57 protein-coding genes, 8 tRNA genes, 1 rRNA gene and 2 pseudogenes (2 of these 68 only partly in view) are annotated in these 57,671 nt (G+C 40.5%); 12 read left to right on the top strand and 56 right to left on the bottom strand.

Annotation, left to right across the window (positions count from 1 at the left end; translation table 11 throughout):
* From NQ503_RS00595 to NQ503_RS00585, 3 genes are all read left to right on the top strand, one after another.
* Positions 1–523, top strand: partial view of a MobA/MobL family protein gene (locus tag NQ503_RS00595; RefSeq protein ID WP_009243673.1) — the 3' portion only. Its footprint begins 1,178 nt before the window's first position; the window shows 523 of its 1,701 coding nt (coding positions 1,179–1,701); its start codon lies beyond the left edge, outside the window; its stop codon occupies positions 521–523.
* Complete coding sequence (locus NQ503_RS00590; RefSeq protein ID WP_004841175.1) at positions 507–1,211, top strand: DUF6040 family protein; 705 nt, start codon at positions 507–509, stop codon at positions 1,209–1,211. The genes NQ503_RS00595 and NQ503_RS00590 overlap by 17 nt, the downstream gene beginning before the upstream one ends.
* A gap of 356 nt (positions 1,212–1,567) precedes the next feature.
* Entirely contained in the window at positions 1,568–2,140 is a 573-nt protein-coding gene (locus NQ503_RS00585; protein WP_005421581.1) for a hypothetical protein, read from the top strand.
* A 487-nt stretch (positions 2,141–2,627) separates the two neighbouring features.
* On the opposite strand, the gene NQ503_RS00580 is transcribed toward NQ503_RS00585, so the two are convergent.
* Positions 2,628–2,864 carry a DUF6061 family protein gene (locus NQ503_RS00580; RefSeq protein WP_004841179.1) on the bottom strand — a complete coding sequence of 79 codons (237 nt, stop codon included), beginning with the start codon at positions 2,862–2,864 and terminating at the stop codon, positions 2,628–2,630.
* Between the two features lie 312 nt (positions 2,865–3,176).
* Between NQ503_RS00580 and NQ503_RS00575 the strand changes: the two genes are divergently transcribed.
* Positions 3,177–3,779 (top strand): Type 1 glutamine amidotransferase-like domain-containing protein, encoded by a 603-nt coding sequence (locus tag NQ503_RS00575; RefSeq protein WP_005421573.1) that lies wholly within the window; start codon positions 3,177–3,179, stop codon positions 3,777–3,779.
* A gap of 66 nt (positions 3,780–3,845) precedes the next feature.
* Positions 3,846–4,055, top strand: a complete 210-nt coding sequence (locus NQ503_RS00570; RefSeq protein WP_005421572.1) for a DUF6219 family protein — start codon at positions 3,846–3,848, stop codon at positions 4,053–4,055.
* Between the two features lie 74 nt (positions 4,056–4,129).
* On the opposite strand, the gene NQ503_RS00565 is transcribed toward NQ503_RS00570, so the two are convergent.
* From NQ503_RS00565 to dinB, 3 genes are all read right to left on the bottom strand, one after another.
* Positions 4,130–4,693 carry an ArpU family phage packaging/lysis transcriptional regulator gene (locus NQ503_RS00565; protein WP_005421571.1) on the bottom strand — a complete coding sequence of 188 codons (564 nt, stop codon included), beginning with the start codon at positions 4,691–4,693 and terminating at the stop codon, positions 4,130–4,132.
* A 235-nt stretch (positions 4,694–4,928) separates the two neighbouring features.
* Positions 4,929–5,174: a hypothetical protein gene (locus NQ503_RS00560; RefSeq protein WP_044924549.1), complete on the bottom strand. Its 246-nt coding sequence runs from the start codon at positions 5,172–5,174 to the stop codon at positions 4,929–4,931.
* Positions 5,175–5,179: 5 nt separating this feature from the next.
* The gene (gene dinB, locus NQ503_RS00555) at positions 5,180–6,430 is read right to left on the bottom strand and encodes a DNA polymerase IV (protein WP_082246465.1); all 1,251 of its coding nucleotides are present in this window, start codon (positions 6,428–6,430) and stop codon (positions 5,180–5,182) included.
* Between the two features lie 180 nt (positions 6,431–6,610).
* Here dinB and NQ503_RS00550 point away from each other — a divergent pair, with 180 nt between their 5' ends.
* Entirely contained in the window at positions 6,611–7,321 is a 711-nt protein-coding gene (locus NQ503_RS00550) for a S24 family peptidase (protein WP_005421565.1), read from the top strand.
* Positions 7,314–7,487, top strand: coding sequence for a hypothetical protein (locus tag NQ503_RS00545; protein ID WP_226815871.1), 174 nt, complete (start codon positions 7,314–7,316; stop codon positions 7,485–7,487). The genes NQ503_RS00550 and NQ503_RS00545 overlap by 8 nt, the downstream gene beginning before the upstream one ends.
* A 177-nt stretch (positions 7,488–7,664) precedes the next feature.
* On the opposite strand, the gene NQ503_RS00540 is transcribed toward NQ503_RS00545, so the two are convergent.
* The 9 genes from NQ503_RS00540 to NQ503_RS00500 all read right to left on the bottom strand — a co-directional run bounded on the left by NQ503_RS00540 (position 7,665) and on the right by NQ503_RS00500 (position 16,336).
* Positions 7,665–8,237, bottom strand: coding sequence for a CDP-alcohol phosphatidyltransferase family protein (locus NQ503_RS00540; RefSeq protein ID WP_005421563.1), 573 nt, complete (start codon positions 8,235–8,237; stop codon positions 7,665–7,667).
* Positions 8,227–9,291, bottom strand: a complete 1,065-nt coding sequence (locus NQ503_RS00535) for an FUSC family protein (RefSeq protein ID WP_005421562.1) — start codon at positions 9,289–9,291, stop codon at positions 8,227–8,229. The genes NQ503_RS00540 and NQ503_RS00535 overlap by 11 nt, the downstream gene beginning before the upstream one ends.
* 33 nt (positions 9,292–9,324) lie before the next feature.
* Positions 9,325–10,368, bottom strand: a complete 1,044-nt coding sequence (locus NQ503_RS00530; RefSeq protein ID WP_005421561.1) for a HAMP domain-containing sensor histidine kinase — start codon at positions 10,366–10,368, stop codon at positions 9,325–9,327.
* Positions 10,368–11,078 (bottom strand): response regulator transcription factor, encoded by a 711-nt coding sequence (locus NQ503_RS00525; RefSeq protein ID WP_005421560.1) that lies wholly within the window; start codon positions 11,076–11,078, stop codon positions 10,368–10,370. The genes NQ503_RS00530 and NQ503_RS00525 overlap by 1 nt, the downstream gene beginning before the upstream one ends.
* Entirely contained in the window at positions 11,057–12,490 is a 1,434-nt protein-coding gene (locus tag NQ503_RS00520) for a phospholipase D family protein (protein WP_005421559.1), read from the bottom strand. Before NQ503_RS00520 ends, NQ503_RS00525 begins: the two co-directional genes overlap by 22 nt.
* A 198-nt stretch (positions 12,491–12,688) precedes the next feature.
* Positions 12,689–14,248, bottom strand: a complete 1,560-nt coding sequence (cls, locus tag NQ503_RS00515; protein ID WP_259893013.1) for a cardiolipin synthase — start codon at positions 14,246–14,248, stop codon at positions 12,689–12,691.
* Between the two features lie 36 nt (positions 14,249–14,284).
* Complete coding sequence (locus tag NQ503_RS00510) at positions 14,285–14,965, bottom strand: GTP pyrophosphokinase (RefSeq protein ID WP_005421555.1); 681 nt, start codon at positions 14,963–14,965, stop codon at positions 14,285–14,287.
* 38 nt (positions 14,966–15,003) lie between these two features.
* On the bottom strand, positions 15,004–15,981 hold the full coding sequence (gene bsh / locus NQ503_RS00505; RefSeq protein ID WP_005347230.1) for a choloylglycine hydrolase: 978 nt from the start codon (positions 15,979–15,981) through the stop codon (positions 15,004–15,006).
* A 145-nt stretch (positions 15,982–16,126) separates the two neighbouring features.
* Positions 16,127–16,336, bottom strand: coding sequence for a hypothetical protein (locus NQ503_RS00500; protein WP_005421553.1), 210 nt, complete (start codon positions 16,334–16,336; stop codon positions 16,127–16,129).
* Between the two features lie 61 nt (positions 16,337–16,397).
* Between NQ503_RS00500 and NQ503_RS00495 the strand changes: the two are divergent.
* Positions 16,398–18,008: pseudogene (locus NQ503_RS00495) on the top strand (transposase); the annotation flags it as partial.
* Positions 18,009–18,191: 183 nt separating this feature from the next.
* Here NQ503_RS00495 and NQ503_RS00490 read toward each other — a convergent pair.
* The 28 genes and pseudogenes from NQ503_RS00490 to NQ503_RS00355 form a co-directional block, all read right to left on the bottom strand.
* Complete coding sequence (locus NQ503_RS00490; protein ID WP_015528771.1) at positions 18,192–19,532, bottom strand: MATE family efflux transporter; 1,341 nt, start codon at positions 19,530–19,532, stop codon at positions 18,192–18,194.
* A 357-nt stretch (positions 19,533–19,889) separates the two neighbouring features.
* Positions 19,890–20,189, bottom strand: coding sequence for a hypothetical protein (locus tag NQ503_RS00485; protein ID WP_005421546.1), 300 nt, complete (start codon positions 20,187–20,189; stop codon positions 19,890–19,892).
* An 11-nt stretch (positions 20,190–20,200) separates the two neighbouring features.
* Positions 20,201–21,184: a DUF6017 domain-containing protein gene (locus NQ503_RS00480; protein ID WP_005421545.1), complete on the bottom strand. Its 984-nt coding sequence runs from the start codon at positions 21,182–21,184 to the stop codon at positions 20,201–20,203.
* Complete coding sequence (locus NQ503_RS00475; protein ID WP_259893010.1) at positions 21,181–21,786, bottom strand: ParB/RepB/Spo0J family partition protein; 606 nt, start codon at positions 21,784–21,786, stop codon at positions 21,181–21,183. The genes NQ503_RS00480 and NQ503_RS00475 overlap by 4 nt, the downstream gene beginning before the upstream one ends.
* Positions 21,787–21,867: 81 nt before the next feature.
* On the bottom strand, positions 21,868–23,679 hold the full coding sequence (locus NQ503_RS00470; RefSeq protein WP_044924620.1) for a reverse transcriptase/maturase family protein: 1,812 nt from the start codon (positions 23,677–23,679) through the stop codon (positions 21,868–21,870).
* A 677-nt stretch (positions 23,680–24,356) separates the two neighbouring features.
* A pseudogene (locus NQ503_RS00465) lies at positions 24,357–24,713 on the bottom strand (ParB/RepB/Spo0J family partition protein); the annotation flags it as partial.
* Entirely contained in the window at positions 24,706–25,482 is a 777-nt protein-coding gene (locus NQ503_RS00460; protein ID WP_005421541.1) for a ParA family protein, read from the bottom strand. The gene NQ503_RS00460 and the pseudogene NQ503_RS00465, both read right to left, overlap by 8 nt.
* Before the next feature lie 17 nt (positions 25,483–25,499).
* Positions 25,500–25,664: a hypothetical protein gene (locus tag NQ503_RS00455; RefSeq protein ID WP_002594292.1), complete on the bottom strand. Its 165-nt coding sequence runs from the start codon at positions 25,662–25,664 to the stop codon at positions 25,500–25,502.
* Positions 25,651–26,118, bottom strand: a complete 468-nt coding sequence (locus NQ503_RS00450; RefSeq protein WP_005421540.1) for a DUF6075 family protein — start codon at positions 26,116–26,118, stop codon at positions 25,651–25,653. The genes NQ503_RS00455 and NQ503_RS00450 overlap by 14 nt, the downstream gene beginning before the upstream one ends.
* Before the next feature lie 230 nt (positions 26,119–26,348).
* Entirely contained in the window at positions 26,349–28,370 is a 2,022-nt protein-coding gene (gene lysS, locus NQ503_RS00445) for a lysine--tRNA ligase (protein ID WP_044924544.1), read from the bottom strand.
* Between the two features lie 31 nt (positions 28,371–28,401).
* On the bottom strand, positions 28,402–28,884 hold the full coding sequence (gene greA / locus NQ503_RS00440; RefSeq protein ID WP_005421536.1) for a transcription elongation factor GreA: 483 nt from the start codon (positions 28,882–28,884) through the stop codon (positions 28,402–28,404).
* A 227-nt stretch (positions 28,885–29,111) separates the two neighbouring features.
* Positions 29,112–30,077: a tRNA dihydrouridine synthase DusB gene (dusB, locus tag NQ503_RS00435; RefSeq protein WP_044924615.1), complete on the bottom strand. Its 966-nt coding sequence runs from the start codon at positions 30,075–30,077 to the stop codon at positions 29,112–29,114.
* Between the two features lie 21 nt (positions 30,078–30,098).
* Positions 30,099–30,461 carry a DUF6145 family protein gene (locus NQ503_RS00430; protein ID WP_022387804.1) on the bottom strand — a complete coding sequence of 121 codons (363 nt, stop codon included), beginning with the start codon at positions 30,459–30,461 and terminating at the stop codon, positions 30,099–30,101.
* A 41-nt stretch (positions 30,462–30,502) separates the two neighbouring features.
* A complete protein-coding gene (locus tag NQ503_RS00425) occupies positions 30,503–31,309 on the bottom strand; it encodes a biotin--[acetyl-CoA-carboxylase] ligase (protein ID WP_005421531.1) in 807 nt (268 codons plus the stop codon).
* Positions 31,306–32,307: an ornithine carbamoyltransferase gene (argF, locus tag NQ503_RS00420; RefSeq protein WP_005421529.1), complete on the bottom strand. Its 1,002-nt coding sequence runs from the start codon at positions 32,305–32,307 to the stop codon at positions 31,306–31,308. The genes NQ503_RS00425 and argF overlap by 4 nt, the downstream gene beginning before the upstream one ends.
* A 39-nt stretch (positions 32,308–32,346) precedes the next feature.
* Entirely contained in the window at positions 32,347–33,288 is a 942-nt protein-coding gene (locus tag NQ503_RS00415; RefSeq protein ID WP_005421527.1) for an SPFH domain-containing protein, read from the bottom strand.
* Between the two features lies 1 nt (position 33,289).
* Positions 33,290–33,730, bottom strand: coding sequence for an NfeD family protein (locus NQ503_RS00410; RefSeq protein ID WP_005421522.1), 441 nt, complete (start codon positions 33,728–33,730; stop codon positions 33,290–33,292).
* A 1-nt stretch (position 33,731) separates the two neighbouring features.
* Entirely contained in the window at positions 33,732–34,508 is a 777-nt protein-coding gene (locus NQ503_RS00405; RefSeq protein ID WP_005421520.1) for a TrmH family RNA methyltransferase, read from the bottom strand.
* 68 nt (positions 34,509–34,576) lie between these two features.
* A complete protein-coding gene (pfkA, locus tag NQ503_RS00400) occupies positions 34,577–35,566 on the bottom strand; it encodes a 6-phosphofructokinase (protein WP_005421513.1) in 990 nt (329 codons plus the stop codon).
* Positions 35,567–35,666: 100 nt separating this feature from the next.
* Positions 35,667–39,134, bottom strand: a complete 3,468-nt coding sequence (locus tag NQ503_RS00395; protein ID WP_005421511.1) for a DNA polymerase III subunit alpha — start codon at positions 39,132–39,134, stop codon at positions 35,667–35,669.
* 18 nt (positions 39,135–39,152) lie between these two features.
* On the bottom strand, positions 39,153–39,995 hold the full coding sequence (locus tag NQ503_RS00390; RefSeq protein ID WP_005421509.1) for a CvfB family protein: 843 nt from the start codon (positions 39,993–39,995) through the stop codon (positions 39,153–39,155).
* 15 nt (positions 39,996–40,010) lie between these two features.
* Positions 40,011–40,730 (bottom strand): acyl-[acyl-carrier-protein] thioesterase, encoded by a 720-nt coding sequence (locus NQ503_RS00385; RefSeq protein ID WP_022388477.1) that lies wholly within the window; start codon positions 40,728–40,730, stop codon positions 40,011–40,013.
* A 172-nt stretch (positions 40,731–40,902) separates the two neighbouring features.
* Positions 40,903–41,496 carry an ABC transporter permease gene (locus tag NQ503_RS00380; RefSeq protein ID WP_049940336.1) on the bottom strand — a complete coding sequence of 198 codons (594 nt, stop codon included), beginning with the start codon at positions 41,494–41,496 and terminating at the stop codon, positions 40,903–40,905.
* Between the two features lie 60 nt (positions 41,497–41,556).
* Entirely contained in the window at positions 41,557–41,913 is a 357-nt protein-coding gene (locus tag NQ503_RS00375; protein ID WP_005421506.1) for a PocR ligand-binding domain-containing protein, read from the bottom strand.
* A gap of 154 nt (positions 41,914–42,067) precedes the next feature.
* The gene (locus NQ503_RS00370) at positions 42,068–43,171 is read right to left on the bottom strand and encodes an RNA-guided endonuclease TnpB family protein (protein ID WP_055056906.1); all 1,104 of its coding nucleotides are present in this window, start codon (positions 43,169–43,171) and stop codon (positions 42,068–42,070) included.
* The gene (tnpA, locus tag NQ503_RS00365; RefSeq protein WP_055056905.1) at positions 43,168–43,575 is read right to left on the bottom strand and encodes an IS200/IS605 family transposase; all 408 of its coding nucleotides are present in this window, start codon (positions 43,573–43,575) and stop codon (positions 43,168–43,170) included. Before tnpA ends, NQ503_RS00370 begins: the two co-directional genes overlap by 4 nt.
* A 142-nt stretch (positions 43,576–43,717) precedes the next feature.
* Positions 43,718–44,005: a PocR ligand-binding domain-containing protein gene (locus tag NQ503_RS00360; protein WP_055056904.1), complete on the bottom strand. Its 288-nt coding sequence runs from the start codon at positions 44,003–44,005 to the stop codon at positions 43,718–43,720.
* A gap of 78 nt (positions 44,006–44,083) precedes the next feature.
* Positions 44,084–44,155: transfer RNA gene (locus NQ503_RS00355), tRNA-Gln, on the bottom strand.
* A 229-nt stretch (positions 44,156–44,384) separates the two neighbouring features.
* Here NQ503_RS00355 and NQ503_RS00350 point away from each other — a divergent pair.
* Positions 44,385–45,848: a nicotinate phosphoribosyltransferase gene (locus tag NQ503_RS00350; RefSeq protein ID WP_005425538.1), complete on the top strand. Its 1,464-nt coding sequence runs from the start codon at positions 44,385–44,387 to the stop codon at positions 45,846–45,848.
* Between the two features lie 123 nt (positions 45,849–45,971).
* Entirely contained in the window at positions 45,972–47,003 is a 1,032-nt protein-coding gene (locus tag NQ503_RS00345) for a 3-deoxy-7-phosphoheptulonate synthase (RefSeq protein WP_005425539.1), read from the top strand.
* Positions 47,004–47,023: 20 nt separating this feature from the next.
* Here the strand turns inward: NQ503_RS00345 and spoVT are convergent, their stop codons facing one another.
* The 3 genes from spoVT to NQ503_RS00330 all read right to left on the bottom strand — a co-directional run bounded on the left by spoVT (position 47,024) and on the right by NQ503_RS00330 (position 50,860).
* Positions 47,024–47,572, bottom strand: coding sequence for a stage V sporulation protein T (gene spoVT / locus NQ503_RS00340; protein WP_005425540.1), 549 nt, complete (start codon positions 47,570–47,572; stop codon positions 47,024–47,026).
* A gap of 105 nt (positions 47,573–47,677) precedes the next feature.
* Positions 47,678–50,587 carry a bifunctional diguanylate cyclase/phosphodiesterase gene (locus NQ503_RS00335; protein ID WP_330671187.1) on the bottom strand — a complete coding sequence of 970 codons (2,910 nt, stop codon included), beginning with the start codon at positions 50,585–50,587 and terminating at the stop codon, positions 47,678–47,680.
* 138 nt (positions 50,588–50,725) lie between these two features.
* Positions 50,726–50,860 carry a hypothetical protein gene (locus tag NQ503_RS00330; protein WP_005425544.1) on the bottom strand — a complete coding sequence of 45 codons (135 nt, stop codon included), beginning with the start codon at positions 50,858–50,860 and terminating at the stop codon, positions 50,726–50,728.
* Positions 50,861–51,096: 236 nt separating this feature from the next.
* Here NQ503_RS00330 and trhA point away from each other — a divergent pair, with 236 nt between their 5' ends.
* Positions 51,097–51,762 carry a PAQR family membrane homeostasis protein TrhA gene (trhA, locus tag NQ503_RS00325; RefSeq protein WP_005425545.1) on the top strand — a complete coding sequence of 222 codons (666 nt, stop codon included), beginning with the start codon at positions 51,097–51,099 and terminating at the stop codon, positions 51,760–51,762.
* Between the two features lie 16 nt (positions 51,763–51,778).
* On the opposite strand, the gene NQ503_RS00320 is transcribed toward trhA, so the two are convergent.
* The 3 genes from NQ503_RS00320 to NQ503_RS00310 all read right to left on the bottom strand — a co-directional run bounded on the left by NQ503_RS00320 (position 51,779) and on the right by NQ503_RS00310 (position 54,057).
* Positions 51,779–52,042: a GIY-YIG nuclease family protein gene (locus tag NQ503_RS00320; RefSeq protein WP_022388487.1), complete on the bottom strand. Its 264-nt coding sequence runs from the start codon at positions 52,040–52,042 to the stop codon at positions 51,779–51,781.
* Between the two features lie 198 nt (positions 52,043–52,240).
* On the bottom strand, positions 52,241–53,074 hold the full coding sequence (locus NQ503_RS00315) for a M23 family metallopeptidase (protein WP_022388488.1): 834 nt from the start codon (positions 53,072–53,074) through the stop codon (positions 52,241–52,243).
* Positions 53,075–53,184: 110 nt separating this feature from the next.
* On the bottom strand, positions 53,185–54,057 hold the full coding sequence (locus tag NQ503_RS00310) for a SpoIID/LytB domain-containing protein (RefSeq protein WP_005425548.1): 873 nt from the start codon (positions 54,055–54,057) through the stop codon (positions 53,185–53,187).
* A 132-nt stretch (positions 54,058–54,189) separates the two neighbouring features.
* Here NQ503_RS00310 and NQ503_RS00305 point away from each other — a divergent pair, with 132 nt between their 5' ends.
* Complete coding sequence (locus NQ503_RS00305) at positions 54,190–55,392, top strand: metallophosphoesterase (RefSeq protein WP_005425549.1); 1,203 nt, start codon at positions 54,190–54,192, stop codon at positions 55,390–55,392.
* On the opposite strand, the gene NQ503_RS00300 is transcribed toward NQ503_RS00305, so the two are convergent.
* From NQ503_RS00300 to NQ503_RS00260, 9 genes are all read right to left on the bottom strand, one after another.
* The gene (locus tag NQ503_RS00300; protein ID WP_044925774.1) at positions 55,389–55,715 is read right to left on the bottom strand and encodes a hypothetical protein; all 327 of its coding nucleotides are present in this window, start codon (positions 55,713–55,715) and stop codon (positions 55,389–55,391) included. The genes NQ503_RS00305 and NQ503_RS00300 overlap by 4 nt on opposite strands.
* A 246-nt stretch (positions 55,716–55,961) precedes the next feature.
* Positions 55,962–56,034 (bottom strand) — tRNA-Lys (locus NQ503_RS00295).
* A 37-nt stretch (positions 56,035–56,071) separates the two neighbouring features.
* A tRNA-Phe gene (locus NQ503_RS00290) sits at positions 56,072–56,144 on the bottom strand.
* A 4-nt stretch (positions 56,145–56,148) separates the two neighbouring features.
* A tRNA-Met gene (locus tag NQ503_RS00285) sits at positions 56,149–56,222 on the bottom strand.
* A gap of 17 nt (positions 56,223–56,239) precedes the next feature.
* Positions 56,240–56,312 (bottom strand) — tRNA-Thr (locus tag NQ503_RS00280).
* A gap of 21 nt (positions 56,313–56,333) precedes the next feature.
* Positions 56,334–56,415, bottom strand: a tRNA-Tyr gene (locus tag NQ503_RS00275).
* A 10-nt stretch (positions 56,416–56,425) separates the two neighbouring features.
* Positions 56,426–56,498 (bottom strand) — tRNA-Val (locus NQ503_RS00270).
* Between the two features lie 36 nt (positions 56,499–56,534).
* Positions 56,535–56,608: transfer RNA gene (locus NQ503_RS00265), tRNA-Asp, on the bottom strand.
* 90 nt (positions 56,609–56,698) lie between these two features.
* A 23S ribosomal RNA gene (locus NQ503_RS00260) occupies positions 56,699–57,671 on the bottom strand; it runs 1,911 nt beyond the window's last position.

Here is a 57,671-nt window from a genome sequence, read left to right as displayed (position 1 = left end):
GACAGCTTCTGTCCTTTCAGGAGCAGAACCAGAGTTTGCAGATCTTAAACAGCGAGTTATCCGGGCTTCTGAATCTTTTGCCAGATACAGAAGAACTGCTCTCCCAGATCGAACAGCAAAAAGTCAGAATCGAACAGTTGGAAAACGAGAATCAGCAATGGCAGGAATTAACGCAGAAGCTGAACAACGAGAACAGCTTATTACTGACATTAAACAGCAGATAGAGAAAGCGAGGGATATTGATGAACGAATGCGTAAACTTAGAGAACGTCGGGCGGGTGGAAGAACTCCTGGCAATGACGGAACAGATGCAGGACGAACTGGATCAGAAAGACCAGACAATTCTGGAACTGAACAGGCAGCTAAACAGATCGCTGACCTTGAACGAGAAATTGAACAGCGAAAACAGAGCCGAGAATATCGAAGCATTGCGGACAAAATTAAAGCAAACAGAGGAACAATTAACCAGCGAGACAGACAGCAGGAAAAGAGCCGACGCAGAAGTCGTGGCATGGAAATTTAAGTACGAAAAAGCGGAGCAGGCAAAACGCTATGCACAGACACACCAAAAGACGGTAGAGGTGCCTGTCGAGAAAAAAGTGCCTTATGAGAAATGCGATAACTGTGACCGTACTGCTTATCAGAAAGCAAAAGAAAAATGCGATAATCGAAAAATTCAGTTGGAGAAAAAATATAAACAAATGACAACAGGTTATGAAAGCCTTATGTTCCTGTTGGCATGGTACAGCATAGCAACTACACTGTTCACAGCTATCCTTTCTCCGGTTTTTCTTAACGACTGTATCACCTTTTTCGGTACGATTGGTAAAGGAATCATAAACCTGTTTCGAGAATTTGTTACAGGAGCAGATTCTTTCGGACAGTTAAGCAATGGAATCTCAAACAGTATCGTTTCCGGGATTGTGTACTGGCTGATCGCGGCTATTGTTATGGGAATTTTATTCATTATAACGGGATTCCTGATAATTGGGATTGGCTATCAGGTGGGAAAAATCTACCGGAAATATTGTTGGGATATCATCAGCATTATGGTGGCAATAATGAGTACAGCTATCGTAATCTACTTTGGCGAATGGATAAAATCTGTCATTCCGATAAACCTCATTGTACTGTTACTACTTGTATATGTGGTCTATATTGGAATTCGATGTTATGTAAAAGACTGGCGAGAAGAGCGGGGATATTATTAAGAAAAACACAGGGAGATGTCTTTATCTTCCTGTGTTAAAAATGAAGCATTGATTATTTTTATATGAGAGGGATTATCGGACAGACCTATATCGTGTTACAAAGTGTTGTAAAGCCTGCAATTTCGTGATTTTTAAAATTGACCGTTTTATAGGATAGTATAAAAGTTTGTTAGAGAATCTTAAAAATAAACATTAAAATTATATAAATCACCACTATTATAGGATACTATAAAAAATAATTCAAAACAAGTCTTTTATTTTTTTAAAGAGTGATATATATTAAGTGTATACAAAAGCATGCGCATTCTTTTAAAGTCGTCTATAAATCTTAAATTCCTCAAGAACGGAGGAAAATCATGAAAAAAATTAAACGTTGTATAGCAATTATTTTGTCAATGGTTTTAGGATTTTCGATGTCAACAGTATCTTTTGCTAGTGAAAGGTATAATCAAAATGACAATTCGAAGGGGACTTGTAGTAAAGAAGATGTTGACTTATCCAATGGTGGTTATACTATAATTTATGAAGATGGAGAACTATATATAGTTCCTTCTCAAGAAACACGAATGGGTGGCGGAATTGGATACTGTACTGTAAAAAATAAGACTTTTTCATATTCTATGACAAGAAGTCAAGCAGAGGCAGCTCTTAAAGCAATAAATGTGGGAGAGGGTGCGACTAAAAGTTTAGGGACTTTACTGCTAGCTGCTTTAGGTGGTCCTGTTGGTTCGGTTGTTGGACTCAGTGTTTCTGTAATTCTTAATTTTATCGGCGGAGAGAGTACTTACGTTAGTCATTTAAAATCATTTCTTAATTCGGGTAAATCTGTAGCATATTTTAAGTTTGACACACATTGTGTGAATAGAGGAACTATGTATGGAGATCCAATGTATGATTACGTGGTAGATAACGTAAGAATGACTTATTAAAAAATTGCATGAAAAGAAAGTATTGGGCGTTATTAGTTTTTGCGTTAATAATAGTATTGCAGTGGATTGGATTAGGATTTCATGGTCAAATAAGGTTTATTTTTTTGATAATTATATTAGTTCTAATTGTTTTATTTGCAATATTATTGCGAAAATAGCAAAAGTGATTTGTGAATAGTGAGGTAAAGGAACAAGGTGAAGCCGATACACTTAGGGCAGTCCTTTACGGAACGGACACAGCCAGTACCGCAATGATACATAAGAGGGCTTGAAAGAAGGTCACAAACCTTGCAAGTCCTCTTGTTTATTCTATGTGTCGAGCCCGTCTATGTGTCAGATTGCATTTTCTGATAGACTGTTTCTTTTCGTGACTTATCAAAGAAAGTTCTCCTGTCGGGTATGTTCCAATTGTTTATTTCGGATATAAGCGTCTAATTCACAATTATATTCGTAGAGGCGAAAGACTACTTTGTTCTAAAAGGTATTTCTATATCTCTAATGAATCTTCCGCGTTCACCCACATCTGCAAATTTCCATCAAGATATAATCTTGCATATTCAAGTGGTTCATCAACTGCAAGTGAAGTTAATGCACAGTCTGATCCGGGAGTGGTTTTTAAATTCTTTTCTGCTTCCCAACAATCAATGCGAAGCATATAGCCAGCACTGGTATAAACATCAATACTGTTTCTGTGTGGATTGTATTCTGCAAATATCGTTCTCATCGTATCCTATCTCCTTATCATTCAATCAATCATCAGATACAAAAATCAGAAGCATTTCAATCAGTTCACCATGTCACTTTTATTTTGTGTTATACTGTTTTATATGATTTTCTTGCCCTTGTATTTGCCCTTATCAGAATTCGTAAACACTGATGGGACGATATAACACAAGGGAAAGAATAAGGGAAAGCTCATCTGCGATAAATCCAGTGTTTTCAAGGGTTGGCAGAGAATTTAATAACAAGATATAACAGTTATCAAATCTCTTAAAACAGGTGAAATCTCAATCGGAATTTATAAAGGAGAATATTGATGAAACTATTTTTATGTTCGCATTTTTCAAGTGTAGGAAGTCTGATAAAGGAAGAAATTGAAAATAAGAAAGTCGCATTTATTCCAACAGCTTCGCTGCGTGAAGGCTACACCGGTTATGTCGGCTCGGCTCGAAAATTATTCAAAAAGTTGGGAGCAATCGTAACTGAAATTGATATTTCAACGGAGGCTTATTCAACGATACAGTCTGTTTTTGAAGATGCAGATGTGATATATTTTACCGGCGGAAATTCTTTTTTTCTTATGGACCGGCTCCGTAAAACGGGAACTGATGGGCTGCTGAAAAAGGAATTGGCAAATGGAAAATTGATGATCGGCGAGTCGGCAGGCGCAATTATATGCGCTCCAAGCATCCAATATATCCAGCAAATGGATAAAAAGCCGGAGGACTACTCACAAGAAGATGATGCAGGGCTTGATTTGATTGATTTCTATGTTCTTCCGCATTATCTTACATCACCATTTAAGAAAGTTACCAAGAAAATAATGACTGAGTTTTCGGATTTGAATCTATGCCCAATTAACAACCGTCAGGGAATTGTAATTGACGGTGAAGGTTCAAAGGTTATTTGCAAAGACTAATTTGAAAATTCCAGTTTGCATATTTCTTAAAAAGATGTATGATATAAAAAAGCTCAGGAGGTTCAAATGAAATCACATAAATACTGGTCCATCGGTGCGCTGGTTTCCATGATCGGAACTTGCTACACCGGCTATAAGGATATGAAATCAGCACATAAATATTTTGCATTCAGTTCACTGATCTGCATGGCTATGGCCATTTACTCAGGTCATAAAATGATTTCTGGCAAATCCAGAAAAAAGAAAGAAGCTGCAGCTGAAGAATCTGCAGAATAATAAGAGGAATAGGGGAGTATTCCATTATATATAAGCCTGATGGAAAGGGGAGATTCCATCAGGCTCTTTCAAATCTACTCTTCCGTTTCTGGAAAAGATGGCTTATATCGTTTGTTTGCAGACTGTGGCACTACGATTTCAAAAAAATAATATCCCAGATACCGGAGAGCTACTTTTTTCTTCCGGTAAAAACTTGCCCGGCTCATCCCCAGTTCAAGCATAATTTCCATATCTGTCATTTTTCTGTGTCTGCAGAAGCACCCATAAAGCACATCATAATATTCGGTTCCAAAATTTGGGGTAAAATATTTTACCAATGTCATTGCTCTGTTGACCATATCGCAAAGTCCATAGATTAGAATGATATTGTTTACTTCTTTTTTCAGTTTTCCTAAATTCATGCGGTAATCGTAAGAATCCATATACTGAAGAGCATAAGCCATGTTCTCATTGATCTTTTCCTGACACTCCTGCTCTAATTCATCCAGAACCATCTGATTTTCCAAAATCAAGTCCTGATAATTGTTCATCAGTTCCTTGATTTTTCCATAGTACAGGTTCATTCTTTCTTCTGTATGGCGTGCTGCATTTAAGGTTACTTCTTTAAACGATCTGATCGCATAATCTCTCTCTGTCATTATCAAAATCTCCTTTTCGTATTGAATCGTCTTTCTCTGACGTTCTACACTCCCATCCCTGTGATTTTGACGGAAGCTCAATAAGAATTATTCTTGAGCAGAGCCACATCTGCATGGACAATATAGTGGGTATATTGTTTCATGCACATAGATGTAATGCCCTTATATGTCAACCTGAAAAGAGCAAAAGGGAAAGGTCAGCTCTTCTGCAGATCCTGTTTTCTTTCTTAAATCTTTACGCACTCTTGCGCTCCATAAACCACTTATCAAATTCATAATATAAATGGCATTCCTTACCATCTACCAATACCGTATACATGATTCCAGTACCACCTGCCTTACGACTCGCACATCGTTCTTTTGATTTTACTTTATCAATGATGTACTTCGTTCCATCTTCCCAGATAAATTCTACGGGCATCATAACACCATCAGTACTAAATTTTACGGTTACTTCAACATATACTTTATAATTTTCCAAAGAACTTACCTCCCATTAAAATATCCTACTGGATGTACCGTGTGGGATTTCTGTGCATCCAAACTTGATAAGACTTTATCCTGATACATAAATGCTCTCTGGACACTGTGATAACCAAACCGTCGTCTGATTTCATCTACTGCTCTGTCTAACTTCTCCTGTTTTTCTCGACGTTGTTCATTCATAAACAAATCTAACTGCACCGGTACTGTTCCCATCACCAGATCATCAGCACGAATGCCAAGGCTTCTGATCGGACGTGACCAATGATAATTTTCCTTGAATAGCTGATAAGCTGCTCTCATAATCTCATCTGTAATGTCAGTGGGTTCTTGAATTTTTTTCTGTCGTGAAAAATGATACAGCTCATTGTCCCGGATAGAAATTGAAACTACATTACATTTAAAACCATGTTTCCGTAATCTGGCTGCAACACTTTCTGCCAATGCCATCAGAATAATCTGTACATCCTGATCACATTCCAGATCTCTCGGTGTTGTCGTACTGTTACCAATAGATTTGATCGGAGCATGATATGATTCTGCTGCAACCGGCGAATCATCCCATCCGTTTGCAAATGAAAATATCACAAGTCCCATCTTTCCAAGCTGCCGTTCCAGAAAACTTGGATCTGTTCTTGCCAATTCTCCAATTGTGCGAATACCATATTTCTGTAAAGTTCTATTCGTTGATCTGCCTACATATAGAAGATCTGATACCGGAAGTTTCCAGATTAGTTCACGGTAATTCGTCCGATTAAATTCTGTAATTCCATCAGGCTTCTTATAATCGCTTCCAAGTTTTGCAAAAATTTTATTCCAAGAAATTCCAATACTTACCGTAATACCCAGTTCTTTCTTTACCCTTCTGTTAATTTCTTCTGCAATTTTTCTTCCGTCACCTTTCAGTAAAGAACTATTAGTTACATCAAGCCAAGCTTCATCACATCCATACGGTTCAACTTGATTCGTATATTCCGAATATATTTCTCGCAACATTGAGGAAAACTTCAAATATAAATCCATCCTCGGAGGCACAAATATCAAATCCGGGCAAACCTGCTTTGCCTGCCACAATGCCATGCCAGTCTTAACGCCGCTTCTCTTCGCAATATAATTCGCTGTCAATACAATTCCATGCCTCTCTTCAGGATCTCCTCCTACAGCTAATGGCTTACCAACATATTCTGGATGATATAGCATTTCCACACTAGCATAAAAACAGTTGGCATCACTGTGCAATACTACTTTTTCCACATTTTCACCTCCCTTTTAGAACGTGTGTTCTTTTTCTATACAGGCATTATATATCGTTTTTAAATCTTTATAAAGCAGCAAATATGTTGATTTTCTGGATTTTAACGCTATTATTGTTGATTTTTTATCTGTTATGGGTTATAGTATATATAGGGAATAAATACCTGCATATGGAGGTGTATGATGATAAAGAAAGATTTTGGATCCATTATTGCTAATAAAAGAAAATACCGAAAACTGTCTCAACCACAACTGGCAGCTCTTCTGTGTGAAAGAGGCTTAGATGTAAAAGCTCATTCTATCAGTAAATGGGAAAAAAATGTAAACCTGCCAAATGTTTTACAATTTTTTGCCCTCTGTGAGATTCTTGAGATTTCCGATATAAATAGAACATTCCAGATTGGAACGGATGAGAAACTTTTCTCCAAATTAAATGACGAAGGACAAGCCAAAGTTCTTGACTACATGAACCTATTAATGAAAAGTGGGGAATACATTCGAGAAGAACCAATCATTTATCAATTTCCACGAAGAACTCTCAGTCTCTATGATCTCCCGGTTTCAGCTGGAACAGGACAATTCCTTGATTCCGACCGTTTTTCCGAAATTGAAGTTGGTGATGAAGTATCTTCCAGTGCTGACTTCGGTGTCCGGGTATGTGGTGACAGCATGGAGCCTCTCTATCTGGATGGACAGATCATCTGGATTCATAAACAAGAAACACTTGAAGAAGGAGAAATCGGTGTCTTCTTCCTTGATGGTGATGCTTATGTAAAGAAATATCATCAATCCGATTCCGGTATTCAGCTTATTTCTCTAAATAAAAAATATGCCCCTATCCAAGTCACTTCCGGATCCACCTTAAAAACTTTTGGAAAAGTAGTTGGCTAATTTTAAAAGGCTGATGGTTCAGAACGAGGACCTGGATTATTTCGGACTCTGCAGTTCATTGAATGCGACTCCGGAACTAATGAGCTTTAAATTATACAGCCTGACAAAACGAGGCCAGGCTTATCATATGCCGATGGAGATTCAGAGCAATTTCCTGGCGAAATAAAGTAAATAAAGATCCTGTTCTATATATCATAGTATGAACAGGATCTTTTTATAATGATTTATTTTCTATCTGAAATTTTATTAAACCGACTAAAGACTCCATAGTTTGTGTGTTTGACTTACTGTTTATATCTATCTTCTCCTAAATATTTTTCTAGTCATTGCAATATAAAATTGCTTATACAGTCTCTCCCTTAAGAGTCCTGGTATTCTGGATAATATACAGAGCAACCGATATGACCATCATTATAGCGCACAAACCAATCAACAGATCTGATACCATCGGTGTAATGTGGAACCATATAATATGCACCGCTACAGTTCCATATAATAAAAAGGTTACTATCTTTCCATGCCAGTCTGCACCATGTACTTTTCCTGTCTTTTGTATCACAAGACATCCACTGACTACCATATACAGCTCCTTACCTGCCATTATTGCGATTAAAAGAAGCACATGCGGAAAACGAGTAAACAGACAGATTAACATCGCTGCCTGTGTCAGTTTATCAGCCACCGGATCAAGTATTTTTCCTAAATTACTAATCCTATGGAATCTTCTTGCAATATATCCATCAGCGAGATCCGTAAGACCGGATAGCAATAAGATTTCTCCTGCTAACAAAGGATTTTCCTTTACACAATAACTCCATATAATTACTGGAATCAGACAAAACCGAAAAAAAGAAAGCAAATTGGGTACTGTAATAATTCTATTCAAATTTTCTTTCTGACTTCCTTCACTCTGCATGTACGGTCACATCACTTTCCTTTTGTTTCGACATAAACCAATAAAATACAGCACAAAATGCTAAAGCAAACACAACACCAAAAACATTTTGAATCACTCTAAGACTAACCGCTCCTTGTAGTCCATAAGTCTCTGCAGCAATGGCTAAAGCACCAAATGTGTTAAATACTGCCTGCCAGCCATATTGTGCTGAAAATCCTACACCGATTCCACCAAGAATTCCTATATATGCATAGATTGATGAAGGAAGCAGAAAATATAATACTGTAAAACATATAACACCTGCAATATTTCCGACAATCCTTTTACGGACTCTGTAGTGCATATCTTCCATAAACGGCAAAATCGCGGACATGGCCGCAATACCAGCCCACATTGCACGTGGCATATTACAAAGTTCTGCAATGCAAAGGACAATCGGTACGCATAAAATCTGACATATCTGCCATTTTGTTCTGGAAGAAGTGATATCAAATTCTTGTATCAGATCTTTCAGATTTCTTTTATAAGTTCTGTTTTTATGATTTCGATAAAATACGAAGCAGGTAAGTGCTGCACCTAAAGCCATCCCGACTAATCGCATCTGATAGCTTTTTCCCGTAACATCATAACCATATAGCAGCAGATACCCAAGAACCAATGTAGATTGATTAAACATGAATGGATTATGGCATCCGAACAGAATCAACACAGCCAGTGCCGCAATATTTAACAGCATTCCCAATACCGGTGAAAACTGATTTGCTAAATGCGGACATACAGTCATAATTACAAAGAACAAAGCCAAAAGCATCGTAGATTGTCCGGTGTGGATCCCCAGATCCGCATTTCTAAACACCATGAGACATAATAAGACTACTACACCTACAATGCTGTTCTCATTTCCAAATAGGATGCTGAAAATACTAACAAAGAAAAAACAAAATGCCAATGTAAGAGCTATCTTCACCAGATATACCCACATATGATATAATTTTTCTTTTAGTGTTTCACTCTTTTTCAACAGGTTTTTAGAACCTGCCTGATTTAACTGCAGCTCCTGATAAAATGTCATATAAATCCTCCCATCTTCTAATTTATCTTAAAACTATATAATCTCATCTTTCTGCTTTGGCAGCTCTATAACAAATCTGCATCCACCATATTCACGGTTTTCTGCTTTGATTGTTCCTCCGGCACTATCTACAATCCGTTTTACAAGTGCAAGACCTAGGCCATTTCCTTCTGCTTTATGAGATCCATCTACCTGATAGAACTTGTCAAATATTCTGGATTTTACATCATCCTCTATTCCTGGTCCTTCATCTTCCAGAATGAACTTAACAGAATCCTGTTCTTGTTTCAGAAACATCGTAATTGTCCCCTTTGAAGGGCTGAACTTAATCGCATTATCCAAAAGATTTATCCAGATATGCATAAAAAGTCCTTCATTCCCAGTATATTTAACTTCCTCCAATTCTACCTGAAAACCAATTTCTTTTTCTGTCCATTTTGTTTCCAATGAAAGAAATGCCTGGCGGATCTGTTCATCCAGACGATATTCTGTTTTTTTCATTGGTATATTCTGATTCTCTAACTTGGATAACAGCAAAATATTACCAACCAATCCGGAAAGTCTTTGGGTGTTAAATAAGATTTTTTCTACATATTCCTCTTGATCCGGAGACAGTTCTTCTCCCTGAAGCAGCATTGTATATCCTTCAATAGCATTAATCGGGGTCTTAAACTCATGAGAAACATTAGATACAAAATCCATCTGCAGCACCTCTGTTGCACGAAGTTCTTTTGTCATAACGTTAAAACTTTGATAAGATTCTCCAACTTCTGCTATACGGCTGTTCGTTTCCAAATGCTGTTCAAAATCTCCCTGAGAAACTTCCTTCATTGCTTTACTAAGTCTGGTAATTGGTTCCAGTAACTTTGCATTGATAAAGGAAGTGATCAGCCCTGCAATCAATGTATTGAAAATCAAAAGCCAGCCAAGCACAGGTATGCTGCCCGGCAGATTAAAAAAATGATTCAAAAAAGCAAATAATAAAGCAGATATGACTGTTGAAAATACAAGTGCCAGCCAGATTGCACCAGTCAGACAGGATCGGATCCGCAATCCTTTTTTTTTCTTTTGTTCCATTATTTTTTCACCACCTTGTATCCAATTCCACGCATTGTTACGATTTCAAAATCCGGGTTATCTTTAAAACGCTCTCTGAGTCTTCCTATATGTACCTCTATTGTATGTGGGTCTGCCTCCGTCTCGTATCCCCATACTTCATCCATCAACTGTTGTTTTGTAAATGTTCTGCCTGGCGAAGCTGCAAGCTTATATAAAAGCAGGAATTGTTTTTTAGGTAAAACAAGACTTTCCTTATCAGTTGTAACCGTCATTGCATCATAATCAAACTCTGTTGAACCGATCACAATTTTGTGTTCATTCAATATCTGTGCACGGCGAAGCAGTGCTCCGACTCTTAAAACCATTTCATTCACATTTACCGGTTTTACCATATAATCATCGCTTCCCGAAAAAAATCCCTGACGCATATCATCAAAGGAACCTTTCGCAGTGATCATAAGCACTGGTATCTGATATCCTGCTGAACGAAGTTCTGACACCAGTTCATAGCCATCCATAACCGGCATCATAATATCAGAAATGATCAGATCAATATATTCCTTATCCAATACTTCTAATGCCTGTGCTCCATCCGATGCACTTTTGACTTGATATCCATTCTTCTCAAGCACTTTTTGGAATAGCTGGCTTAATTCTTTATCATCTTCTACAATCAATATTTGAAACACGTTTTCCTTCCTCCTTATTAAAACAGATACCTTGCCCATCCAAGCAGATGCTGTACCAAAAATATTTTTCTCTGACGTTTCTTTGTTAATTCGATTGGCTCTACATGATATGGATCATTATAAGTTCCGCCTTCTAATATCTGGCGGGACACTTTTTCATATTCCATCATGCCCTCTTCCAACTGTTTATTAATATCTTTACTGCGTATTACAAGCATCAGTTCCGTATCCAGATATGCACTTCTCATGTCCATATTAAAGGAACCGATTACAGACAGATCATCGTCAATCAGAATACTTTTTCCGTGGTATGAATAACCGCCTTCATATTCCCAGATATTAATTCCTGTACTTAAGATTCTATTTCTGTTTTTCGCATAATCGGCAGACCCAAATGGATTCCCATTATTCGCAACTGAATTTGTCATGATAGAAAAATCTGAAACGTTCTCTGCAATCTCCTCCCATGTATTATACATCATATCATTACAGATAATATATGGCGTGTGGATCTTCACACGATTTTTTGCATTTTTCATCAATTCTCCCAACTGATACCACACTACTGGTTCTTTGGAACCTGTGTGAATAGGATTTGACACTAATGTAATCTTTTCTGTCTCAAAAGTTTCATCCGTATAATCGGTCTCGCAGATTCTTTCCTTATTCTCTTCAAAATATTTCTGATAACTGTTCTGTAGCTCTAAAACTGCGTTCTTTACAGATTTTCTATTTGCCAGTTTTTTATTGTTATGAAAATAACCACTGTCTTCCTGATTCCATATGGTTTCAAAATACTCTGACAACTGGTTAACTGAATTTTCTTTCTCAGGTTCATCGCAAACCACTAACACGTCTCTGTCATAGTTCTTATGTCCCGGAAAATCACCCAGGAAATAATTGTATGTATTTCTTCCCCCAAGAATATATCTCTTTCCATCTGCAATCAAATATTTATCATGCATTCTACCCATCATTTTCCACGGTTTCAACGGATTGGCCTTATTATACAGTTTAATTTCAACATTCTCATGGGAAGATAATCCATAGAAATACGGATTTCCTTCCATATCAATCCAGCTCTCCATTCCATCTACTAACAGACGAATATGTACCCCTCTGTCTGCCGCATCATGCAGTGCTCCTAAAATCAATTTTCCACTTTCATCGGATTGAAATGCAAAAGTAGAAAGAATAATTTCCTTTTTTGCATTCTTGATCAAACGCACTCTTTGTAAAAGCGCTTCTGGATTCTTTTCTATGATTACTGCCCGTTCTGTATTTTCACTGCATTCGTTCCATGACTCATTTTTTGTTTCTTTTTTGGTTGTATTGGACACTTCCGGCTGCTTTTTATATGCAACGCAGGTTCCGAGCAATTCATAAAAAGCCACACATAAAAAAATTGCCAGTATAACAAGAAGGATTTTACATATTTTATGCTTTTTCATTGTACATCACCTGATTCCTTTTTATTTCATACTTATACAATACAAAGTCAATCTCAATTTAACCTCAACAAGGTTTGTTTTTTTCATCTATGCAAAATCTTCTTTGTACAACAGACTGTTAGATATAGCAAAAACGGCCTTTCAAAAACAGTTAACTTCTAAATCAACTGTTTTTTGAAAGGTCGTTTCATCAGATTCTTATAGCAATCCAGCAAATAATCTCATAAATAATTGTCCCAGTCGCAAATATGCACTTCGTCCGGTTTGATATTGGTCTGTCACATCACGACATTCTCCCATCGTTCTTATCAGATCATTTTTTATTTCCACAACTGCCTGACAATCTGCCATAAAACAGCCGTTTTCAAAATGGTGATATAAACTTCGATAATCCAGATTAATTGTTCCACAAGTTGCCATACAGTCATCTGCTACACTCATTTTTGCATGACAGAAACCAGGAGTCCACTCATAAACACGAACACCATGTTTAACTAATCCATGATAAAAAGAACGAGTTATATTATAAATAAATTTTTTATCAGGGATACCAGGTGTGATAATTCTTACGTCTACCCCTCGCTTAGCAGCCAGACATAACGCATGCGTCATTTCATCTGTTATGATTAGATATGGAGTCATAAACCAACAGTATTTTTCAGCTTTATTTATCATACTGATATAAACTTCTTCTCCTACTTGCTCATTATCCATAGGGCTGTCTGCATAAGGTTGAACAAACCCAGTTTGCTGTGCCGCATAATCATAGTGGAAAAGGTATTTACTAAAATCAGAATCATTAGCATCCTTATCACTTACTGCATTCCACATTTCCAAAAATGTCACCGTAAGCGACTGAACAGCATCTCCTTCTAAACGAATACCTGTATCTTTCCACTGTCCATACGGGTGTGTGTAATTAAAATATTCGTTTGCTAGATTATATCCACCTGTAAATCCGACTTTTCCATCAATAACTGTTATTTTTCTATGATCACGATTGTTCAAGAACAAATTTAAACCTGGTACAAACGGATTGAATACACGGCAATGAATTCCTACGCACTCCATTTTTTTTACAAAATCAGTATTAATAAATCCTATAGAACCCATACCATCATAAAATATGCGTACTTCCACTCCAACTTTTACTCGTTCTTCCAGAATCTTTTGGATCTTATGCCACGCCTCTGCATCTTCTATAGCATGATACTCCATGAAGATAAACTTCTGTGCTTTCTCCAAATCCTTAAGCTGTGCCTCTAATCCTTTCACTGCTTCATCAAAATACACAATATCCGTATTCTGATAGATTGGATACTGCGAATTTCTTTGTATGTAACTTGCTATATTTCCTGCTTTCGGAATTGTTTCTTTTATTTTGCTCAAACACTCCTGATTATCGGAAAGCATTGGTAACAATTTGCTATCAATTTCTGCATATCGCTCACGCATTTTATGTGTGCCACCATTCAAACCAATCAATAAATATAGGCCTACACCCATAATTGGGAAAATTAAAATTAATATAACCCAAGGCATTTTCATGGAAGATGTCTTATCTGATGCATACAATCTCAAAACTAAAATTCCACTTAAAATCCTTGTAAATAGATTTATGATTTCTGCATATTCATTTAAGCGTGTTACAATAGTAATAATAAAAACTACTTCTAGAAGAATGCAGATTATGGAAAAACACAATCGTTTTACTCCGTTTTTTGTTTTCGCTTTTCCTTCTAAAGTATCTTGTTTCATGTATATTCCAACCTTTCTACTCAATCAAATTTCTGCTTAAATTTCGTGGAACATACCAATTTTGTCTTTTATTCTCTGCATTTCATTATCTGCTTCAATGACAACTCTTGCAGAATGAAGTAATTCTTCACTGATCTCTTCATATCCAGGCATTTCTTCAACGCCTTTTTTATAACGAAGCTGATGTTCCAACGTTGCCCAGAAATCCATCCCATTAGTTCGAATTTGAAGTTCTACACGCATAGGTGTTTTACCCTTAGCAAAAAATACAGGAATCTCAACAATCATGTGATAGCTTCGATAGCCATTTGGTTTGGGATTTTTTATATAATCCTTTACTTCAATAACTTTGATATCATCTTGTTGTGTGATCAAATCAGATATCATATAAATATCATCAATAAATGCACAAACTATTCGAACACCTGCTACATCATTTAGATATGTTTGTATATTCTCTGTTGTAAAATCATGTCCCATTTTCTGCAGTTTATTATAAATACTATTGGGTTTCTTAATTCTTGTCTTTATAAATGAAATAGGATTTCGATTGTTCTCAACTGAAAATTCATCATCTAAAACCTCAAGTTTGGTTTGAATTTCCCGGATAGCACAACGGTACATCATCATTAAATTATAAAACTTTGTAGCATTATTTAAAAACTGTAGTGATTCCGGACTGTTCATCCTGAGTTTTTTTACTTCATCTTTTGTCATGGAACTTTCCTTTCTACCTCATCCCTGATTTCAAAACATTATTTATTTTGATAGTTGATTCGTTCTCCTTGAATTACTGGATAACAAATCATTTTATCACTATCCAGATTTTCTACATGCATATCTACTGCACTGATCTGATGGTTTTCATAAGTATTGTAATAATAAATACCTTTTGTAACATTACAACACGACGTATACAATGTGATTTCATATTTTCCATCCGCTACTTCGCAACATCCTCGTTGCTGATCCACAGATCCGAGAATGTGGAAGAATTGGCTAACGCTTTCTTCCTCTGATTCACCTGAAATTGCATTTACCTTTGTAAAAGCTACACGTACAAAGCGTGATGAAGATGAGAGATCTCCCGGAAGACCTAACCCTCCCATACCTCTACTATATGCATCAAGAGCCAAATTTTCGCAGAAAGTATTTCTGGGCTGTTTAGGAGATAAATACATATAATTATTTAGTTGAAACATCTGCTGTGGAAATGGCGGATTATTCGTAAGCACTCCTACTGGATTATCATAAATATGCAAACCATCTGACATAGATTCTACCGTAATTGACTCATTCTCATCAGAAATGATCCAGTGTAATTGTGCTAATGGCAATTGCTCGCTGAAAGGAGTATTAACAATATTAATTCGTTCAAGAAGCTCGCGAACTTCAACTAAAGAAGAACACTGACTTAAAATCCACGGAATAAATTCAAACTGTGCAATATTTTCCACATCTGGCTTAATCGCGGCATAAACAGCATTTCCGACAAAATTCAGTCCTGCCATTGCCACTCCTTTTTCATTCATAGCATCATAATACAAAGGATAATCCTCTGCAACATGAGCCATTCCAATAATTGCATAATGATTTTTCATATCGCCAACATGGCGAAAATTAAACGCATAATTACGTGGTGTAATTACTATCTGATCACCATAAGAGAATTCATAATCAAGGGTTCGTCCAAAGTAAAAATCTTTTGTTTTATAAGTTGCTGCTGTACACATGATCGTTTATCCTCCTAAATAGATTGAAATATGTCAATGAGTTTTTTTCTTGAACAATAGTATAGCACAATCTTTTATTTTGTTCCAACTTCATACATGATCATAACATGTAAACTTTAAACTATTTTCCTAGATTATTTCTCCATCAGTTTTTCAAACCAGGTATATCAACGATCTTTCGCTTCTTAAGGCTGAGACTGTAATACGCCTCATCTTTATAACTGTCAAAAAATTCTTCAGTTCTTTCTGACACCAGCGGCTCTGCTGTACCACGGCCACCCAGATTAAGCTCTTCCAGTATCTCTTCTATACATTTTTGAAAATTATTCCTGTCTTCTTTATTCATTTTCGCCATGTATTCAGGTGAAATACCTGTAAAGCATCTTGCATAGCTACACCCTGATGCTCTACAAAAATTCTCTTCATTGTTAGCCAATTGTTCAGATAAGGGAAGAACCGGGTACAACCCAATTATGATGTATGCTGTAGTTACCTATGCAAATATGCGGGGAATACGTTCTGTTGACTGTATTGTTGATCTGTGTGAAAGAGACCATGCTTTTATCTGGCTGACGCGCGGACAAAAACCGAAACGTGATGCTTTTTATGACTTTAAAAACAGGAAGCTGACATCTGATGTCCTGGATGACCTGAATTACCAGTTTATGCGGCGGCTGCAGAAAGAAGGGCTGGTCACATTAAAAGAACTTTTTATTGACGGTACAAAGATAGAGGCAAATGCGAACCGTTATACTTTTGTATGGCGTGGAAGCATCAATTATCATCTGGCAGGACTTCTGGACTCTATCGACCAGCTTTTTGAAAAATATAATTCTTTTTTGCAGGAGAATGATTATGGAACAAAGTACGAGCTGGGAAATGCACAGATGTTTGTGATCGAAGGGATGGATAAAGTCCGGGAAGTGATCGAAAAGAACAGAAAACGAAAGCTTGTAAAACATAAAAAGCTTTCAAATAACCGTATTATAGAGATCGATAACTGTTCACCGCTTGAAATACGGAAACTCCAGAACAATCTCACGATGATCGCAGACAACGAAGAAATCGAATTCGTTTACGGAAAAGTAAAAAGAAAACCTGCACTTCAACAGCTGCATGAGGAACTGGAACAATGCGAAAAACGACTGATGGAATATAAAGAATGCTTTGAGATCATGGGAAAAAACAGAAACAGTTATTCCAAAACAGATCTGGAAGCGACTTTTATGCGTATGAAAGAAGATCACATGCTGAACGGACAGTTAAAGCCAGCATATAATGTTCAGATCGCGGTAGAGAATTATTATATCGTACATGGATATGTAAGCAGCGACCGCACCGATTATAATACCCTGATCCCGGTCCTTGAAAAACATAAGACTGCTTTCGGGAGTATTCTGGAAGAAGTAACTGCGGACAGCGGGTACTGTAGTGAAAAAAATCTGCTTTATTTAAAACGGAATGAAATATCCAGTTATATAAAACTGCAGGATCATGAAAAGCGAAAAACACGCGCTTATTCAGAAGATATCAGTAAATATTACAACATGAGGACAGGGATCTTTGAAGATGAACAGTTCTATATCTGCCATGACGGACGTGAACTGCGGCATCTCAGGACAGAGAGCAAAGAGCAGGATGGATATACACAGACCTTTGAGGTATATGGTTGTGCAGACTGCAGCGGATGTGAACATAAAGCGCGCTGTCTGTATAAGTATGATGCGGAGAAAGATGCCGAAAAGAACAAAGTCATGAAGATCAATGAACAATGGGAGGAACTGAAAGAAAGATCGCATGCCAATATCCAGAGTGAACGCGGGATCCTGAAACGCCAGACACATTCCATTCAGACGGAAGGACATTTTGGAGATATAAAGGAAAATGAGAACTTCCGGCGTTTTAATTACCGTTCGGCAGATAAGGTATATAAAGAATTCATGCTGTATGCTATTGGAAGAAATATAAATAAATATCATCGTTTTTTATACGAAAAACTAAGAAAATTTGAAGGAAAAACTGCCTAGAAAAAAATGCGGCTGAAAAAATCCAAACAAGGATTTTTTGCGGCCAAAAACAGAAAGTATTTATCAAAATAAAAATATCCTGAACAAGTTGCAGAGCCAGAAAGCTCTGTAACTGTCAGGATATTTTTGTTTGGTGCTGTCAGCTCTAAAAAACGTTATTTACCGACAGCTCCCTGTTTTGTTTTAATGATATTTATGCATCCGTACATAATAGCTGATGCATAAGATCACAGTGGCTCCGCTCCATGCTGCAATCTCTGCAAAGAAAATACCGTCCTGTCCGATAAAATGGGGAAGGATCAGTGCAGCACTGATACGCATGACAAATTCAGCCATACCACTTACCATAGGCATTAAGGTATCTCCCAGCCCCTGAAGTACAGATCTGTACACGTACAGGAAGTACAAAACCCAGAGCATGGCAGCCATAATAGAAAGGTATTTAAAAGCAATTGCCAATACCTGCTGTGTCTGCTGCGGTTCACCTGAGATGAAAAGTGAGAGAATATTTTTTCCAAATAAAAACATGGCAGCAGAAATGATCAGTGAGGTAAGCAGGGAAAGCAGCATACTGCTGCGGACGCCTTTTCTGATCCTGTCAATCTTTCCGGCTCCCAGATTCTGACCCACATAGGTAACGATGGCATATCCATAGGAAATAGCAGCCATTTCCAGCAGACCATAAAGCTTGTTTGTAGCTGTAAATCCTGCTACAAAAAGGAAACCGTAGCCATTGATCACATACTGGACTACCAGACCGCCCACACCGATGATGATATTCTGAAATACAACAGGAATACCAAGCTTCATCAGGCGGGCATTCATGCCGGAGGCAGGCATAAAATCTGCTCTGGTCAGATGAACGATATCAATTCTGCGTAAAATCAGGAAACAGTAAACAGCGGAGAAGCTCTGTGCAATCACAGTTGCGATTGCTGCTCCTGCCACACCCCATCCGAAGCCTGCCACAAAAAGGATGTCCAGTGAGACATTCAGCACAGATGCGATGATCATTGCGGTCAGCGGTGTTTTACTGTTTCCCATAGCCCTTAGAGCAGAGGCAAACATATTATAGGCTGCTGTGGCGGGGATCCCACAGAAAATGATGCGCAGATATAACAGAGACATTCCGATAATATTGGAAGGTGTATGCAGCCCTGTTAATACCAGCGAAGCAAATGACTGGCTGAGAATCAATACTCCGGCTGCGATGAATGCGGTCAGCCGGTAACTGTGAGCCAGAGATTTACGCAGATTTTCGAAATCCTTTGCCCCATAATACTGGGAGAGTTGAATAGAAAATCCCTGAGTGAGTCCTGTGGATATTCCTGTGACAACCCACATCAGAAAGTCAACAGCACCCAGTGCGGCAAGAGCCTCCACACCTGCAACCTGACCAACAACCATGGTATCCACCATTGTATAAAGCTGCTGACAGATATTTCCCAGCATCAGGGGAATTGCAAAAAGAATGATCAACCGTCCCGGTGAACCGGAGGTCATATCCTGAATCTTGGTTTTCATTAGTATAAAAGTTCCTTTCCGGAGCATATTTGAAAAAGTTTAGAAATGATTATTCGAATATGCCCTGATATTTACATTGATAATTTTACATCATTAACGTGAAAAATGAAATATAATATATCATCAGAATGATATAAATTTATCAATACCTGCTATAAGCAGCATGTTGTTGAAATTATTATGCATAGCGCCTGAGAGGAGTTTTTGATTGCTATTTTTTAAAATACAGATATATAATAGAAGGCAAGTCTTTACGGAAGGAGACATGAATTATGCTGAAAAGATTCACTAAATATGTAACCCAGAGTGTTGCCGGAATGATCGGGATTTCCGTTTATGTTCTGGCAGATACTTTCTTTATATCTGTATAATCCATTTTCCAATTTTGTGTTGTGCTGATTCCAGTATAACTTCCATAAACACTCCGATCCACAGAAAGAACAGCAAGATACCACTGGCAACTGCAAGTAAAGCAAACCGCTCCCATTGTCTGTACCAGAGCAGTGTTCCAATCAGCATAAAACCCAGAATGAGATTGACAATCCCCTTGCCGATGCAGTAGATTTCAACTACGATCTTTACCAGTAAATGGGCAGTGGCTAATAATAACCACACCGGTAACAATAAAATTTTTCCTGCCATTCTTAAAACAATCATAAGTACCTCCTTCAGTTTGCGTACTGTGGCATGTCGTGATTTACCGCTGCTTTATAATAACTTCCAATCGTTGATGGTGCATTAAATAAAGCAGCCAGCAAATACTGTTTTATGTTTCTGACTTTCGTAGTATTTTTATCCATGCACTCCAGCACATACTCGATATGCGAATAATTCAGTTTCAATAATTTTCCCTTCACAAAGCCTGCCGGATAATATTCGCCGGCGATCCGTATCATATTCTTTTCAGTTTGGACGGTCTCCAGAATCAGCTGATATATTTCTTCTACCAGATCCTGCTCTCTGCTGTATGTATGCAGTAAAACATCAAAATCAATATTTTTCTTTACCAGTTCAGCATAAGCATTGATTTCCTGTTCTTTTTGATCACATCGAATCCTATCGCCATCTGATTTGATATGATTCGATTTCATATTACTCTGGTTATTATAATTCATATAAGTCTTATTATATAGCGGTACCGTTTTGGGAACCTCTTGAAGTCCGTTTTTGGGCACTTCTGAGGTATCTGTTTCGGCACCTCTGAGGTGCTTATTCATCACCTCAGAAGTTCCTATTTCGATACTTCTATGTACCGCATCTTTTTCCTGTGAAGTTCCCATTTCATTACTTCTTTGACTACTCTGATGTGCCATAAAGCTCTTAACATATATAATGTTCGGCAATCCAAAGCCTCTCTTTTTCTTTTCAATCAGTCCTATTTTCTCCAATTCTGTGAGATAATCCATTGCTTTTTTCTTAGAGAATCCCAAGTCACTTTGTATCTCCGTGATCTGATAGATAATGTACACCTTGTTTTCTTCGTCAAGCCATTTATTTTTCATTGACAGTCCCATTCTGTCCAGAAGTACCGAGTAAAGGACTTTAGCTGATAAAGACAGTGCGGAAAATGCTTCATCTAATAATAATATTCTTGGAATCCGGATAAAACTGAACTGATCAGCCTGAGTGCCATAATAGTATTCAAAATTCATACTGTTATCTCACCTCTTTTCCATTGATCCAGAAGTTCCAGAATTACACTTTCCATATCCTCTGCCGTATATTTATCAGAGAAGAAATTTCTCAGTTTTTTCTCTGATAATGTGATTTTTTGTTCCTGTTTCCTACCAGGCTGACTGTTTACCAGTATGGATATCATTTTCGCCTGCGTCATCGGTCCTGCTTCAAGTGCTGTGCGAAGTGCCGCTACCTGAACTGCTTTAACCGTACCATTTTCCTTGATGTATTCAAATAACCATGTTTGAATCTCTTTGTCAATATAGGAAATGTCAACCGCAACAGTAAACTGCAGACGTTTCTTATCTACATAATCAAGAAGGTCTGGAATGAGTTCCGTAAGTCGGATATACCTTCTAACTTGATTTTTACTTTCTCCTACCTGCTGTCCAATTACCGCTGCTGTTTCTGACCTCCACCCATTTTGGGTGTAAGTGGAATCTGCTATATCATTTCTGGCACCTTGCCTCTTCATCGCATCCATTTTCATTTTATATGCAAATGCCTTTTCACTTGGGGGCAACTCTTCCCTTTGAATATTGTAGGCTAAGACCACAGCGCCTTGCCTTGTCTCCAAGACAGGTTTCCATAGCCTCGCCCCGAAACCGTACGTACATCTCTCGATGTATACGGCTTCCCATTTACCATAGTCTTTCAGTTATTTCGTGATTTTGGCATAGCAGTTCGGACAAACTGCAAGTGTCTTGCGACGCTTAGCCAACATAATAGTATTCCATTCATTGTCTGCTTGGATTGATTTCAATGATCTTACATGGTGCATGCATATATCACCTGTGTTTTCACCACAAAGTTCACATACACCTAGCTTAATCCTTGTCCTCAGATAATTCGGATTATCATATTTGACGTATTGTGGCAATAAGTCAGGCTCGAAACCGCATGCATAACGTTTCTTTTTGAATCCGTCATGATAAAACTCGCAGTATCTCAATCCCTTCTTTGTATTGTATGGAACCATGAATATCCCGTTTTTGCGGTACTTTCTCTGTATCTTATAAACACTCTTTCGATATTTCAGTCCGAAGGTTTTGTACATGCTATATTCCAAGATAAATGCAAAGTTTTTGATGACTGTTGCATTTTCGGCAATGGAATAATAATTGTACATTCCTCTGATTTCCGCATTTACTTGCGACACTATTTCCACGTCTGTCATGTGAACCATATTTCCTCTGTGGTGTGAATCCCATATTTCCTTGCCATTTTTGTCATACCTAATCCTTAGAGCACCATACTCCGTCAATTTACCTTGCCATTTATCTCTTGGGGCGTACAATTTAATTCTGCCCGTATGAGTTTTTCTTAATTGATGCTTTGAGTCATACTTAAGCGCTGAGTTCTTTGCGGTGGTGATATCATATCCAAGAAATCTTGCTTTATCTTGACTATGTGTTATCTTGGTCTTTTCTTCGGACATCTCAAGATGCAGAGTATCCTCGAGAAATACTCTGAATTTTTCCTTGATTTCAGATGCATCCTCGAATGAACCTATGACTCCAATTAGAAAGTCATCCGCATATCTACAATAGACCAGACTTTTGTATTCCTTATTGTTTGCTCTCTTGCTTGGTAAACTGTGCATGTAGTTAATAGCGTCCTTTTGCAGCCGCAGAGCTTCCTTTCTTTGTTGCTCATTCCAATTTTCCCAATTTGCTCGGTTTTTTCTTCTGATGTAGTATAATTTGCTTGCTGCCCTTTGATACTCAAGGTTTTCTTTTGATTTACCTTTATTGAAGCTTTTCTTTAAGTTTTCCGCAAAATCGTCCAGCTTCGACAGATATATATTTGCCAATATTGGACTTACTCCTGAACCCTGAGGAGTTCCTGAGAAAGTGCAGTTATAAGCCCATTGCTCCATGTAGCCTGCCTTCAACATTTTCCAAATGAGAGCCAAGAAATTTTCATCCTCGATTCTCTCCCTCAGAATATTCACTAGCACATGGTGGTCAAAGCTATCAAAACAGGCATGAATATCACCTTCTACAAACCATGTGATTCCGGTGAATTGATTCTGTATTTGCTGTAAAGCCGAGTGACAGCTTCTTTTAGGTCTGAATCCATGAGAGCAGTCTGAGAAATTTGGTTCATATATACTCTCAAGAATCATTTTTACAACCTCTTGTACTAATTTGTCTTCTGTTGATGGAATTCCCAATGGACGCTTCTTTGTGCTGTTTTTCTTTTCAATATACACTCGCCTTGCGGGATTCGGCTGATAGCTGAAACTCCTAATGCTTTCGATGAGAGCACTTATTCGCTTCTCGCTCATACCATCTAGGCTTTTGCCATCCACACCAGATGTCATACTTCCTTGAGATTGGCTTATATTCTTATAAGCTAGAAAATAAAACTCTGGGTTGTATAAATTCCGATATAATCTTTTAAATTTATACTGTTTGTTTATTGCTTGTTCTGAAAGACTTTTCAATACCTTTACTGGTTCTCTCAATGTCTCACACATCCTTCCTCGTTTTAGTATTGAATGATAAACTGCCGTCCTTCGCCATGTGGGCGTTATTATTCGCTTCCGATTTTACGGCTATCCTTGTCAATCCAAGGTCCTCGAACTACTACGACGGCTCCGTTACCATGCTGAATATTCAGAGTCATCTCTCTTGCTTTTTACACTTGAGATTTTTCACCTTTCGGCATTACTCATAGCCACTTGGGCATTTCAGTTTAGGTAATCCCCGTTTAGCTTCATTGTGATAAGTTGTACTATTATCGGTATGGGAGTTTTCGTCATTTTCCATTACTTATGGCTGGCTTACGTTGATTATCCCGCGGATTGCAGACAGCAAAATACTAATCCGCCAACGTACCACCGTAACATCTTCCATTCGGTGTGGAGATGGTTAGCTCCAGCCTCTGACTTTCCTTCAAGCAGTTTAGCCTTCATCCTTATATAGTACCTTTCGCCTCGACACTCAGTCGCAGCTTGGAAGATTCGCTGACTTGTGCCTTTACAAACGTGCTGTTGTCCCCTTCATGTTTCCACTCGAGGTTAGTTGTTGACGATAAGATTGTGTTTTTTGCACTTGATAATTTTTCTTATTACTTTCTCATAGTAAAATCACAATGACCCACGACAATTGGGTGTCCACCCCAACCGCCTTACGGGCGCACGGAATCAACCATAATAATGACTGCTTCATCATCCGTATAATTTCGGACAAGAACCGGCATGGTCGTCTTTCCGCACAGTTCACAGCCTCTTTTTCTTCTGTGACCGGAAATCATCTCGTATCCACCCTCGGATCGAGGTCTTACCAGTGCAGGAGTCAAAACACCATAAGTTTTAATACTCTCTACGGTTTCCGCCATTTTTTCATCATCATTTACATGAAACGGATGATTTTTAAAGGGATAGAGCTTTGCCAGATCTATTTCCACAACCTGGTTCATACTCTTTTCCGGTGTTTCCTCTAATCCCAGTAATTCATCATAAGAGGTGAGCTGAATATCTTTTTTCGGTCTACGCATGTTTCAACACCTCCTGAACCAGTTCCAGATAACTGTCTGCCCCTTTGCTTTTTCCATCATAAGCAAAGATACTTACACCCTCCGATGCTGTTTCTGCAAGGCTTTCTGTTCTCGGAATCGTCTGCTCAAAAATCTTAATGTCATTTCCATATGTAGTTTTAATCGCCTGTTTGTTTCTCTTCGCATTATTGTAACGGCAATTATCCATTGTGAATAAAATGCCTTCTATCTGTAAATCCGGATTGAATCTCTGATGGATTCCCTTTACCATCTTCAATAATTCCATGAGTCCATCTGCCGCATAATATTGTGGCTGCACCGGAATCAGAACACTGTCCGCTGCACTTAAAGCATTGATCGTCAGCATTCCCAGTGATGGCATACAGTCAATCAGAATATAATCATACTCATCCTTCAGCAGTTCCAGATACTCTTTCAATACCTTTTCTCTGTCCTCTACTGTAAATAAAGACATATCCATTCCGGCAAGCAATTTATTGGACGGAATCAGGTCAACACCCTCTTCATGGTGCAGAATTGCTTCTTTCGGATCAAATTCCAGTCCCATGATAATATTTTCTATCATACTCTTTAATGTTACCTTGAGATTTTTGGGAAATCCCAATCCCATTGTCAAATGCCCCTGTGGATCAGCATCTACCAGGACTACTCTTTTCCCTGACTTCACCAGTCCAGCTCCCAGATTGATTGTTGTCGTTGTTTTGGCTACTCCGCCTTTCTGATTTGCAATAGCAATTACCTTACACATATATACTTTCCTCCGATTTACTCTTTTTCTTCTACTTCAACATAAACACGAAAATATTTGCTTGTTCCTTTATTTGCATAAGCATCCGATACTTCCAGAACATCCAATTCTTTATGCTTTTCCAAAATACGACGGAACCATTGAATATCCTTTAAAGTACCCTGTAATCTAATTTTCAGCATACATATCCTCCCAGTCTTTGTAAAAACAATACTCTGGATAACGGATTTTAATGGCTTCCCAAAAATACCGGGCATATCCGCAGCAAAACAGATCTTCTGCGGTATAATACTGGCACTCTTTTAACTGATCTTCCTCTGCTTCATAATCTCCGACACTTGGTGTCCCATTGCAGTAAAGATTAAATGCCATGCGGACGATCCGTAAACTTCCACTGGTCTGCCATCCTTCCTGCAGGCATTCCGTTTTTACACATCCAGTTTTAAAATTATAGATTTTATCCACATTATTTCTCGTATCTCTGTCAATACCCAGGCAATAAACCAGAGCCTGATGGTAGACATCCTGATATCTGCATTTTTTCAGATATTCCATATAAAATTTTTCGTGTTCCTTGCTTTTGAAAGTAATTGTGCGAGAATTGCTATTCCCTGCTCTTAACGCTGTGTTTGTCATTGCTTCTTCTCCTTTAAACTGTTATTTTTTACTTTAATTTGGATTTCGACTACAACAAAAAAAGGACACTTCCCTAAAATTTCTCTTAGGAAAATGTCCTTGCGATACATTTATAAAGCTCAATTCATAAGCACAACAACGTAATATCAAGTGTTATCACGTATTATACAACAAAAATTTGTTGTACTTTTGTTGTAGTATGCAACTTTTACAAACACATTTTTTGATTTTTAGTATAACTTCGCACCTGCTGGAATATGGTCATCAACCATCAGAAGATGAAGTTTTTCTTCGCCCTCTTCCTCATGGATTGCACTAAGTAACATTCCACAAGAATCAATTCCCATCATAGCTCTTGGTGGCAGGTTTGTGATAGCGATCAGTGTTTTTCCAACCAATTCTTCTGGCTCATAATAAGCGTGAATACCGCTTAAAATGGTACGATCTGTGCCTGTTCCATCGTCCAGAGTGAACTGTAACAGCTTCTTGGATTTCTTAACTGCTTCACATGCTTTTACCTTTACAGCTCTGAAATCTGACTTGCTGAAAGTATCAAAATCAACCATTTCTTCGAATAATGGCTCAACTTTTACTTTGGAAAAATCAATCTTCTCAACTGGCTTTGTTTCCTGTGCTGCATTGTTTGCTTCGTTCTTAGCAGCACCCTGTGACTTCATTGTCGGGAACAGCAGTACGTCTCTGATTGCCTGGCTGTCTGTAAGAAGCATAACCAGACGGTCGATTCCATATCCGATACCACCTGTAGGCGGCATACCAATCTCCAGTGCGTTCAGGAAGTCTTCATCTGTGTGGTTTGCTTCCTCATCACCGGCGTCAGCAAGAGCATCCTGTGCTTTGAAACGCTCTCTCTGGTCGATCGGGTCATTCAGCTCGGAATATGCGTTACACATTTCCCATGTATTACAGAAGAGCTCGAAACGCTCTACCTTGCTCGGATCAGAAGGTTTCTTCTTGGTCAGCGGAGAAATTTCGATCGGATGATCCATGATAAATGTAGGCTGGATCAGTTCTTTCTCACAGTACTCCTCGAAGAACAGGTTGATGATATCACCCTTCTTGTGGTGTGCCTCATATTCAATATGATGCTCGTCAGCAAGCTTTTTAGCTGCCTCATCATCTGCTACTTCATCAAAGTCGATTCCTGCATATTTCTTAATTGCTTCGTTCATTGTCATTCTGGCGAACGGCTTACCAAGGTCGATTTCCACACCATTATAAGAAATCTTAGTGGATCCGCACACTTTTTCTGCCAGATAACGGAACATGGACTCTGTCAGTTCCATCATTCCCTCATAATCTGTGTATGCCTGGTAAAGCTCCATCAGAGTGAATTCCGGGTTGTGACGTGTATCAACACCCTCGTTACGGAATACACGGCCAATCTCGTAAACTCTTTCAAGTCCACCAACGATCAGTCTCTTCAGATAAAGCTCCAGAGAGATACGAAGTTTAACGTCTTCGTTCAGTGCATTGTAATGTGTCTCAAACGGCCTTGCAGCTGCACCGCCGGCGTTGGAAACCAGCATTGGAGTTTCGACTTCCATGAAGTCACGTCCTGCAAGGAAGTTACGGATCTCTTTGAGGATCTGGGAACGTTTGATAAATACATTCTTGCTGTCCTGATTCATGATAAGGTCTACATATCTCTGACGATAACGGGTATCTGTGTCAGTCAGTCCGTGGAATTTCTCCGGAAGGATCTGTAAACTCTTTGTCAGCATAGTCATTTTTTCAGCATGGATAGAGATTTCGCCTGTTCTTGTTCTGAAAGCAAAGCCTTCCAGACCGAAAATATCACCGATATCAGATTTTTTGAAATCTGCATAGGATTCTTCTCCGATTGCATCTCTTGCCACATAGACCTGAATATTACCCTGCAGATCCTGAATATTACAGAAAGAAGCTTTGCCCATGACACGTTTGAACATCATACGACCGGCGATTGCTACGTGGATCGGGTTCGCATCCATGATTTTTCTTCTTTCTTCATAGTCCTGTTTGAGGACTTCTCTTGCCTGTGCTTCATCAAGACCTTCTACATCTGGAGTCTTGTGGTCTTTTAAGATCTCTGCCTCATGCGCTTCATAGAGATTCTTTACCTCAAGTGAGTGATGTGTCTGGTCAAATTTTGTGATCTGAAACGGGTCCTTGCCATTTGCCTGCAAATCTGCAAGCTTCTCACGACGAACCTTCAGCAGCTGGTTTGTATCCTGCTTCTTCTGCTCTGCCACTTTGTTGGCCTCCTTCTGTTTTTTGACTTATTTAAACGTTTCTCTGGATCTCCAGAACCTTGTATTTCATGATTCCCATTGGCATTTCTACATCAACAACATCTCCTGTATGTGCACCGATCAGAGCTTTTCCTACTGGAGATTCATTGGAGATCTTACCTTCCAGGCTGTTCGCTTCTGTAGAACCAACGATCTTTAATTCCATATCTTCATCGAATTCATAGTCATGTACTTTAACCTTGCATCCAACGTTGATCTTATCAAGATCTACTTCATCTTCTACAACGACTTCTGCATTTTTAAGGATTTTTTCGATTTCTTCGATTCTTGCTTCGATGTCTCTCTGCTCATCTTTTGCTGCATCATATTCAGCATTCTCAGAAAGGTCACCCTGTTCTCTTGCTTCTTTGATCTTACCTGCAACTTCTTTTCTTTTTACTACTTTTAAATCATGCAGCTCATCTTCCAGTTTTTTAAGACCTGCATATGTTAATAAATTCTTCTTTTCTTCCATAATCCTTACACCCTTTCAAAATAGCCGGATATTTATTGGATATACATTCCCGGAATAATTGCTGTCTACATAACTTCTCAAAACATCATACCTCAAAACAGGCAGACTTATTCTAGGATATTCACAATTTCTGTATTATACCCAAATCTGTATACCTTGTCAAGAACCAAAAAAGCCGGAATTCCGCGATTAACCGCGAATTCCCAGCTTCTGTAATTTTCCTTGTTTTATCTCTGAACAGTAACATCCAGCAGCTTTTCCAATTCTTCATAGCTGCTGACCAGATTAGAATCTCTGCGCAGCCCTGCACTATGTCTCATTCCTGAAGTATACCATGCAATATGCTTACGCATTTCACGGATTCCGGTAAATTCACCTTTCAGTTCGATCTGCATTCTTGCATGACGAAGAATCATCTCTCTGATTTCTTCCCAAGATGGACGCGGAAGCAGCTCTCCCGTAGTAAAATAATGGTTCATCTCACGGAAGATCCATGGATTTCCTCTCACTGCGCGACCAATCATGATCCCATCACAGCCTGTCTCACGCACCAGTGCTTCTGCTTTCTTTGGAGAATCCACATCCCCGTTTCCAATGACTGGAATAGATACCGCTTCTTTGATCCTGCGGATCGTATCCCAGTCCGCTTCGCCTGCATAATACTGCTGTCTTGTTCTTCCGTGGACCGCAACTGCAGCTGCACCGGAATCCTCAATGATCTTTGCAATCTCCACCGGATCTACCGGATATCCCTCAAAACCAATACGAATCTTCGCCGTTACCGGTTTCTTCACCGCACGAGAAACTTTTGTCACAATTTCCCGGATCAGTTCCGGATTTTTAAGCAATGCAGACCCCTCTCCGTTGTTGACTACCTTCGGGACCGGGCAGCCCATATTGATATCCAGGATATCAAATGGCTGTTCTTCGATACTTTTTGCAACTTCTGCCATCAGATCCGGCTCACTTCCAAAAATCTGCATGGAAACCGGATGCTCCACCGGATCGATCTGCATAAGAGAGATTGTATTTTTATTATGAAAAGAAATCGCCTTTGCACTGACCATCTCTGTGCACAACAGACCTGCCCCCTGCTCCTTGCAGAGAATACGGAATGGAAGATCCGTAACTCCAGCCATTGGTGCCAGAATAAAAGGATTCTCGATCTCTACAGAACCAATTTTCCACTTCATTTTCATAAGTGTTTCCATAGATCAGCTTTCCTTACCTATCATTTCGCCATCATCTTCGATGGTCTCACCAAGGAAAAATACCTTATAATACATTTCCAGAGACTGCAGAAGTTCTCTTTTTTCGGTCTGCAGCTGTTTGATCTTAAGAACACTTCCAATATCATCATACATGGCATCGGAATCCAGTGCCTCTGTTTTGAACTGCAGACTGCCATTATCATCAAACTCCAGTGTCAGGATTCCGCCGATATCTTCGGTATAAAGGACACACATGATATGCAGTTCCTGTTTGATCGATTCCGGAAGAGAATCAAAATCCTGATTAAAATAATATTTCTGCTCATAAGCGCTTGCACCGCAGAGCACAACATTTTCCTGATACATATAAAAACTCCTTTGTTAAATATGTTCCTGTCCGCAGCAACTTAAATATAGCTGTACAATCCTCTTACAGACACTTCTCCGGAGCACACTTTACGAATCTCTCCGCTCTGCACACGCACCAGAAGTGCTCCATCTTTATCGATTTCCAGAGCCACGCCTTCATACGGGCTGATCTTATCCAGAACGCGGACCGGCTGGCTCTTATTTGCCAGCAGCATGTTATAATCATCCAGCATCATGGAAAGATCGCAGGTTTGGACAAATTTCTCATAATTGATTTCAAATTTCTCCATAACAAGCCCGATCAGACGGTTTCTGTCGTATGTTTTTCCCGTTTCCAGGTACAGAGAGGTCGCTTTGTCTTTCAGTTCATCCTGAATTTCTTTCAGATTTACATTCAGTCCGACACCGATCACCACTTCTCGGATCTTTCCATCCTGCACTCCCATTTCTGTCAGTATTCCGCAGATTTTCTTGTGGGAAACGACCACATCATTCGGCCATTTGATAGAAACTTCCACACCAAGCTCGCACACTGCCTGCGCTACGCTCAATCCCATTACAAGTGTCAGCATAGACGCATATTGCGGTTCAAATTCCGGTTTCAGAAGAATGGACATCATCACTGAACTTCCCTCCGGTGCCATCCATTTACGTCCCAGCCTTCCCTTACCGGCAGACTGAAATTCTGCAACTGCCAGTGTTCCGTGTTCCGCATTTTCTTTTGACATGCGCTTGCACCACTCATTTGTGGAATCTGTTTCCTTTGCAAAATGGACGGTTTTGCCCGCCCATTTTGTGTTTATCTCTTTTGAAATTGTTTCTTCATTATAGATTGTAGTTATCATTTGTTCTCCGGCTCTCCAAGAGTTGCCACCATAACTGCTTTGATCGTATGCATACGGTTTTCTGCTTCATCAAATACATGAGACTGTGCAGATTCAAATACTTCATCTGTCACTTCCATATCTGTCAGGTTGAAACGTTCTCCCATTTCCTTGCCAATCTTTGTCTTGAGATCATGGAATGCTGGCAGACAGTGAAGGAAGATTGCTTTTTCCCCTGCATTTTTCATAACATCAGCAGTTACTTTGTATGGTGTCAGGTCTTTGATACGCTCTTCCCATACTTCATCCGGCTCACCCATAGATACCCATACATCTGTATAGATTACATCTGCATCTTTTGTTCCTGTCTGTACATCTTCTGTCAGAGTCACACTTCCACCGGAAGCCTCTGCATAAGTCCTGCACAGATCTACAAGTTCCTGATTCGGGAAGTATTTCTTTGTTGTGCATGCTACAAAATGCATTCCAAGCTTGGAGCATGCGATCATCAGTGAGTTACCCATGTTATAACGGGCATCTCCCATGTATACCAGACGGCGGCCCTTGAGATCTCCAAAATGCTCACGGATGGTCAGCATGTCTGCCAGCATCTGTGTCGGATGATATTCGTTTGTCAGTCCGTTCCATACCGGAACGCCTGCATATTTGGCCAGTTCTTCAACAATATCCTGTCCAAATCCTCTGTATTCGATTCCTTCATACATTCTTCCAAGAACTCTTGCGGTATCGGCAATACTTTCTTTCTTGCCGATCTGAGAACCGGTCGGATCCAGATATGTACTGCCCATTCCAAGATCATGAGCAGCTACTTCAAATGCGCAACGTGTTCTGGTGCTTGTTTTCTCAAAGATCAGGGCAATGTTTTTGCCTTTATAATATTCATGAAGCTCTCCTGCTTTTTTCTTTGCTTTTAATTCAGCAGCGAGATCGATCATGTAGGTGATCTCTTCTGGTGTAAAGTCTTTCAGCGTAAGAAAATTGCGTCCTTTTAAGTTCATAACAGTTACTCCTCTTTTTTCGTGTTTCTTTAGAAAAAATTATTCTTCTGTTTTCTTATCCTCAACAACGATCTCTTTCAGAGATGATGCAAGTCCTGCCAGTCCCTGGATCTCAGACGGGATAATGATCTTGGTAGCCTTACCATCTGCTGCCTTTCCAAATGCTTCCAGGCTCTTCAGTGTAAGTACTGCCTGATCTGCCCCGGCTTCACGGATCATACGGATACCTTCTGCATTAGCTTTCTGAACTTTCAGAACTGCCTCTGCCTGTCCTTCAGCCTCTTTGATCATACGTTCTTTCTGCGCTTCTGCTTTCAGAATCGCAGCCTGTTTCTCAGCTTCCGCATCGAGGATTGCAGATTCTTTTTTACCTTCTGCAACAAGGATCGTAGATTTTTTCTCACCTTCTGCGCGGAGAATTGCTTCACGTCTTTCACGCTCAGCCTTCATCTGTTTCTCCATAGCTTCCTGGATTGCTGCCGGCGGAATAATATTTTTCAGTTCCACACGATTTACTTTGATTCCCCACGGATCTGTTGCCACATCCAGGGATGCACGCATCTTAGTGTTGATAACTTCACGAGAAGTCAGCGTTTCATCCAGTTCCATGTCACCGATGATGTTTCTAAGGGTTGTCGCTGACAGATTTTCGATTGCCATGATCGGATTTTCCACACCATATGCAAAAAGCTTTGGATCTGTAATCTGGAAAAACACAACAGTATCGATCTGCATTGTTACGTTATCTTTGGTAATAACCGGCTGTGGTGGAAAATCCACAACCTGCTCTTTCAGATTGACTCTTCTTGCCACACGGTCAATAAATGGTGTTTTGAAATGAATACCTGTGTTCCATGTTTCTTTGTATGCACCAAGACGTTCTACAACGATTGCATATGCCTGTGGCACAATACGGATACAGGATGCCAGGATCCAGAGTACAAGTACGATGAGTACTATAAAAATAATAATTCCTGCCATGTTACTTACCCTCCTTTTCTTCTTTCACAATCAGTTTTACTCCCTGAACAGCTTCAATTGTTACAACTGTCTGTTCCGGAATCGTTACTTCATCAGAAGATGTTCTCGCCATCCATTCAATATCATTGATACGGACCTGCCCTGTCTGCTCCAGATTATTGATCTTCTGAATCACAACAGCTTTTTCTCCGATCAGGCTGTTTACATTGGTCTTTGGCACACCCTTATTCATATATCGAACTGCCAGTGGTCTTGTAAAAATCAGCAGGACCAGTGAAATGACTAAAAACAGGATCCACTGCACCAGTATACCTGCACCTGCGCCTGACGCAATCGCTGCGACCAGTGCGCCTCCTGCAAACCAGATCGTAGTCAGTCCTACCGTGATTGCCTCGATCACAAGAAAGACCGCCAACACGATCAGCCACATTAAAGGTTCCATCTTATCCCCTCCTCTGCCTTGCCGCCTCATACATGAGTATTCCGGCCGCCATAGCTGCATTAAGGGATTCCACCTGCCCGCACATCGGGATCCGGATCAGACAGTCTGCTGCATCCGCTGCCTGGTCTGTAAGGCCCTTTCCTTCGTTTCCGATCAGAAACGCAGTTCCGTCCTCATAGGATTCCCTGTCATATGAGTTTTTACCCTGTAAATGTGCGGCCAAAAAGCGAATTCCTCTTCCCTGAAGTTTCTGTTTTAATGATACCACATCTTCCACATAGAAAAAAGGAATTCTGTAAACAGATCCCATCGTTGCACGAATTACCTTTGGGTTTGTAATATCCACACAGGTTTTTGTCAGGAAAACCCCACTCACTCCGGCGCCTTCTCCGGTTCGGATGATCGTCCCTGCATTTCCGGGATCCTGCAGATCCTCCAAAACCATAAGAAGTGGTTTTTCCTCTTTCAGAAGATCTTCCAGTTCGTAAGAAGGCTGTCGGAGTACGGTAAGGATTCCCTGTGGCGTCTGTGTATCACACATCTGCCTGAACACACCGTTCTCAACTGCATCCCAGGAAAATCTCCGTACCTTTTTCATTACTTCTTCATCTTCGAGCATTGATTCTGCCACATAAATCTTCTCGATCCAGTCATCCGGAGCTTCGAGAAACATCTTTCTTCCCTCTGCGATAAACAGTCCCTGCTCTCGTCTTGCCTTTGCCTTCTGATTCAGCTTTATTATATTTTTGACCTGTGTATTCTGTGCACTGGAAATCATACAGCTACTCCTTTAATCCAGAACGGAGGCCGCCTAACGGTGGCCTCCGCTGTAAAAACGTCGTATTTTTATTTTTTGTAGTTATGAGAAAGAGAGTTACATACTTCCCACATATATGGGGATACATCTTTCTGCATAGCAAGTGCTTCGTTAATATCGAAGTCCATGAATTCACCATGACGATATCCAACAACTCGGCAGGATTTGCCCTGTACAAGAAGGTCTACTGCAAGTGCGCCCATCATAGATGCATATACACGGTCCTTACATGTCGGGTTACCACCACGCTGCATGTGACCAAGAATTGTAGCACGTGTCTCAATACCTGTAGCTGCTTCAATACGTCTTGCCATAGCCTCAGAATGACCGATACCCTCTGCATTTACGATGATATGGTGTTTCTTTCCTGCTTTACGGCTTGCGATGATGTTGTTGATCAGCTTCTGCTCATCATAATCATATTTCTCAGGAATCAGGACATCCTCTGCTCCGTTAGCGATACCACACCACATAGCAAGGTATCCTGCATTACGTCCCATAACCTCGATAATACTACATCTTTCGTGAGATGTGGAAGTATCACGAACTTTATCAATTGCCTCCATTGCTGTATTTACTGCTGTGTCAAATCCGATTGTATACTCTGTGCAGGCAATGTCCAGGTCAATTGTTCCCGGAACACCGATTGTATTGATTCCAAGATTTGCCAGCTTCTGTGCACCTGCAAAAGAACCGTCTCCACCGATAACTACCAGTCCGTCGATTCCATGTTTCTTACAGATTTCTGCACCACGCTGCTGTCCTTCCGGTGTACGGAATTCTGCACATCTTGCTGTATAAAGAATTGTACCACCGCGTTCGATCGTATCTGATACGTCTCTGGCAGTCATATCAACGATTTCTTCATTAAGAAGACCATTGTATCCTTTATAAATACCTTTTACATTCAGTCCGCTGCTCAGTCCTCGTCTTACAACAGCACGGATCGCAGCGTTCATTCCCGGCGCGTCACCGCCACTTGTAAGTACACCGATGGTTTTTATCTGTTTCTCTGCCATGATTCATTCCTCCATCTCCAGATTTCCTCTTATAGCTTGCATATAATAGGAAACCTTGTTATCTGTTCTACACATATTCGTTGTATAGTGTAAAGCATTTTTAGAAGTTTTTCAATACTCTTTCCACAACTTTAACGTTGGAATCACCATATTTTTTCTTTAATTCTTCTAACAGAAAATCGCTGATCTGCACATGGTATCCTGCCGGAAGACGTTTTATCGCCTTCACATCTTTGAGGTAGATTACTACCGCAGAAGTTCCCACTGAACCTCTCAGATAGTTCAGAAGTTCCTGCTCTTTCTGTGCATAATCCTCACGGTCTTTAAACTGAATCCAGATTTCTCGTGGTATATCATCAAAAGCGCGTACTTTTTCCAGAATTAGCTTACTCGGCTTATCATCTTCTGCATTGACACGTCCCTGGATAAAGACTCGCGCATCTTCATTGATCAACGTCTGCCATTTCTCATAATCTCTCGGGAATACAACGATCTCCACAGTTCCCATCAGGTCTTCTAACGTCAGGAACGCCATCACTTTATTGTTTCTGGTGTATTTAATCGTCTTTTCGGTAATCATTCCACCGATAATTACTTTCTGTCCGTCATAAACCTTTGGGATACCAGATTCTTCATCCGGCTGGAAATCAATCGTTCTCGCTGAGATCATCTTTTCCATAATATTCCGGTATTTCTCCAGAGGATGTCCACTCAGATAGATTCCAAGAACATCTTTTTCAAAACCAAGGATCATATCCTTATCATATTCTTCCACATCCGGCATCCGGATCTCATAATCTTTTTTATCTTCTTCACCAACCAGATCAAACAGACTCATCTGTCCTGCAAAAGAATTCTTCTTCTCCTGCGCGATGCTGTCCACGATCTGACTGTAAACAACCATTTTCTGCCGGCGGTTTCCCTCCAGACAGTCCAGTGCTCCAGCTTTGATAAAGTTCTCAATCGCACGTTTATTTACCGTACCGGTCAGTCTCTCGATAAAATCCTTCAGTGATCGATATTCTCCGTTTGCCTCCCTCTCTTCCACCAGGGCATTGATCACCGGGCGTCCAACGCTCTTGATTGCAGAAAGGCCATAACGGATTGCGCCATTATCAACTGAGAATCCATATGCTCCACGGTTTACATCCGGCGGCAGGATCTTAATATTCATCTTCCTGCATACCTGAATATACTCAGCTACTTTGATCGGCATTTCAATCACAGATGTCATAAGAGCAGCCATGAATTCGACCGGATAATAATATTTCAGAAATGCCGTCTGATAAGAAACTACAGCATACGCTGCCGCATGAGACTTATTAAATGCGTATTTTGCAAAATCGATCATATCGTCATAAATCTTATTTGCCGTCTGCTCCGGAATTCCATTGGCAATACAGCCTGGTACGCCTTCCGCTTCGTTTCCATAAACAAAGTTCTGGCGCTCCTTCTCCATAACAGCCGCTTTTTTCTTGGACATCGCACGACGTACCAAGTCGCTTCGTCCAAGAGTATAACCTGCCAGATTACGCACGATCTGCATAACCTGCTCCTGATACACGATGCATCCATATGTCGGTTTCAGGATCGGCTCCAGCTGCGGGCAGTCATATTTGATCGTATCCGGGCGATTTTTTCCCCGGATATACTGCGGAATAAAATCCATCGGCCCCGGACGATACAGGGAAATTCCCGCGATCACATCCTCCAGACTCTGTGGTTTCAGTTCCTTCATGAAGTTCTTCATTCCTGCACTTTCCAGCTGGAACACACCATCTGAATGGCCTGTTCCAAGAGAATCCAGGACTTTTTTATCATTATAATCGATATGCTGCATATCCAGCTTCACACCTGTGTCCTGTTCTACCAGATGTACCGCATTCTGGATAACTGTCAGTGTACGAAGTCCCAAAAAGTCCATTTTCAGAAGTCCCAGTTCTTCCAGAGTTGTCATTGTAAACTGGGTAACGATCGAACCATCCGATGCTCTGGAAAGCGGTACATATTCTGAAACATCCTTCTGACTGATCACAACACCTGCTGCATGCATGGAAGTATGGCGTGGCAATCCTTCCAGACGTTTCGCTGTATCGATCAGTTCATGGATTTCTTTATCCTCTTCATATACCTTCTTAAATTCCGGATTCATCTGCAGAGCTTTGTCAATCGTGATATTCAGCTCCTGTGGAATCATTTTGGCGATCGTATCCACCTGCGCATAAGGCAGATCCATCACACGTCCGACATCCCGGATAACGCCTCGCGCTGCCAGTGTACCAAACGTAACGATCTGAACGACACAGTCATCGCCATATTTTCTTCTGACGTAATCAATAACTTCCTGTCTTCGTTCAAAGCAGAAGTCAACGTCAATATCCGGCATGGATACTCGTTCCGGGTTGAGGAAACGCTCGAACAGCAGATCATAACGAATTGGATCAAGCTGTGTGATGCCCAGTGTATATGCAACCAGGCTTCCCGCTGCAGATCCACGTCCCGGTCCGACCATGATATCATGATCACGGGCATATTTGATAAAATCCCACACGATCAGGAAATAGTCAACGTATCCCATGTTCTTGATCGTCGTCAGTTCATAATTCAGCCTCTCTTTCAGTTCCTCGGTCACTGGCTGATAACGTTCTTCCAGTCCTTTGAAGCAAAGCTCATTTAAGTACTCCCAGGAAGTATATCCGTCCGGAACGCCAAATTTCGGCAGCTTGGTTACACCGAATTCAATCTCTACATGACAGCGCTGTGCAATCTTATGTGTATTTTCCAATGCTTCTGTCGCATATGGAAAAAGACGTTCCATCTCTTCCGGAGATTTTACATAATACTGACCGCCCTCATAACGCATACGATCCTGATCTGCCAGTTTCTTACCGGTCTGCAGGCAGAGCAGGACATCATGTGGCTGGGCATCCTCTGCAAGGGTATAATGTACGTCATTTGTTGCAACCAGATCAATTCCGGTCTCACGGTGCATCTTAAGAAGCTGCTGGTTTACATTCTGCTGTTCCGGAATGCCATGATCCTGTAATTCCAGGAAAAAATTTCCTTTTCCAAAGATATCCTGGTACCGAAGTGCGGCCGCTTTTGCATCTTCATACATACCTCTTGTAAGGAATCTTGCCACTTCACCTGCAAGACACGCACTCAACGCAATGATTCCCTCATGATATTTCTCCAGAAGCTGCAGATCCACACGCGGTTTATAATAAAATCCTTCCACAAATCCCTTGGAAACGATCTTCATCAAATTACTGTAACCCTGGTTGTTCTCTGCCAGAAGAACCAGATGGTAATAACGGTCTTCTCCACTTCCTGCTTCACGGTCAAAGCGGGAGCCCGGCGCAACATACACCTCACAGCCCAGGATCGGATTGATTCCCGCAGCTCTTGCCGCACGGTAAAAATCGATCACGCCGTACATCACACCATGGTCCGTAATAGCCGCACTGTCCATGCCAAGTTCCTTGACACGGTCCACATATTCTTTTATTTTATTCGAACCATCCAGAAGACTGTATTCTGTATGGACATGAAGATGTGTAAAGTTCATACTCTCATCCTTTACCTGTTATTTCACCAGATAGATCCTGCGGTCCTTGATCTGAATTTTTCCTTCTTTAAGAAGATGTCCGACTGCACGCTTAAATGCATTTTTGCTTAAGCCAAATTCTCTGCGGATCACTTCCGGTGAAGCCTTGTCATCAAAAGGAAGTACTCCTGCAAATTCTTCAATGATCTCCAGAACATTTTCCGCATCTTCGTTGATCTGAAGATATGCTTCCTGACGGTCACTGACATCCATCTTTCCATCTTCTTTGACTCTGGTCACACGCAGGTCAAGAACAGTACCAGGACGATATTTACCTTTTGCTTCTCTTGCAGGGATCAGTGCAGAATATTTATTATCGACTGCAACAAATACTCCAAAATTCTCGCTGATCTGGTATACACGGCCTTTTACCTGGTCACCTTCTTTATAAGGTGTTTCTTTGGACAGGTAAGGATAAACTTTCATAGTTGCACAGAGACGGCTGCTTTTATCCACATAAACAGCTACCAGACATTCCTGCCCCTCAAAGATACGAGTTGTCTGCTCATGATATGGAAGCAAAAGATCTTTTTCCAGTCCCCAGTCAAGAAATGCTCCGATTCTTGTTACCTGTTTTACTTTCAGAAGTCCTGCCTGCCCCACCATAAGAAGTGGTTCATTTGTTGTCGCGATCAGACGATCCTGAGAATCTTTATAAATAAAAACTTCCAGTTTATCTCCTGCTTTTGTCCCTGCCGGAACCTGTTTTGCCGGCAAAAGTACCTGATGCTTTGTATCTGCATTCATATCTTCTGCAAGATATACGCCAAACTCTACGGACTTCACAATCAGTAACGTCTGTTTCTTTCCTAATTCGATCATATTTTTCCTCCAATTTTATTTAAACTCAACAACTGCATACGGTTCACCCTTCTGATCATTCAGAAGAACTGTTGTTTTATTTTCATCTACTGCTCTTGCCGGACAGATCACATCATTCAGTCTCGCCTGCTGCTTATATTCCGCACGCATCTGATGTATCTTGAAATTCTCCGGCAGATAATCCATTGCCATCTGTACATACTGACAGTTATTTACATGATGGTTCGTATCCAGATGATGTTTCTGCACAGCAAAAGAATCCTGCTGCTCATAATCTTCCGGAAGTACAATTTTACGCGGTGCATATTCCATATCCAGTTTCGATTCCATCTTCCCGTCTTTTCCTCTGTAAGCATCTGTATCTTTCGCTTCCAGACGGACTGGCAGTCCGTTTTCCGCATCAATATAAGTCCAGAAAGTATTGGCATACGCCAGGCGTTCCCCGCCCTCTGTCTCCATGGTAAAGTTACGCAGTCCCATAAATCCACGGAATCCATATGCCCAGGTAGATGTTTTGATTCGTTCTCCCATATATGGATAACGATCTACAACCACCTGCCATGCCGACAATACCCAGATACGTTTCCATTCCTTCAAAATATCGATTCCAAGTCCGACTTCCTCTGACTGAAAGGTACTGCAGTCCTGAAAATAATTCAGGATTCCCGGCAGTGTCAATAATCCATTTTCTCCAATTTCACTGTAGCGGACACGTCCACTGAAACTATATGCCATGCATTCACTCTCTTTCCTCATTTATAACTATCGACTCGTTCTCTGCAAAATTTTGCTTTACTTTTTATTTTATCATGTATTTTATACTAAGGTCAATCAACAAAAAATATCTCTGACCACACAGCCAGAGATATTTTTATTCAGTCATATAAAACTATACAAGATTAACTTCTTATTCCGTTACGATCATTCTGCTTCTGATCTTTTTGGAGATTTCAGAATATGCAACTGCAAGGATCAGTACGATACCTTTTACAAACTGCTGTACATAATCGTTAATACCACACATGATCATACCAGTTGTCAGTACACCCATGATCAGCATACCAATAACAACCATATGTAATTTACCTTCTCCACCATTCAGAGAAACACCACCAAGTACTACAGCTGTGATTGCATCCATTTCATATCCGGAACCTGCAGATGGCTGTCCGGAACTTGTTCTTGATAACAGTACCAGACCAGCGATTCCGGCGAGGAATCCACTGAGTCCGTATGCCATCAGCTTAATCTTTGTTACACCAATACCTGAAAGACGAGATGCTTCTTCGTTACCGCCAACACCATACAGATAACGTCCTAATGTCGTCTTAGCTAATGCATAGATAAAGATAATAAACAAAATAATTGTCAGAATAACCTGATTCGGAATACCTACAATACTTCCCTGTGCAAAAGAACCAAATGCTTTTGTAAATCCATATACAGGAAGACCTCCTTGTGTTATTTTGTCACACGCCTCTGTGTTTTGTTCATGTATCACATTATATTACTGTTTTTTTATTATTTATAGTGCATTTTAACCATATAATAGTAATTTTGTTCAGCGTATTTCAAATTCATCGCATATATCTTCAATTGTAATTTCTGCACCTTTATGAATTTTCTTCATAATATAGGCTTCAATTCGTCGAGAAAGATCTTCCTCTTCCACTGATATCGTTTCCGTCACATATAAATGACTGGCGCAGCTTTCCATAAGTTTGGCAACTGCATATAATTTTTCCTGTGTCAGGTTATTTTTCTTCCAGAAACTGTTTTCCAGAGCTTCAAAATCAATCTCATAATTTTTCACTCTGTCGTACATTCTGTTCCACTTCTGTCGCCTGTTCTGCCCATCCTCCAGAATCAACTGCCCAAGCATAAGATATCCGATGATTATATCACCTACTTGTGACATGCTCCCACCACTTAAATCTCTGATTTTGAAGTGGGGGCTTCTTGCTCAATGGCTCTACTGAGCCAAGTATCTACAAGCTATCCTCGCGTGCCCCGCGATTTCTTTTGCCCGGACACGGGCATATTTTCTTTCTTATTGTCCGGATACGGACAATTTATGCTGCCAGCATCCTTCTTGCCTCTTCACGGATGTTGATTGCTGCATTTCGATCTCTGTCCATCTCATTTCCACACGTACAGCGGTAAACTCTTTCGGATAATTTCAACTCTTTTTTTATCTTTCCACATTTACTGCATTTTTTACTTGAAGGGAAAAAGCGGTCTACCTTTACTAATTCTTTTCCCTTCCAGGCAAGCTTATAATCCAGCATATTCCGGAACATCCCGTATCCATTATCCTGTACACTTTTCCCAAAATGCAGGCACTGGCTCATCGCTTTCATATCAATATCTTCTACCGCGACTATATCATACTGGTCTGTGATCCTGCGGCTCAGTTTGTGCAGATAATCTCTTCTCTGGCTGCGTATTTTTTCATGGCATCTGGCAACTTTCTTTTTCTGCCGCACATAATTGTGGCTCCCTTTTACACATCTTGACAGTTTACGCTGTTCCCTTGCCAGCCTTTTTTCATTTTTTCTGAAGAACCCTGCTTTTTCAAGCTCGATCTCTTCTGAAAACACTGCCATCCCCTGCATCGCATAATCAATCCCCAGTATTTTTGCATTGCTGTAATCCTTATCTGCTGCTTGGTTTTCGCAGCTGTATCCTTCATACAGCAGGCTTGCAAAATACTTTCCAGATGGCTCCATACTGACTGTCACTGATTTCAGACGACAGTTTTCTGCAGGCTCCCTGTGTTTTTTCATGGAGATCCATTTTAATTTCGGAAGCCGGATCCGGTTACCTTCTACCAGAATATTTCCGTTGACCACATTTGTTGTGTAGCTGTTTTTGGAATGATGTTTTGACTTGAAACGCGGAAATCCAACCTTCGGATCACGGAAAAAGTTCTTATATGCTTTCTCCAGATGAAGCTGAACATTTGCTAGGGCCAGCGAATCAACTTCTTTCAGGAATGGATACGCCTTTTTATACATAGCTGGTGTATTCTTTAACATCTTTTTTGTTTTTTTATACTCCTGGATCTTGTCATTAAGCATCTGGTTATACAGAAAACGACAGCAACCAAATGTTTTTCCAAGGAGTATCTTCTGTTCTTCTGTTGGATAAATCCGGAAACGATATGCTATGTTCAATTCTTTTTCTCTCCCTGGTTTTCGATGTATTGACGGATCACTTCTACTGGTACCACTCCTGCCGTCAAAAGGCAGAAACTCTGGCTCCAGAATGTTTCTTTCCAAAGTTTTTCCCGGATTTCCGGATACTCTTTTTTCAGCAGCCTGCTGCTGGCACTTTTATAAGCATTGATAAATTTACTGAGTTCTGTTTTAGGCTGTGCACGAAACATTACATGCACATGGTCAATATCATGATTCCATTCCTCCAAAACAATTCCATACCGTGGGGCAATATATCCCCATATTTCCTTTGCTCTTTCTGAAATTGGATCATTGATAACTTTTCTTCGATATTTCACCACCATAATCAGGTGATAATACATCAAGTACACTGAATGTGCATTGTAATCCATATTTTCCATAAAACCAGTCCTTTTTTGAATAATTACCTTATCTTATCGACTGATTCTATTATACCATGGATTGCGTTGCCAAACAAATGTTCTTTTTTATTTTTTACAATTCATCTCCCACCTGTAGAGGAAGGAGAATTCTTGCTATATATTATGTTAAAGGTGCTACTGCTTCCATTAACCCGGCATGACATTCATATATATGAAGCTTTTTAAGCTTTTTGCATTCTCCACATCCCTTTATATCCGAAATCTTACACAGTGCCCTCGCATTCGGATCTTTTCGTACGATTTTGCAATATCCGCAATGATTCCCCGGATATTCTGCAATTTTTTCAAAATTGTCATCGAATACTACGATTCTGATTCCTGTAATCAGATAAAAATTCCTCAACAGGTCTTCCATTTTTTTTGCATCAACCCTGATTTTTATTGCCACGAGTTCCCCCTCCTCCTGCCAATATTCTTTTTAATTTGATATAGTAAAAAAGCACCTCTTCCGAGGTGCTCAACTTAGCAGGGCTACAAGGATTCGAACCTTGAACTGACGGAGTCAGAGTCCGTTGCCTTACCGTTTGGCGATAGCCCTTTATTTGTTTTCGCTCGCTCATCGCTCGCGACGAATGTTATTATATTACAGGCATTCAAAAAAAGCAACCCCTTTTTTTAATTTTTTTTAAATTTCTCCAATTTTTTTTTCTTCTTATATTATGTAAAATTTTAATGCCGTTCTACGGGAATAATGGTATAATGAAAACTACTATTTACAGTAATAAGCATAATAAGTTCACCTTAGCAAATAAAAAAGGAGAAATCAGATGAGAGCAACTAATCTGACCCTGCTCACCGATTTATATGAATTGACCATGATGCAGGGCTATTTCAAGAATCCAACCAATCAGACTGTAATTTTTGATATGTTTTATCGTGTCAATCCATGCGGTGGCAGCTTTGCGATCACAGCAGGTCTGGAACAGATGATCGAATATATTGAAAATCTTCATTTTACAGACGATGATATCGAATATCTCAGAAGCCTTCATATCTTTGAAGACGATTTTCTGGAATATTTAAGATCTTTCAAATTTACCGGAGATATTTATGCTATTCCGGAGGGAACTGTAGTATTTCCCCGAGAACCACTCGTCAAAGTAATCGCTCCGATCATGGAAGCACAGCTTGTAGAAACCGCAATCCTGAATATTATCAATCATCAGAGTCTGATTGCTACCAAAGCAGCCAGAGTCTGCTATGCAGCCCGTGGGGACGGAATCATGGAATTCGGCCTGCGTCGTGCACAGGGTCCGGATGCCGGTATCTATGGTGCACGTGCAGCTGTCATCGGTGGATGCGCCGGAACTTCCAACGTACTGACCGGACAGATGTTTAACGTACCGGTTCTGGGAACACATGCCCACAGCTGGATCATGAGCTTCCCAGATGAATACACAGCTTTCAAAACATACGCCAAAATGTATCCAAATTCCTGCACACTGCTGGTAGATACTTATGATGTCCTGAAATCCGGTGTTCCGAATGCGATCCGTGTCTTCGAAGAAATGAGAGAAGAAGGTATCAAACTTACACACTATGGTATCCGTATTGACAGCGGTGACCTTGCATATCTTTCCAAAGAAGCCTACAAGATGCTGGCTGCTGCCGGATTCGATGATGCTACCATTTCCGCATCCAGTGATCTGGACGAATATCTGATCGACAGTCTTAAGACGCAGGATGCCAAGATCAATTCCTGGGGTGTTGGAACCAACCTCATCACGAGTAAAGATAATCCGGCATTCGGTGGTGTATACAAACTTGCTGCAGTCAAAGATGCAGACAGTACAAACTTTACACCAAAGATCAAACTGTCCGAAAACACCGAAAAAGTCACAAATCCGGGCAATAAAACAGTTTACCGTATTTACAGCAAGTCTACCGGTAAGATTAAGGCTGACCTGATCTGCCTGGCTGATGAAGTCTTTGATCCGGAAGAAACCATGATTATTTTTGACCCTGCAGATACCTGGAAAAAGACCAAGGTTCTGGGCGGCACCTATGAACTCCGTGAACTTCTGGTTCCGGTCATCCGCGAAGGTAAACGTGTCTATACTTCTCCCGAAGTTATGGATCTGCGTGAATACTGCCAGAAAGAGCAGAATACCCTGTGGGATGAATCCCGCCGTCTTGTAAATCCGCAGAAAGTATACGTAGACCTTTCTCAGAAATTATATGATCTCAAGAAAAACCTGCTCGAAGAAATGAGTGAAAAGGCTCTCGACTGATCAAGTGTTGCACTATGGCAGTTTAACGCGTTAATTTCCTTTATTTTTTTCAGATGACGTGCTATACTGTTATTCAGTTGAAAAAAATGTTCCTGCACAAAGGAACCATGGAGGAAATATACAATGTCTATCAAGATTAATCATGAACTTCCAATTCCGGAGGTTCTGAAAAATGAGTACCCGCTCAGCAACGAACAGAAATCAATCAAACAACAGCGTGATGAAGAAATCCGCCGTATTTTCACAGGTGAATCCGATAAATTCGTCGTTCTGGTCGGACCATGTTCTGCAGATAACGAAGATACCGTATGTGAATATGTAAATCGCCTGAAAAAAGTTTCTGACAAAGTTTCCGATAAATTAATGATCATCCCACGAGTATATACAAACAAACCTCGTACTACCGGTGATGGCTACAAAGGAATGCTCCATCAGCCGGAGCCGGATAAAGCACCGGATCTCCTTGCCGGAATCATTGCAATCCGCAAAATGCATATCCGCGTACTTCAGGAAACCGGTCTTTCTTCTGCAGATGAAATGCTCTATCCGGAAAACCGCAGCTACCTGGATGATGTTCTTTCTTATGAAGCAATCGGTGCACGTTCCGTAGAAAACCAGCAGCATCGTCTGACTGCCAGCGGTATGGATATCCCGGTTGGTATGAAGAATCCTACCAGCGGTGACCTGTCTGTTATGCTGAACTCCGTAATCGCTGCCCAGCATCCACATCATTTCATTTACCGTGGATGTGATGTGGAAACAAGTGGTAATCCTCTGGCACACACGATTCTCCGCGGCGGCGTTGATAAATATGGCCAGACAATCCCTAATTATCATTACGAAGATCTCATGCGTCTTTATGACTTATACAGCAAAAAAGATCTGCAAAATCCGGCCGTTATCGTGGATGTCAACCATTCTAACTCCGGCAAACAATACAAAGAACAGATTCGTATTGTAAGTGAAGTGCTTCACAGCCGCAACTACAATCCTGATGTAAGAAAACTCGTCAAGGGTGTCATGATTGAAAGTTATCTGCTGGAAGGCCGTCAGGATATCAGCGACCATATGACTCCTGGCTGTTCTATCACCGATCCTTGTCTGGGATGGGAAGATACAGAACGTCTGCTCTACGATATTGCCGAAAAATGCTAAAGGGGGCTCACAGCCCCCTTTTATTGTTCCATTTGACGTCCAAGAAATCCTGCTGCTGTTTTTACCAGCATTTGCTCTGAATTTCCAAATCTTTCTCCTGCACTTTTTCCAACCAGCGCCACAGAACCAATCGCATCACCGGAACAAATGATTGGCTGTACGATCAGCTCTGATGAGGATTCTTTCTGATTTTCCACAAGCGGCAGTATTTTTCTTTCTCCTGTATGATAACATTTCATTTCTCTCTCCGTGATCACTCGATCCAGTTCTTTACTGATTGCCTTTCCCATCAGTTCCCTGCTGCCCTGTCCGGATGCGGCAACCACCTGATCATGATCCGTAATACATGCGATCATACCTGTTGTCTGTGCCAGCGATTCTGCATATTCTTTTGCAAAAACACTCAACTCTCCAATCGGGGAGTATTTCTTTAAGATCACTTCCCCCTCTTTATCTGTAAAAATTTCAAGCGGAGTTCCTTCTTTAATCCGTAGTGTACGCCGAATCTCCTTTGGAATAACAACTCTTCCAAGATCATCAATGCGCCGGACGATTCCTGTAGCTTTCATGTGCTTTATGTTCCTCCTGTTGTTTTTCCGTATTTTATATCTTCTCCTGAATCTGCCCCAGGTGATGTATGGATATTATATGGAAAAAAAGGAGAATTATGTACTTTACTTATAAAACGCCGCAATTATTTTCAGTGCATCTTCATTGATATTTCCAGGAACTGGTTCCGGACGTGCCAGATAAAATCCCTGCAGAAGATCAACTTCCAGTTCCAGTACTTTCTGGATCTCCTCCGGTGTTTCAAGTCCCTCTGCAACGATCTTCATATCACGTTTATGTGCATATGCGACAATATTTTCCACAATCTGCTGTTTATCCGGATCCGTATCAATATCACGGATGATCGAAAGATCTACTTTGATATACTTCGGTGCCAGATCAAGAAGACTCTTCTCGTTACTGTATCCACTTCCGTAGTCATCCAGTGCAAAAGCACCCTCAAATCCTAGTGCATTTTTCTTTGTTTCCAGTGCATGATAATCAATAGATTCTTCTTCTGTGATCTCAATAACAATCTGTTTCTGCAACTCTGCATAACGATTATTAAATTCTATCTCATCTTTTGCTGCCATATGCTGACTCGCAATAGAATTGATAAACAGAAGCGCATCGCCTTTGATTCGTTTCTTTTCCCTGAGATCAGCAAAGGCTTCTGTCGCCCGGAACATGGTCATTCGTTCAATTTCACGCAATGCACCCTCTTCACGTGCGATCTTCATAACCACATCCGGTCGTTTTAATATTGGAAGATTGGCACGCATCAATGCCTCATATGCTTCAATCTTACCTGTTTTTGCCGATATGATCGGCTGGAAATAGTAAGTAACCAGCTCTTCTTTAACAAAACGATGAAATTCTTTACGAATCTGACTGTCACGGTATTTCTCTTCATATGCCTTCTGGTCAAATTCTGCAATTCTTCCCTTATCTGTCTGTTTTACCTGATACATGGCAAAATCTGCATGTTTTCTCATAACACCGAGGCTGTTACTGTCCTCCGGATACCATGCAATTCCTCCGGAGATACTTAAGTGGAATTCCTGTCCGTCCGGAAGACGGATGATCCTGGAAGAAATTTCTCTTTGCAGTTTACTGATTTCCTCACGAATCGCATTCTGACTCTCATAACCATAAAACAAAATATTAAATTCATCTCCTGAAATATGTGCACACAAGGTTCCTTTCGGAGTGCCTTCTTCCAGACACATGCCCGCCTGGCGGATATACTCATCTCCCCAGTCATGTCCAAATGTGTCATTGATGTATTTCAGGTTATCCAGATCCAACATAATAAATGCAGCATGTCTGATTTTTTTTCTTCTGCCAAAGATGGATTCGCTTTCACGTTTGAATGCACGTCTGTTATAGAGGCCTGTCAACGTATCATAATCTCGTTCATGTTCAATACGAAGGCGTTCTCTCATAGAAACAGTTACATCTTCCACGAGACCGATCTGTACCCAGTTCTCATTTTTGACTTCCATTCGCACATAACGAACACCTTTTTCCGGAATTCGGATACAGTACAGTTTTGTGCTACCTGATTTTGTTTTATAAAGATTCTTTTCTGTATACTCTTTTAAAATCTCTCTGAATTTTTCTATATTCATGGGGAGCTCCGCGCTTAACGGAATTCCCAGTATAGAGAAAAAGTTCTCCGTATAAAAAACACTTCCTGTATCAAACCGGAGTTCATATCCTCCAATCTCTACACTTGCCATTTCCATGATCCGCAGAAATTTGGTAGATGTGTTCAGCACTTCTCTGCTCAGTCCAGTGATCGCAGTAGAAAACTTATCCAGTTCACGAATCCCTGTTTCTGACAGATTTGGAATGCTTCCCTGATTTTGTTGTGCCGCTTCTACTTCATCCGATAAGCTCGCTACCGGTTTTGCCAGGCGGCGACTTACTATAAAGCTGCTGAGCAGACCAAACAGTAATGTCGCAAAGATCGTCAGTTTCACAAGAAGCATAACATGATTTGTAAATGTATACAGATTTTTATCCTGTACAATTCCGACAAGAAGCCACTGCTCATCCGAAAACGGGGCATTCTTATTATAAAGAGTCAGTGGATAGACAGAAGCAATATAATTATCCTTCCATATCTCTGCCTCATAGATATTTTTTTCCGTACGTGTCATTTTAATCTCTTCATCCGGAATACTTAACCATCTATTGCTTCTGGAAGAAGGATTTATTACATTTACAGAAATCTCAGAATCACTGAGTGTGTCTGCGGTTTCAGCCAGCAGATAAGTTCCAGTCCCACTGTTTTGCAGTTCTTCATATGGAATCAGTTCCTGAATATAGCTTGTCATCATTTCTACACCGACAACACCATAAACCGTTCCATCAGACAGAATCAACGGTATCGAATATGCAATAACAGGACGATCATCTCCCTCAAGTGTATATGATACCGGTGTCCAGTGTCCATAATCAGATACATTCAGCTTTTCACTGTCTTTATATGCAGTCTGGAAAACAGGATAAACAATTCCATTTTTGCCATAACCCTTATATTTGATCGCCGGCATCCATCCTCTGTCCGTAGAAATTCTCAGCGATTTTACCAGCTTTACAGGAGAACGTTCCAGCAGTAGATCATAATTTCTTTCCGATGCAGTCGTTGTCGGATCCTGATCTCTGATGTAAACACAGGGCATAAACGAATCAATCTCACATTCATCCATATCATCCGTGTTCAGAATCACAAAAATTCCATTTACAGATCTGTGCCTCATCACATTGATCAGGCTGTCACTGACTGTTTCCAGAAGTTCTGTACTTCGATCTTCATTATTTACCAATTCCTCTACACTGATATTCTCCACTGCAGTCTGATTCTCGACAGCAGTATTGATCGTTCCTGCCAGGGATGAAAGATTCTGGGTTTCTTCCAGCGTATTCTGCAGATAATTCTGACGGTTTTCCACCTGTTTCTTCAAAATCTCTATGGCATTACGATTCATCTGCATTCCTACATTTCCAAAATACAGTGTTCCGATCAAAAGTGCCACTTCTATCCCGAGAACGATCAGCATTGCCGCAAATATAAATTAAAAAATTGATTTTCCCTGTTTCCTGTGCTGCCTCATTCAGAGAAATCCTCCCTTTCTGTAATCAGAGACTGTATTGTCTCAAATAGATTACTGTCCATCTTCATAAGCCTGCAGTTTTGTTAACGTCTCTTCATACCAGTTATCAAAATATTCATCTGAAATAAAGTCTGCAACAGCTTCTTTTTGTTCATGTTTATCTCCTTCCGATAACCGCTTGTGCATAATTATTTTTATGCCATTGCATGCAATTATACCATTAAAAAAACAGTACTTCAATAAACAGTACTGTTTTACTCATCTGGTGTCTAAAATATTATATTTTTATAAACTTTACTGATACCCCTTTACTTTTATGTACAAGTGCGTTATAGTTTCAATATATTCGATACGTAGTATTGATTACTACATGATGTGTTTTTAAATATTTTTCGATATTTCTATCATCAGGAGGCGTTATTATGAAACTTAAATTAAAAGATCCCTGGAGTGCTATCACACACGGCATTGCATTACTTCTTGCAGCAGCCGGTGCAGCACCTTTACTCTTAAAAGCTGCTCATGGTGAAAATGCACCTCTGCATATTACAGCACTTGCTATTTTTATTCTCACTATGATCCTTCTCTATACAGCAAGTACGGTTTACCATTCTGTAGATTCTACAGAGAAAGTAAACCGTCGGCTCAGAAAAATGGATCACATGATGATCTTTGTTATGATTGCAGGAAGTTATACTCCAATCTGTCTCATCGCACTTCATAACAGAACCGGCTATATCCTCTGTGCACTTGTATGGAGTATCGCAATCCTCGGTATTCTTCTCAAAGGATTATGGATCACATGTCCCAAATGGCTTTCTTCCGTACTCTATATTGGAATGGGATGGCTTTGTGTACTTGCTTTCGTTCCTATCTTTCATTCCCTTCCGCGAGCCGGATTTGGATGGCTTCTTGCCGGTGGTATCATCTATACGATCGGTGGTGTGATCTATAGTTTGAAACTTCCTTTATTTAATGCACGTCACAAAAATTTCGGCTCTCATGAAATCTTTCATGTATTTATTATGCTTGGAAGTGCCTGCCACTTTATTGTAATGTATTGCTTTATATCTACCCTGCCAGTCTGAGGCAGGGTATTTTTTATTAGTCCGCAGAAGTCTCTGTCCAGAACTCCATCAGTTTCAGTTTTTCTTTTCTTGTCAGCTGCTTGATTGCATATTCCCGTCTCATTGCTTCTTCTTTTGTCGCATATCCCTCATAATATACAAGTTCCACCGGACGTTTCGCCCTTGTATATTTCGCTCCGGCTTTTCCTTCATTATGCGCTTTCAGCCTTTTCTCCACACAGTTTGTCCAACCTGTATAAAGTGTTCCGTCAGCACACTTCACCATATACGTATAGTTCATAAAATACCTCATTCTATGTAAAGAACAGCTTCCGGAATTTTGAAATTCCATCCACCGTTCTCGTTTCTATAAAAAGCAGCCGGTCAAAGATTTGTATTTTCTCTAAGAAACAACAGGCAGGCAGGCAAATACCGGCTGCGAATTTTTACTATTCCTACCTGCTTTATTATACGTTCCAATTCTGTTTTTGTGAATAGCTTACGGAAGATAGGCAATCGGATCTACCGGCTCCCCGTCTTTCTTCATCGCAAAATAAAGATTACTGCCTTCCTTGCTGTAATACTTTGTCGGCTGTCCTATATATCCGATCACTTCCCCTTCTTTAACTGTATCTCCTTCCTGCACCGTCAAATCTGTCAGCTGTCCATAAATCGCCTGATACCCGCTTCCGATCTCCATCGTCACCGTTGTACCAGTCTGGGCATTTTCTTCAATAGAATACACGGTTCCCGGAACAGATGCCAGAACAGGAGCTCCTTCCACCGCCTGAACAGCAATTGCCGGACTCAGTTTATACTGATCCAAAGTTGGAAAATACACAGTCTGGTCCATGTTATAATCCATAAGAATATTACCGTCTACCGGCCATTCCATCAATGTATCTTCTGAAAAACTTAATTTTGGCGCTTCCTGTACACTTGCAGATGTATTCACTGTCCCATTCTCATTTGTACTCTGTTCTGCCGAAAGTATACTTTCTGACGTAAATGTACTTTCGGTTGATGAAGATCCTGCTTCCGTGGTTTCACTTCCTGCATCTTCACCTTCTGTCTGACTCATTCCTTTCTCTGACGTATGATCTGTCGAAATATTACTTTCCAGTTCAGCCTCTACAAGACTTGTTCCTGCATCTACAGCATTATCCGTCGTGTTTTCTGTACTCAGACTTTCATCATAATATGAAGGAACTTTTTCCGGAACTGACTCATCCTTCCCGGAAGTTCCCAATTGATAAACTCCTATGCCGGCCGCTGCCAGAACTGCCAGAAGGGCCGTATTTGCTACATATTTTGCGATTCTGCCTTTTGTCATATTCTTTTCACCTCTGCTCATAATCGTTTCGTGACCACACCTTTTGTCTGCTGTCACATTTTTACTATATTTACAGGGTGTCCAGAATGCTGCAAAATATACCGTTCTATTTAATTTTTTGTAATATCCATCAAAGGAAAATATGTATTCAGGATTTCTTTCCAGTTTTTTCCCTCTTTTGCCAGTTTATTACCTCCATACTGAGAAAAACCAAGCCCATGTCCTTTTCCTTTACTCAAAAAACGTACCTGTTCTCCCGTTTTCTGCATGGAAAAATCAGACGAAGCAATTCCCATCCCCGTAACAAAAGACTCTGCTTCCAGAATATTTTCATCTGCCATAAGACTGACCACATACCCGCTGTCTTCCCTCTCCACAATTCTTAATTCCACCGGAAGCTGCTGCTTCGCTATGTAAGTACTATTCAGATACCCTGGTGCTGTTTTGTCTGAATTACTGTCCACTGCTTTAAGATAGGCATATTCTTCATTATGAAATGCGGTTTCTCCATCTCTCGTCTGCCCGGCACTGATCTGGTGATATGGAACCAGCTTCAATTCCCCATTATATGTCAGCACCTGACCGGAAGTATCTTCTACTGCCTCTTCATAAACTTTGTCTGCTTTTTCCCACACACTCCAGCAGGACGGAAGTTCATCTCTGAGTTCCCGGCAAGTCTCAAAAAATTTCTCACTTCTGGCATCTCTTTCTTTTTTATTTTGATCTCCATTTCTATTTATACTCTCTTTTTCTCCAATTTTCCTGTACAGATTGCTTCTTGCAATAACAGCCTGTGCTTTTATAGTTTCCGGCTCATAATCTGAAGAAATCTGAAGTGCCAGAATAACCGGTAAGACTGTCTCAGAATCCGCTTTTTGATTCAGAACCGCCATATCGTATCCATTTATCAGAATCGTTATCAAATACGGAAGCAACAGCAATACAACAATATTTGAAAAATACATACGACTGTTTTTTTTCATACAGATAACCTTTATGTAGTTTGTATACTATATGTATTCTATGTTTCTTTTAACCATCATTTCACAATTTTTATCTGTTTAAATGATATGTTCATGCTATAATAGGAATACTAAATTATTGGAGTGACCTGTATGATTGCAATTTATCTTTCCCCCATTTACCTGCTGTTGAATCTGTATATCCTGCGATGGGCATATCTATGGATGGGCACATGCCACAGTATTCTCCGTACTTTGGGATTTCGACTTATATTCGCAGTAATCTATGTATTGCTCTCCACAAGTCTGCTTACAGGATTTCTTATTAAAAATCCAAAATCTCTTCATCGAATGCTGAAAATAATCGGAAACTATTTCCTGGGAATCTTTCTCTATACACTTGTAATCATTCTGCTTGCCGATTTTGGACGAATCCTTCTGAAATATGTATTTCATGCATCATGGATTCATTCCAGAACAGCTTTTACAGTTGCCGGTGCAATCTGTGCACTGTTGATCCTTCTCTTAAGTGCATGTGGAATTTTTCATGCCAAATATATAAAAACAACTTCTTATGACGTAATAATAAATAAAACAATTCCTGAGCGCACCTCCATGAAAGTTGTTCTTCTGGCAGATACACATTTTGGCTACAATGCCGGCGTTCTCCATGCCAGAGAACTGGTACGTAAGATCAATAAACAGAAACCTGATCTGGTATGTATTGCAGGGGATATTTTTGATAATGAATACGATGCGATTCGAAACCCGGAAAAACTTGAAAAAACTCTTCGTGGCATAAAGTCCACTTATGGTGTATATGCCTGCTGGGGAAATCATGATCTGAATGAAGAAATTCTTGCAGGCTTTACCTTTAAACATAAAGATGGAGATCTTTCCGACATAAAAGATCCCCGCATGAAAAAATTTCTTGAAGATTCCAATATTCATATACTGGAAGATGAATCTGTTCTGATCAATGATCAATTCTACGTAATCGGACGCAAAGATGCCTCCCTCACAGAAAAGATTCATGAAACTAGAAAAGCCCCCGCCCAGCTTACCGAAAAACTGGACAGGGACAAACCCATTATTATGATCGATCATCAGCCAAAAGAATTACAGGAACTTGCTGATGCAGGCGTAGATCTCGATCTGTGTGGACATACACATAACGGTCAGACATTCCCTGGAAACTTTACCATCAAACTGATGTGGGAGAATCCATGTGGTCTTTTAAGTAAAGACAACATGACTAATATTACGACTTCCGGAGCCGGTGTCTGGGGGCCGGCAATGCGTATCGGCACTGACAGTGAAATCTGTTCTATTAATATTCAACTGAAAAAAGCTTAAGCACTTCCAAAAACTGTTTTCTTATTCCTATATAATAAGGAAACAGTTTTTGTTTTTCTATCACCCGGTCCCTGAAGCCAGAAAAAGAGTTTTTTCCACATCCGATTACGTTTCAGATAACTGCTTATCCACAAACTACGCATTTTATCCATAACACTCTGTGTAAATCTGTCTGCCATATGTTTCTCTCTGGTGGATAAAATCTCTGAAGCGACATTATTTTCAACTATTGCAGCGGTTACATTCTTTCCAGGAACCATACTTACCATAAGACAAATGACCGCGGTTATCAGCATATGAAAACACTCTCGCACTTTCTTCATAATGATCCTCCTTCTATTTCCAGTCATTTAAGTTCCAGTCAGCATGTCCAGCATCAGGACTGCGCACTTCCCACTACTACACATGTAATATAATATATGCCAAACACGTAATTTATAGAACCCATATGTCCAAAACTGTTTTACACTGTAACTAAATGTGTAACAGTGAAATAGTATTTTATTCTCTCGAAATTCTTTAAACACCAACAAAAAAGGTACTATCATAACGATAGTACCTTAAATTCATGAGACATCGGGGATTCGAACCCCGGACAACTTGATTAAAAGTCAAGTGCTCTACCAACTGAGCTAATATCCCATATTCAATTATTTGACCTTCCCTTAGGAAAATCAAATGCCCAGAGCCGGAATCGAACCAGCGACACGAGGATTTTCAGTCCTCTGCTCTACCAACTGAGCTATCTGGGCAAAATAGCGGGAACAGGATTTGAACCTGTGACCTTCGGGTTATGAGCCCGACGAGCTTCCAGACTGCTCCACCCCGCGATAATTATAAAATTAAAAGCCGATGATCGGACTCGAACCGATAACCTGCTGATTACAAATCAGCTGCTCTGCCAATTGAGCCACATCGGCTTAGCCAATGATAAGGCTTAGTGGGTGGAGAAGGATTCGAACCTTCGAAGGCGGTGCCAACAGATTTACAGTCTGCCCCCTTTGGCCACTCGGGAATCCACCCATGGTTTATATGGGACCTATAGGGCTCGAACCTATGACCCTCTGCTTGTAAGGCAGATGCTCTCCCAGCTGAGCTAAGATCCCACATATTTAATTAGCGTACATACCCTTCGGTATGAACGACCCAGATGAGACTCGAACTCACGACCTCCGCCGTGACAGGGCGGCGCTCTAACCAACTGAGCCACTGGGCCTTGCAAATTTCTTTGCTATAGAAGATGTATCACACCTTCAAAACTACATACATGTTGACAACCAACCGAATCAATTATGACCATGCTTTCTTGGTCAAGCCCTCACCCTATTAGTAGCAGTCAGCTCCATGTGTTACCACACTTCCACCTCTGCCCTATCGACCTCGTCGTCTTCAAGGGGGTTTACTCCTTTCGGATGGGATATCTCATCTTGAGGGGGGCTTCACGCTTAGATGCCTTCAGCGTTTATCCCTTCCGGGCTTGGCTACCCGGCTATAGACTTGGCAGTCTAACCGGTGCACCAGCGGCCCGTCCATCCCGGTCCTCTCGTACTAAGGACAGCTCCTCTCAGATATCCTACGCCCACGCCGGATAGGGACCGAACTGTCTCACGACGTTCTGAACCCAGCTCGCGTACCGCTTTAATGGGCGAACAGCCCAACCCTTGGGACCTACTACAGCCCCAGGATGCGATGAGCCGACATCGAGGTGCCAAACCACTCCGTCGATGTGAACTCTTGGGAGTGATAAGCCTGTTATCCCCAGGGTAGCTTTTATCCGTTGAGCGATGGCATTCCCACTTAATACCACCGGATCACTAAGCCCTACTTTCGTACCTGCTCCACCCGTCGGTGTCGCAGTCAAGCTCCCTTCTGCCTTTGCACTCTTTGGATGGTTTCCGTCCATCCTGAGGGAACCTTTGGGCGCCTCCGATACCCTTTCGGAGGCGACCGCCCCAGTCAAACTCCCCGTCTGGCATTGTCCCACCGCCGGGTCACGGCGGCTGGTTAGAAACCCAATACTGCAAGGGTGGTATCCCAACAGCGGCTCCTCGGCAACTGGCGTTACCGATTCTCAGCCTCCCACCTATCCTGTACATGCAGTACCGGATCCCAGTACCAAACTGGAGTAAAGCTCCATGGGGTCTTTCCGTCCTGGCGCAGGTAACCAGCATCTTCACTGGTACTTCAATTTCACCGGATGCATTGTCGAGACAGCGCTCAAATCATTACGCCTTTCGTGCGGGTCGGAACTTACCCGACAAGGAATTTCGCTACCTTAG

The sequence above is a fragment of the Blautia obeum ATCC 29174 genome, from assembly GCF_025147765.1.
In the GTDB taxonomy this organism is placed as follows: domain Bacteria; phylum Bacillota; class Clostridia; order Lachnospirales; family Lachnospiraceae; genus Blautia_A; species Blautia_A obeum.
Note: the sequence above shows the minus strand (reverse complement) of the source record. Positions and strands in the feature narration are given on the sequence as shown.

Bases quoted from the DNA above. Each gene is read 5' to 3' on its own strand.
- NQ503_RS00585 (WP_005421581.1), top strand. From the start codon at position 1,568: ATGAAAAAAATTAAACGTTGTATAGCAATTATTTTGTCAATGGTTTTA.
- NQ503_RS00580 (WP_004841179.1), bottom strand. From the start codon at position 2,864: ATGAGAACGATATTTGCAGAATACAATCCACACAGAAACAGTATTGAT.
- NQ503_RS00575 (WP_005421573.1), top strand. From the start codon at position 3,177: ATGAAACTATTTTTATGTTCGCATTTTTCAAGTGTAGGAAGTCTGATA.
- NQ503_RS00570 (WP_005421572.1), top strand. From the start codon at position 3,846: ATGAAATCACATAAATACTGGTCCATCGGTGCGCTGGTTTCCATGATC.
- NQ503_RS00565 (WP_005421571.1), bottom strand. From the start codon at position 4,693: ATGACAGAGAGAGATTATGCGATCAGATCGTTTAAAGAAGTAACCTTA.
- NQ503_RS00550 (WP_005421565.1), top strand. From the start codon at position 6,611: ATGATGATAAAGAAAGATTTTGGATCCATTATTGCTAATAAAAGAAAA.
- NQ503_RS00540 (WP_005421563.1), bottom strand. From the start codon at position 8,237: ATGCAGAGTGAAGGAAGTCAGAAAGAAAATTTGAATAGAATTATTACA.
- NQ503_RS00535 (WP_005421562.1), bottom strand. From the start codon at position 9,291: ATGACATTTTATCAGGAGCTGCAGTTAAATCAGGCAGGTTCTAAAAAC.
- NQ503_RS00530 (WP_005421561.1), bottom strand. From the start codon at position 10,368: ATGGAACAAAAGAAAAAAAAAGGATTGCGGATCCGATCCTGTCTGACT.
- NQ503_RS00525 (WP_005421560.1), bottom strand. From the start codon at position 11,078: ATGGGCAAGGTATCTGTTTTAATAAGGAGGAAGGAAAACGTGTTTCAA.
- NQ503_RS00520 (WP_005421559.1), bottom strand. From the start codon at position 12,490: ATGAAAAAGCATAAAATATGTAAAATCCTTCTTGTTATACTGGCAATT.
- cls (WP_259893013.1), bottom strand. From the start codon at position 14,248: ATGAAACAAGATACTTTAGAAGGAAAAGCGAAAACAAAAAACGGAGTA.
- NQ503_RS00510 (WP_005421555.1), bottom strand. From the start codon at position 14,965: ATGACAAAAGATGAAGTAAAAAAACTCAGGATGAACAGTCCGGAATCA.
- bsh (WP_005347230.1), bottom strand. From the start codon at position 15,981: ATGTGTACAGCAGCAACTTATAAAACAAAAGATTTTTACTTTGGACGA.
- NQ503_RS00500 (WP_005421553.1), bottom strand. From the start codon at position 16,336: ATGGCGAAAATGAATAAAGAAGACAGGAATAATTTTCAAAAATGTATA.
- NQ503_RS00490 (WP_015528771.1), bottom strand. From the start codon at position 19,532: ATGAAAACCAAGATTCAGGATATGACCTCCGGTTCACCGGGACGGTTG.
- NQ503_RS00485 (WP_005421546.1), bottom strand. From the start codon at position 20,189: ATGATTGTTTTAAGAATGGCAGGAAAAATTTTATTGTTACCGGTGTGG.
- NQ503_RS00480 (WP_005421545.1), bottom strand. From the start codon at position 21,184: ATGAATTTTGAATACTATTATGGCACTCAGGCTGATCAGTTCAGTTTT.
- NQ503_RS00460 (WP_005421541.1), bottom strand. From the start codon at position 25,482: ATGTGTAAGGTAATTGCTATTGCAAATCAGAAAGGCGGAGTAGCCAAA.
- NQ503_RS00455 (WP_002594292.1), bottom strand. From the start codon at position 25,664: ATGCTGAAAATTAGATTACAGGGTACTTTAAAGGATATTCAATGGTTC.
- NQ503_RS00450 (WP_005421540.1), bottom strand. From the start codon at position 26,118: ATGACAAACACAGCGTTAAGAGCAGGGAATAGCAATTCTCGCACAATT.
- greA (WP_005421536.1), bottom strand. From the start codon at position 28,884: ATGGAAGAAAAGAAGAATTTATTAACATATGCAGGTCTTAAAAAACTG.
- dusB (WP_044924615.1), bottom strand. From the start codon at position 30,077: ATGAAGTGGAAAATTGGTTCTGTAGAGATCGAGAATCCTTTTATTCTG.
- NQ503_RS00430 (WP_022387804.1), bottom strand. From the start codon at position 30,461: ATGTATCAGGAAAATGTTGTGCTCTGCGGTGCAAGCGCTTATGAGCAG.
- NQ503_RS00425 (WP_005421531.1), bottom strand. From the start codon at position 31,309: ATGATAACTACAATCTATAATGAAGAAACAATTTCAAAAGAGATAAAC.
- argF (WP_005421529.1), bottom strand. From the start codon at position 32,307: ATGAACTTAAAAGGACGCAATTTTCTTACGCTGAAAGACTTTACACCA.
- NQ503_RS00415 (WP_005421527.1), bottom strand. From the start codon at position 33,288: ATGGCAGGAATTATTATTTTTATAGTACTCATCGTACTTGTACTCTGG.
- NQ503_RS00410 (WP_005421522.1), bottom strand. From the start codon at position 33,730: ATGGAACCTTTAATGTGGCTGATCGTGTTGGCGGTCTTTCTTGTGATC.
- NQ503_RS00405 (WP_005421520.1), bottom strand. From the start codon at position 34,508: ATGATTTCCAGTGCACAGAATACACAGGTCAAAAATATAATAAAGCTG.
- pfkA (WP_005421513.1), bottom strand. From the start codon at position 35,566: ATGGCAGAGAAACAGATAAAAACCATCGGTGTACTTACAAGTGGCGGT.
- NQ503_RS00395 (WP_005421511.1), bottom strand. From the start codon at position 39,134: ATGAACTTTACACATCTTCATGTCCATACAGAATACAGTCTTCTGGAT.
- NQ503_RS00390 (WP_005421509.1), bottom strand. From the start codon at position 39,995: ATGATCGAATTAGGAAAGAAACAGACGTTACTGATTGTGAAGTCCGTA.
- NQ503_RS00385 (WP_022388477.1), bottom strand. From the start codon at position 40,730: ATGGCATATAGTTTCAGTGGACGTGTCCGCTACAGTGAAATTGGAGAA.
- NQ503_RS00375 (WP_005421506.1), bottom strand. From the start codon at position 41,913: ATGTCACAAGTAGGTGATATAATCATCGGATATCTTATGCTTGGGCAG.
- tnpA (WP_055056905.1), bottom strand. From the start codon at position 43,575: ATGGAAAATATGGATTACAATGCACATTCAGTGTACTTGATGTATTAT.
- NQ503_RS00350 (WP_005425538.1), top strand. From the start codon at position 44,385: ATGAGAGCAACTAATCTGACCCTGCTCACCGATTTATATGAATTGACC.
- NQ503_RS00345 (WP_005425539.1), top strand. From the start codon at position 45,972: ATGTCTATCAAGATTAATCATGAACTTCCAATTCCGGAGGTTCTGAAA.
- spoVT (WP_005425540.1), bottom strand. From the start codon at position 47,572: ATGAAAGCTACAGGAATCGTCCGGCGCATTGATGATCTTGGAAGAGTT.
- NQ503_RS00330 (WP_005425544.1), bottom strand. From the start codon at position 50,860: ATGCACAAGCGGTTATCGGAAGGAGATAAACATGAACAAAAAGAAGCT.
- trhA (WP_005425545.1), top strand. From the start codon at position 51,097: ATGAAACTTAAATTAAAAGATCCCTGGAGTGCTATCACACACGGCATT.
- NQ503_RS00320 (WP_022388487.1), bottom strand. From the start codon at position 52,042: ATGAACTATACGTATATGGTGAAGTGTGCTGACGGAACACTTTATACA.
- NQ503_RS00315 (WP_022388488.1), bottom strand. From the start codon at position 53,074: ATGACAAAAGGCAGAATCGCAAAATATGTAGCAAATACGGCCCTTCTG.
- NQ503_RS00310 (WP_005425548.1), bottom strand. From the start codon at position 54,057: ATGAAAAAAAACAGTCGTATGTATTTTTCAAATATTGTTGTATTGCTG.
- NQ503_RS00305 (WP_005425549.1), top strand. From the start codon at position 54,190: ATGATTGCAATTTATCTTTCCCCCATTTACCTGCTGTTGAATCTGTAT.
- NQ503_RS00300 (WP_044925774.1), bottom strand. From the start codon at position 55,715: ATGAAGAAAGTGCGAGAGTGTTTTCATATGCTGATAACCGCGGTCATT.